This is a genomic window from Brevibacterium sp. FME17 (genome assembly GCF_014897515.1).
Lineage (GTDB): Bacteria > Actinomycetota > Actinomycetes > Actinomycetales > Brevibacteriaceae > Brevibacterium.
Genome location: NZ_JABUYD010000008.1, coordinates 57,672 through 115,342 on the forward strand (window position 1 = coordinate 57,672; position 57,671 = coordinate 115,342).

Sequence of the window (57,671 nt, forward strand, 5' to 3'; positions counted from 1 at the left end):
GCCACGGTGGTTCGACGGTGCTCTTCGGCGACGGCGACGGACGGATGCAGATCTTCGACACCAATGCCTTCGGTGACGGCACACCCGAACCCGAGGTCAAAGAAGCAGAAGAGGCACACCACGGTGTGGCAGTGCAGTTGGAGAACGGCAACGTCCTGCACACCATCGGCAACGAGGAGGAGCGCTCGGGGGCGAAGGTCGTTGATGCCGAAGGAAATGAGATCGCCCGCAATGAGGACTGCCCGGGCGTCCACGGGGAGGCCGCTGCCCAGGACGAGGCGATCGCCGTCGGCTGTGAGGATGGAATCCTCTACTACAAGGACGGGAAGTTCACGAAGGTCGACTCCCCGGACAGCTATGGTCGGATCGGCAATCAGGCAGGATCTGATGACTCGCCGGTCGTGCTCGGCGACTACAAGGTCGACGAGGATGCCGAACTCGAACGTCCGGAGAAGGTCACCCTGACGAACACGGAGACCGGGACGATGAAACTCGTCGACCTCGACTCCTCGTACAGCTTCCGTTCCCTGGCCCGCGGACCCGAGGGTGAGGCACTTGTGCTCGGCACCGACGGCAAGCTCAACGTCATCGACCCGGAGTCCGGCACGATCACCGACTCACACCCGGTCACCGAAGCATGGAAGGAACCTGTCGACTGGCAGCAGCCCCGGCCGACGCTCTTCGTGCAGGGGGAGAAGGCCTACGTCTCCGAACCTGACAAGAGTCAGCTTCACATCGTGGATCTGGCCACCGGCGAAGTTGAGAAGAGCGCCGAACTGCCCCACGCCAGCAACGAAGTCACCGGTGTGACCGGCTGACGCCCGCGCCCATCCGCGCTCCTGCCGGCCCCGCGCTCATCCGCGCTCCTGCCGGCTCTGCGTCAGGCGCGGCAGGGCGGCGGTGGCTGATCGGATATGGTCTTCGGTCAGCTGCACCGCGTGATCGGTGTCGCGGTCGACGATCGCCTGCATGATCGCATGATGTTCCTCCTGCAGCTGCGCCATCAGAGCGCGCGGATTCTCGACCTCGTGGAAGGCATCGAGGATGGGCCGACGCAGAGAGCCGCGGATGGCCTCCGTGAGATCTGAGAGCAGCTGATTCTCCGAGGCATGGGCGATGGCCACATGGAAGGCGGTATCGGCATCATTGAAGGTCTCCAAGCTCACGCCCGGTGTGTCCATGATCGCCAGCGAGGCATTCATGCCGGCCAAGGCGTCGTCGTGGACCCGTCCGGTCGCCAGGGCGATGCTTGAGCGCTCGAGTTGGATGCGCGTTTCGATGGCCTCCTCGATGCTGAAGTTCGCCAGGGCCACATGCAGGCGCAGGAACCGAGTCAGGGCCTCCTTGGGCATGGAGGCGATGAAGGTGCCGGCCGACTTGCCGGAGCCGACGTTCGACACGACGACGCCGAGGGACTCCATGACGCGCAGCGCCTCACGCACCGCCGCGCGACTGACCTGAAGTTTGGCGGCCAGCTCACGTTCCGAGGGGAGCGGATCGCCGACGGTGAGGGACCCGGAGGTGATCTGCTCCTCGATCGCATTGATGACGAGCTCGTGGGTGCTCGATCGGGCAACCGGCTTCCAGCTCGGTCCCTGAGGCGCATTGACGGTGTGACCTGCGGCGGTGTCGTCGTCCTTGCTGACTGATTCACTGGTCATGAGTACTCACTTTTCGCACCTCGCCATCATCCCATGAGTGGGACCCTGCCTCATCGGGGGCAGAACCTTGACCTGGATCACATTCGGTCCTACACTCACTTTAGTGGTCTGACCACACAAAGGACATACTGAAACCCATCGAATATGCATGTTCGGGCGCGTTCAACGTCGAGACGCAGACGCTGTAGTCGAGCACCGGCCGTGCAGGAGAAAATATGTACACTCCTGAAATCGCCCCACTTGCAGACAGCCTCCTGTGGTCATCGCTGGTTGCGCTGCTGCCGCTGCTGACCATCTTCGTCACCCTCGGGTTCTTGAAATGGAAAGCCCACTGGGCCGGCCTGGCGGCAGTCATCGTCGCCCTGATCGTTGCCATCTTCGTCTACGGCATGCCGGTCGGGCTGGCTGGCCTCTCAGCCAGCCAGGGATTCGCCTTCGGGCTGTTTCCGATCATGTGGATCGTCATCACCGCCATCTGGCTCTACGAACTGACGGTGAAGTCGGGACACTTCGAAGACCTCAGGTTGGTCATCAACGTCATCTCCGATGATCCTCGCGTGCAGGCGATCCTGGTCGCCTTCTGCTTCGGCGGACTGCTCGAAGCCCTGGCCGGATTCGGTGCCCCGGTTGCCATCACCGGTGTCATGCTCATCGCAGTCGGCTTCACCGCCATGCGTGCAGCAGTCGTCGTGCTGGTGGCCAACACCGCTCCGGTCGCCTTCGGTGCGATCGCCATCCCGATCATCACCGCCGGCAACCTCACCGGGATCGACTACAAGGAGATCGGAGCCATGGTCGGTCACCAGACTCCATTGCTGGCTGCCGTCGTGCCGCTGTTCCTCATCTTCCTCGTTGACGGCAAGCGAGGACTGCGTCAGCTGTGGCCACTTGCTCTGGTCGTCGGGATCGTGTTCGGAGCAGCACAGTTCGTCTCCGCGAACTATCTCTCGGTCGAAATGACCGACATCATCGCCTCGCTCATGGGCCTTGCCGCTGCAGTGATCATGCTCCAGTTCTGGAAGCCCGTCGGCGGCCAGGACGCCCTGGATAAGATGGCCGACGAACGCAGTCGGGAGAAGGCCAGCGCGCCTGATGCCGGTGGAGCAGCCGCTGCCGTGGCAACCTCCGTGGACACGAAGGCGGCACCTCTGACCGGTAAGCGCGTGTTCATGGCGCTCTTTCCCTACCTCATCGTCATCGTCATCTTCTCCGGTGCCAAGCTGATCCCAGTCATCGACAAGTGGCTGGCCAGCACCGATGTCAAAATTCCTTGGCCGGGACTGGACGGGAACATCATGACCGCCGCAGGGGAGCTGTCGACGAGCACGGTCTACAACTTCCAATGGTTGTCATCACCGGGCACGATGCTGCTGGCCTCAGGCATAATCGTCGCCATCGTGTACAAGATGACCGCCAAGGACGCAGTCCAGGTCTTCGTCGACAATGTCGCCAAAATGCGATTCTCCATTCTCACCGTCGGACTTGTCCTGGCACTGGCCTACGTCATGAATCTGTCAGGACAGACGATCACAATCGGCACCTGGATCGCTGGAACCGGGGCGCTGTTCGCCTTCCTCTCACCAATCCTCGGCTGGCTCGGCACAGCAGTGACCGGTTCTGACACCAGTGCCAACGCACTTTTCGCGACGCTGCAGCAGACTGCCGCGACGAAGGCCGGAATCGATCCCGTTCTGCTGGTGGCAGCCAACAGCTCCGGTGGAGTCGTGGGCAAGATGATCAGCCCGCAGAACCTCACCATCGCAGCTACAGCAGTCGGACTCCTCGGCCAGGAAGCCTCGATCTTCCGCCGCGTCATCTGGTGGTCGCTGGGCATGCTCGTCGTCATGTGCCTGCTGGTTGGCCTGCAGTCGACCGTCCTGTCCTGGATGGTTCCCGGCGGGGCGTGAGGCCCAGCGAGCTGAAGACTGAACCCTGAAGAATACGAACTGAAGAGAAAGAGACCCCACCCATGGTCAAGAGGCAATTGCCCAATCCGTCCGAGATCTTCGAGCTGATGAAGTTCAAGAAGTTCGAGCTCGACTCCCGGAAACGCCGTCTTGAATCGGCGTTCACGATCGAGGATCTGCGCCAGATAGCCAAGCGACGCACTCCCGCAGCCGCGTTCGACTACACAGACGGCGCAGCGGAGGGGGAGATCTCGATGGAGCGCTCCGTGCAGGCCTTCCAGGACATCGAGTTCCACCCCTCCATCCTCAACGATGTCTCGCAGGTCGATACGACGACGCAGATCCTTGGCGGCAGCTCGGCGATGCCCTTCGGCATTGCGCCCACGGGGTTCACCCGGCTGATGCAGACCGAAGGCGAGACCGCCGGAGCCTCCGCTGCCGGCGCGGCAGGCATTCCATTCACCCTGTCCACCTTGGGCACGACCTCGATCGAGGACGTGAAGAAGGTCAACCCGAATGGGCGCAACTGGTTCCAGCTCTACGTTATGCGCCAGCGGGAGATCTCCTACGGTCTGGTCGAGCGGGCGGCTGCGGCAGGCTATGACACGCTCTTCTTCACCGTGGACACTCCGATCGCGGGCGCCCGGATCAGGGACAGTCGCAACGGGTTCTCCATCCCGCCGCAGCTCTCACCCAAGACAGTTCTCAACGCCATCCCCAGGCCCTGGTGGTGGTGGGACTTCCTGACGACGGAGAAGCTGCAGTTCGCATCCCTGTCCGAGACCGGCGGTACGGTCGGCGAGCTGCTCAACTCGGCCATGGACCCATCGATCGACTTCGACGACTTGGCCACGATCCGAAAGATGTGGCCAGGCAAGCTGGCGATCAAGGGCGTCCAGACTGTTGCCGATGCCAGGAAGCTCGCCGATCTCGGCGTCGATGCCATTGTGCTCTCGAACCATGGCGGGCGACAGCTCGACCGCGCTCCGGTTCCCTTCGAGCTGTTGCCATCTGTCGTGAAGGAAGTCGGCAAGGACCTCGAGATCATCGTCGACACGGGAATCCGCGATGGTGCCGACATCGTCGCGGCCATGGCCCTGGGTGCGGACTTCACACTCATCGGCCGGGCCTACCTCTACGGGCTCATGGCCGGTGGCAGGGAAGGCGTCGATCGCACGATCGCGATCCTCAGCGAGCAGGTTGAGCGGACGATGAAGCTGCTGCAGGTCTCAAACGTCGCCGAGCTCAACCCGGGCCATGTGACCCAGCTGCGCAGGTTCAGCCGGGATGGTCAGATGGACGGTGCGGACCCGGATACGAAGTCCGTGTGACTGCTGTCTGAGCGGCAGAGGTCTTCCTGAGCCGGCAGCGGTCTTCACCTCGGAGACCGCTGCCAGCTCACCTGCCACATGCGTTTCAGAGGGACGCTTCCTCCGCCAGATATCGTCCCGTGACGCTGTCCTTGTCATCGGCAACCTGGTTCGGAGTGCCGGCTACCACGATGCGACCGCCGTCCACTCCGCCACCTGGGCCCATGTCGATGACATAGTCGGCGTTGGCGATGACATCGAGGTCGTGTTCGATGACGACGACGGTGCCTCCCTGATCGACGAGTCGCTGCAGGACGCCGACGAGCACTCGTACGTCCAAAGGATGGAGCCCGATGGTGGGCTCGTCGAAGACGAACAGGGTGCCAGTCTGCGTCCGATCGAGTTCTGAAACGAGACGCAGACGCTGCGCTTCACCGCCGGACAGGGCCGGAGTCGCCTCGCCGAGGGTGAGATATCCCAGCCCCACCTCCTGCAGTGCCTGCAGCCGTGTGGTGACCTTCCTCAGGTCGGCAACGTGCTCGGCAGCCTCGGCGACGGTCATGGCCATCAGCTCGGGCAGCGCAATTTCACCGTCAGCACCGGGACGATGATGAACCTCGGCGTCGGGACCGTAGCGTCGGCCCTCGCAGTCGGGGCAGGCGATGTCGACGTCGGGGAGGAACTGCACGTCGAGGGTGATCTCACCGGTGCCCTCGCAGCGTGGGCACCGCAGAGAACCTGTGTTGTAGGAGAAGTCCCGGGCGCTCAGACCGGCGGCCTTCGACGAGTCGAGTTTGGCGTAGGCACGCCGGAGCTCATCGAGGATGCCCGAGTATGTGGCGACGGTCGAGCGGACATTGACCCCGATCGGGGTGGCGTCGACGACGCTGGCCTTCTCGATTCCGGCGCCCTCGATCGAGGCGACGTGCGAGGGCGGACGGGCTTGATCCGTTGCGCGGAGTGCGGGAATGAGGCTGTCGAGAACCAGCGTGCTCTTCCCGGATCCGGATACTCCGGTGACAGCGGTGATCCGTCCCCGAGGGATCGTGACGTCGAGCGCATGCACGGTGTGGATGGGGGAGGTGCGCAGCCTGATCGTCCCCTTGTCGAAGACCTGATCCGGTGCCGCAGAGGTGCGGACAAGGCTTTCTTCTCTTCCGGTGAGGAACCCACCGATAAGAGAATTCGGATTGTCGCCGAGGCTGCTTACCGTTCCGGTGGCGACGACCGTCCCGCCGTCGTTGCCGGAGCCGGGGCCGATCTCGATGAGATGATCACAGTCACGCAGCACGAGCGGGTCGTGGTCGACCATGACAACGGAGTTGCCCTCTTCGAGCAGGTCGTAGATGACCCCTTGGAGCCCGCGGATGTTCGAGGGATGGAGGCCGATCGAGGGCTCGTCGAGGACATAGAGGACCCCGGTGGTCTCGTTTCGTACGGCTCGAGCCAGCTGCACGCGTTGGCGCTCGCCGGTGGACAGTGTTGATCCGGCGCGATCGAGCGACAGATAGCTCAGGCCGAGGTCGAGCAGTCGCTTCGACATGTGCCCGAGCGTGCTGGTCAGTGCCTCGGACATGGAGCGCATCGTCTTCGGCACGGTGTCGGCGACAGTGCCGGCCCAATCGGCGAGTTCACTCAGGGGCATGGCGGTGACATCGGCGAGATTGAGATCGCCGATCTTCGGCAGCAGCGCTGCAGGCGTGAGCCGGGTGCCGTGGCACGTGGTGCAGGTGTGTTCGGTGAGGAACCGGCTCACCCGAGACAGTCGTTTCTCATCCGTGGCGCGTTTGAGCTCCTCGCTCACGGTCAGTCGCGCATTGCGGAAGGTGAAGTCGAGCTCGTGCAGACCCTTCTTCGAGGTGACGGCGATGTGCTTCTTCTCTTCCGGGCCATCGAAGACGATGGTCTTCTCCTCGGCGCTCAACTCCTTCCAAGGGATGCCCGTGCGGACGCCGAATTCTCGGGCGATCTGCGGTTGGACGTTGAAGCCGAACATCTGCCAGGGAATCACCGTTCCATCGTCGATGCTCATGTCCTCATCGCGGATGAGAGAAGCATCGTCGACCTCGCGCACGATGCCAGTGCCGTCACATGATGGGCAGGCTCCGACCGAATTGAAGGCCAGCTCCTCCGCTCCTGGAGCCTCGACATCTGCTCCACAGGACGGGCAGGCGAACGGCTCCTCTGCCGCAACATTGAGTGTCGGTTCCTGCCGGTGGCCGTTCGGGCAGACATGTGATGCCAGGCGCGAGAACATGAGCCGGACGACGTTGAGCAGTTCAGTGGACGTGCCGAAGGTCGACCTGACGCCCGGGATCCCCGGACGCTGTCGCAGAGCCAGTGCGGCAGGCACGTGACTGACCCGGTCGACGTCGGCACGCGGCGCTTGGCTCATCCGGCGGCGAGTGTATGTGGACAGGGCTTCGATGTAGCGCCGAGAGCCTTCCGCGTACAGGACTCCCATGGCCAGGGACGACTTGCCCGAACCGGAGACGCCGGCGATGCCGACGAGTCTGCCCAAGGGAATGTCGACATCGATGTTCGCCAGATTGTGCACGCGGGCGCCTCGAACCTCGACCACCTGGTGATTGCTCATGGCTCCATTGTCCTCGCGCAACGAAATGAGCGCGACCGAGACGGTACTTGCCCACATCGACTGCGCTTACTGTCAGCGTCTCCTGCATCCCTGCCGGTGACGGGGAGCTGGACATGTCATGTCTCGTTATCTTGTAGCGATACCCAGCTGTGCTCAGACGGAAACCATCGTCTATTACAGCAGCACTCCCGGCCGTCGCCGACCAGAGATCCAAAACAACACAGCGGCCAGCGCCGCGGCGACGAAGCCCAGCCAAAAGGTCACAACGAACCCACCAGGGCTCGGCGCCGCGAATCCGGCCGATGACTCCAGCTGCACCGCCAGCACCATTCCCGTCACAGTTGCACCCGAGCTCGTTCCCACACTGCGCATCAGAGCATTGACACCGATCGCGGAACCAGTCATCGAGTAGGGCACCTCGGCCATGACCAGAGTGGGAATGGCCGCATACCCTATCGCCACCCCTGCCAAGGCGAACACACTGGCGATGATGAGCTGCCAAACTTCGGCGTGCCAGACCACGGAGATGAGGTATCCGACCATAGAGATCACCGAACCCAAAACCGCAGTCACACGAGCTCCGAAACGATCGGTCATGGTTGCAGCGAGGGGCGCGACGGCCATCATCGCCAAGGAGCAGGGCACCAAGGCCATGCTCGCCCACAGGATACTCAGGCCCAAGCCTGCTTCGGTGCGAACCGGCAGTTCGAGAATCTGCAGGAACGAAACCTCTTGGACGAAGAAGGCGAAGCCGAGAGCGATTGAACCCAGACTGACCATCAGCAGCGGGAACTTCGACATGATGCGCAGATCGATCAGCGGGTCGCGGGTGCGCAACTCGTGCAGGCCCCAGACGAAGAGCACAACGATCCCCGTTCCGCCGAGTCCAAGCGTCGCCAGCGAAGACCACCCCCACACCGGACCTTGGGAAACCGCCACCAGAATCCCACCCAACCCGGCAGAGAGCATCAACGCCCCAGGCCAGTCGAAGCGTTGCCGAAGGCGATCGGTGCTGGGCACAACGAAGAGGACAGCGATGAGATTGATGGTTCCAAGGACAGCCGTCGCCCAGAAGAGAAGCTTCCAATCTCCGATCTCAGCGATCCACGCGGCGAGTGGCAGACCGATCGCGCCCCCGAAGCCCATGCTGGAGCTGATGATGCTGATGCCAGCGATGCGGATCTTGCGGTTATCGACCAGACTCATCATCGAAATGCCGACAGCTGTGGCTCCCATGCTCACGCCTTGGAGTGCCCGTCCGACGAGCAGCCAGGTCAGTTCGCCTGACAGTGCAGCTATCAGGGAGCCAAGAGTCATCATCGCAAGCAGTGCAATCATGACCCTGCGCATTCCGAGGATATCGCCCAGACGCCCCGAGATCGGAGTCGTGACGGCTGCGACCAGCAGAGCAATGGTCAGTACCCACGCGGTGGCACTCCGCGGAGCATCGAGAAGCTCAGGAAGATGGTTCTGGATCGGAACGACCAGGGTCTGCATGAACGCGGTGCTCGTCGCGACACACGTCAATACGACCACGAGAACCCACGGGCGGCGAAGGAGGAAGTCGCCGTCTGCCACCGGTGTCCTCTCCGTGATGATCCTTGCTGCTTTCCGATCGTCGCATAAACCCTGAGCAATGACCCTATCGTGGAAGGACCCTCGCGATTCCGAACGGAATCGCCCATAGGGTGAGGAAATCAGTGCTTTGTCGCCGCTGATAAGAATGCTCGCGGTCGACTCGATGCCATCATCGATGGAACCTGCAAGCGGTCCCAGAAACTTTTTCTCCCCCGCGGAATAAACCCTCGCTCCGCAAAGTTGAGTCTAGTGTACGCAACTTTCATGATGCCGAGCTTGACTGCTCGGATCACGAAGATAATACTTGAGTGCAGTTGGCTCAATGTGTGCGGTCGAGTGGGTCCACCGCTCGTCCCCGCAGCAGGAAATGCTGTGGAAGCCCGGTGGTGGATCCGCCCGATCGCACACATTCGAGTCGAGATCACTCACGATATGTAAGGAGACAACGTTATGGCACGTGCAGTTGGAATCGACCTCGGAACCACGAACTCCGTCGTCACAGTCCTCGAAGGCGGTGACCCTAAGGTCATCGCAAACGCGGAAGGCGGTCGCACGACCCCCTCCGTCGTTGCTGTCAACAAGAACGGCGACTCCCTGGTCGGCGAAATCGCCAAGCGCCAGGCCGTCACCAACATCAAGAACACCGTCGCCTCGGTCAAACGCCACATGGGCACCGACTGGTCCACCGAAATCGGCGGCAAGAAGATGTCGGCCCCTGAGGTTTCGGCTCGCATCCTGCAGAAGCTCAAGCACGACGCTGAGGAATACCTGCAGGAAGACGTCACCGACGCAGTCATCACCGTCCCCGCATACTTCAATGACGCCGAGCGTCAGGCCACGAAGGATGCCGGTGAGATCGCAGGACTCAATGTCTCGCGCATCATCAACGAGCCCACCGCTGCAGCTCTGGCCTACGGCCTCGAGCGCGGCAAGGAAGACGAGACCATTCTCGTCTTCGACCTCGGTGGCGGCACCTTCGACGTCTCCCTGCTCGAAGTCGGCAAGGACGAAGACGACTTCTCCACGATTCAGGTCCGTGCGACCTCGGGCGACAACCGCCTCGGCGGCGACGACTGGGATCAGCGCATCGTCGATTGGCTCGTCGGTGAGGTCAAGAACGGCTACGGCGTCGACCTGAGCAAGGACGCGACCGCAATCCAGCGACTGAAGGAAGCCTCGGAGCAGGCCAAGAAGGAACTCTCCTCGGCTACCAGCACCAACATTTCGCTGCAGTACCTGTCGATGAGCGAGAACGGACCCATCCACCTGGATGAGACCCTGACCCGCGCGAAGTTCGAGGACCTGACCAAGGACCTCCTCGAGCGCACCAAGGCTCCGTTCCACGCAGTCATGAAGGACGCAGGCGTGTCCGTCTCCGAGATCGACCACGTCGTCCTCGTCGGCGGTTCGACCCGTATGCCAGGCGTCTCCGCCGTCGTCACCGAACTCACCGGAGGCAAGGAGCCCAACAAGGGCGTCAACCCCGATGAGGTCGTCGCGATCGGCGCAGCCGTGCAGGCCGGTGTCCTCGTGGGCGAACGCAAGGACGTTCTGCTCATCGACGTCACCCCGCTTTCGCTGGGACTCGAGACCAAGGGCGGCGTGATGACCAAGCTCATCGAGCGCAACACCCCGATCCCGACCAAGCGTTCGGAGACCTTCACCACCGCTGAGGACAACCAGCCCTCCGTGTCGATCCAGGTCTTCCAGGGTGAGCGTGAGTTCACTCGCGACAACAAGAACCTGGGCACCTTCGAGCTGACCGGCATCGCTCCGGCTCCTCGCGGCGTGCCGCAGATCGAGGTCGCCTTCGACATCGACGCCAACGGCATCGTGCACGTGTCGGCCACCGACAAGGGCACCGGCACCGAGCAGTCGATGACGATCACCGGCGGTTCCGCGCTGCCGAAGGAAGACATCGACCGCATGGTCAAGGAAGCCGAAGAGCACGCAGACGAGGACAAGAAGCGCCGTGAGGCCGCTGACACTCGCAACAATGCGGAGAACCTCGCCTACCAGACCGAGAAGCTCGTCACCGACAACGAGGACAAGCTGCCTGAAGAGGTCAAGACCGAGATCAACTCGGACGTTGAGGCTCTCAAGGAAGCACTCAAGGGTGAAGACGACGATGCAGTGAAGACCGCATACGACAAGCTCGTCGAGAACCAGCAGAAGATCGGCGAAGCCATCTACAGCCAGCAGGGTGGTGCCGAAGGCGCCGCTGGTGAAGAGGCCGCAGCCGGTGCAGATGCAAGCGCTGACGACGATGTCGTCGACGCTGAGGTTGTCGACGAAGAGGATGAGGAGAAGAAGTAATGACTTCCGAGGGCAACGATCCGTCGTCCGAGGAGCCAGGCTTCACCTTCAGCGACAAGCGCCGGATTGATCCGGACACCGGTGAACTCCGCCCAGAGGCCGACGCACCGTCGGCCTCGGCGGAGGCCGGTGAGGCCGATGTCGCGAACGACGCCACCGGTGCCGCAGGCGCCGAGGACGTCCAAGGCGCCGACGAGGATCTGGCTGATGCCAGTGACCTCGGCGTCGACATCCCGGCCGACGCTTCGACGTTGAACGACACCGAGGCTGCTCAGGGCGAAGAGGCTGCCGAACCCGCACCGGGTTCCGAAGCCGCAGCGCACCTGGCCGACCTCAAGCGCATCAACGCCGAGTACGCCGCCTACCGGATGCGGGCCGATCGCGAACGCGAGCGGGCTGCGACCGGTGGCACGATCAAGGCCGTCGAGGCCCTGATCCCGGTACTCGACGAAGTGCGCCTGGCGCAGGAGAACGGCGACGTCACGGGGCCTTTCGAGACCCACGTGAAGAAGCTGGTCGACTCGCTGAGCAAGGTCGGCGTCGAGCAGTACGGTGAAGTCGGCGACGAGTTCGATCCGCGACTGCACGAGGCACTCATGCAGCAGCCATCGGACGACGTCGAGACTCCGACCGTCTTCCTGGTCATGCAGCCGGGCTATCGCATGGGTGAGCGCGTCATCCGTGCGGCACGCGTCGGCGTGCAGCAGCCGGAAGACTGAGAACCACACCCTCGCCGAGGTGGTCCCACCACCGTGGAACCACCTCGGCGGCGGTCCGGATCACCCGGGATGACAATCCCGGGGTTGCGGATTGTGAGGAGACAATTGAATACACTGATGAAGAAGACACGGAAGGAGGTGCCAGGTGAATACCGGTCCTCAGAATGATTGGTTCGAAAAGGACTTCTACAAGACCCTCGGCGTCTCCAAAGATGCTTCCGACGCAGAGATCAAGAAGGCCTACCGCAAGCTGGCACGCAAGTACCACCCGGATGCCAACCCCGGCGACTCCAAGGCTGAAGACAAGTTCAAGGAGCTCGGCCAGGCGCATCAGGTGCTCTCTGACAAGGAATCTCGCGCCCAGTATGACCAGGTCCGCGCCATGGGCGGCGGAGCCAGGTTCACCGGTTCCGGTGGGCCAGCAGGTGGAGCCAGCGGCGGATTCGACGACGTATTCTCCGACCTCTTCGGCGGAGGCGGACGGACACGGACCCGCTCGCCCTACGGCGGAGGCGGGGGAGACGTGCCCCCAGATCTCGCTGACCTTCTCAACGGCTTCGGCGGAGGAGGCTACGGCGGTGGCGGTTTCGGCGGCGGCTATTCGCCACCGACCAAGGGCGGGGACATCAAGTCCAACACCACCCTGTCGTTCACGGAAGCCATCAACGGTGCCTCGGTGAAGCTGAACATGCCAGGCGGAAAGCCCCTGACCGTGCGCACGCCGATCGGCGTCAAAGACGGACAGAAGATCCGACTGGCAGGCAAGGGCAAGAAGAGCCCCAACGGCGGTGAAGCCGGTGACGTGATCCTGACGATCAAGGTCAAGCCGCACCCTGTCTTCACCCGTGACGGCGACAACCTGCGGATGGACCTGCCGGTGAGCTTCGACGAGGCCGCACTCGGCGCCGAGGTCAAGGTGCCGACGCTTGACGGTATGCCGGTGACGATGAAGATCGCCCCGGGCACACCATCGGGTCGGACCATGCGCCTGCGCGGCAAGGGTGTGAAATCGAAGAAGGGCACCGGCGACCTGCTGGTGACCGCGGAGATCGTTGTCCCGCAGAACCTGTCGAAGGACGCCAAGGAAGCGGTCGAGTCGTTCCGCTCGGCGACCGAGAACGAGGACCCGCGCGACGGTCTGCTCGACAAAGCCAAGGCCAGTTGAGGTGGTGAAGCGTGATGCACATATCGACCAGTGCAGCGGTATACGTCATTTCGGTGGCGGCGGACCTCGCAGGAATGCACCCGCAGACGCTGCGGCAGTATGACCGTCTGGGTCTCGTCACCCCCGAGCGCACGGCCGGCAGAGGCCGACGGTACTCGGGGCGAGACATCGCCAAACTTCGGCTGATCCAGCAACTTTCCCAGGACGAGGGCGTGAACCTCGTGGGTATCAAGAAGATCATCGACCTGCAGAACCAGGTCGATGCGCTCAAGTCCCGGAACGAGGAGCTGGAGACCGAAGTCAGGTCTCGGATGTCAGCGAAGGAACGCGAAGCTCGTGTCTTCGCTGCCGGCACTGCTGGTGACGTCGTCTCGATCTCGCGTGGCAGGCGGCCCCGGGGTCGGCCCGAGCCGGGTGCGATGGTTCTCTACAACAGGTTCAGACGCCGGTAAGCAACTGAGATTGGAGGCTGCCCGCGGCGCAGCCTCTTGTAGTCGACGCCGGCATTCGTCACTACACCGACCGTGCTGTGCCAGAATGTCGTTCATGGACGAAACTGACAAGCTCAAAAGTGCCGCGGACTCGGCCGACGACGCGGCCCAAGAAGCTGCGGACAGCAAGTGGTTCGAACGGGTTGCGCGAGCTGGTTTCGTCGCGAATGGAATCGTGCACATCATCCTCGGAGCCACCGCGGTTGCCGTTGGACTCGGTCGCGGTGGCGAGGCGGATCAATCGGGTGCGGTCCAACAGATGGCCGCACAGCCGTTCGGCATGGTGCTCATCGTCCTGTGCCTGATCGGCTGTGGGCTGATGGCCCTCTGGTGTGTGTTCAACGCCTTCTTCGGTTCCGCCTCTCTGCGCGGAGCCGGCACGAATGCCCCTCAGCATCGGCAGGGACGCCGCAGATGGGTCGAATTCATCAAAACGATCGGTTCCGCTGTTGCCTATGCCGCAGTTGCCCTGACGTTCGCCCAGTCCGTCATCGGCGGCGGATCTGATTCAGGCAAGACCAGCTCTCAGGCATCGACGACCCTGGCGAAGGCCCCGGGCGGCCTGTACATCCTCGCAGCGATCGGGGTTGTGATCGTCATGATCGGCATCGGTTTCTGTATCGCCGGGATCCGCCTCAAATGGATGGACGAGCTGCGGATGCCACGTAAGGCTCCGGTGAGCACGCTGCTGATTGCCACTGGCATCATCGGATATTTGGGCAAAGGCGCGACGCTGCTGGCAGTCGGAGCGCTCGTCGTCGTCTCGGCGATGACCGGTGACCCCGAAGAGTTCACGGGAATTGACGGAGCGCTCAAAGCGATGCGCGACCAGCCGTTCGGCACTGTGCTCATGCTCGCTGTGGGTGCTGGTCTTGTGCTCTACGGAGTCTTCCTCAGTCTGCGTGCTCGGTACGACCGGATGGATTGATGCCTCGGGCACGGCACATCGGCACAATTCCTTATGCCGGGAAATAGCCGCCCAACAGGGATGTCCGAACGTGAATGCAAGAAGAGTGCGAACCCTCCACGGGCTCGCACTCTTCTTACATTGTCATCGCCGCTGCGACGGCCGACTTATCAGATCGCTGAAGGATCCTCGACGGCCTTCTTGCGACGCATGGTCATGGTGACTGCGGCTCCACCGATGAGGAGGAGAGCAGCTCCGCCGACGAGGCCGGTCAGCTCGGTACCGGTGCGAGGCAGGTCGCCGCCACCGTTTCCGTTGCCGTCATCATCGCCGCCGTTACCGCCGTCTGCGTTGCCGTCTTCATTGCCATCTTCGTTTCCGTCGCTGCCGCCGGCGTTGGCGTCATCGCTGACGGTGAAGGCTCCGGTGAGCTCGTCGTCGCCACAGGTGACGGTGACGTCGTAGTCGCCGAGGTAGGCCGATGGGTCATTGGCAGAGGTGCCGTAGACGTTGACGGAGGCATTGCCCTCGTCATCGGCCTTGACGGTGTTGTCGTAGGCGGTGACGTTCGAGTTGCCCTTGGGGGTGACGAGGTAGTGAACGTCCGAGCCTGGCTCGCAGTTCTCGACTGCAAGGGTGACACCCTTGTTCTCCACGACGAAGTCAGCGGCCTCAATGGTCTCAGGCGAGACCTTCAGCGTGGCTTCAGCGGCCGGAGTGGTGGGCTTGGGCTCTTCGGTCTCGTCTGCGGTGACGGTGAACTTGGCAGAGTTCGAGACTTCTTCGCTTTCGGCGTCGACTGCGGAGACCGAGTAGTCGCCTGGTTCGAGGCCGCCTTCGGGTGCCTTGACGGTGGTGCTGATCTTGCCGTCTTCGTCGGCAGTGACTTCTTCCTGGAAGAAGGGCGACTGGGTGGCGTTGCCCATCACGGTCACGGCGCTGTCGGGGGTGAAGCCCTCGCCGGTGAGCTTGAGGCCGTCTTTTTCGAAGTCCGAGACGGAGATCTTCTCGGTGTTGAGGGAGACCTTCGGATCGACCGCAGGTGCTTCTGGCTCTTCGGCGTCATCGTCGATGACCTCGACCTGCGAGGCGATCTCTTCGGTCTCATCGCCACGCTTGATGGTGATCGTGAAGTTGAGTGTGCCCGGATCGATAGCAGCGGGGTCACCGGTGACGTTGTGGATGGTGAACTCGACGGAGTCACCTTCAGCCGTTACCTCTTCGCCGGTGAGGTTGTCCGAGACTACGTCTCCGGCTTCGAGGCCAGTGACGGTGACGGTGAAGCCGGGGTCGAGGAGATCGGTCTGAGTGATTTCCTTCGGTGAAACTGTCACCGATGCTTCGATGGCCTGAGGCTCGGCGCCTTCATCGGCACCATCCTTGTCATCCGACTGGGCTTTGCTCTGCTGGACGTTCGTCTGTCCGAAAGCGTCGGCTGTGGGTGCAGCCATTACTGGGGATGCGGCAAGGCCGGTGATGGCCAGGGCCACTGCGGGGGCGAGTACAAGCTTCTTCATAGTGTCCTTCGTTTCTAAGGCTGAGAGTGATCTCCTACGCAGGTAACAATAATGAAATATTTACAACGAGCATAGTTGTGGTCGTTTTGTTCACACTTGTCGTACAGATCGGTCACAGGCGTCGTTGACCAGTTAGAGCAATGGTCGTGTTGAACATGGGTGTGGCCCCGACCGAAGTCGGGGCCACACCCATTCGTAGGCTCAGATGATCACCTATGTGAGTTGATCATCTGCGGTGTTCATCAGAAGTCGGTAGGTGACTGTCCGACCTTCTTGCGGCGACCGGTCATGGCGATTGCGGCTCCACCAACGAGGAGGAGCATCGCTCCCGAGGCAAGACCACCAAGGTCTGCACCGGTGCGTGGCAGCTGGCTGCCATCATTGCCACCATTGTCGCTGCCGTCGCTTCCGCCGCCATCTGCACCGGCGGTGACTGTGAACGATTCCTTCATCGAGTCATCGCCGCAGGTTGCGCTGGCGGTATAGGCGCCGACATATGCTGAAACGATGTCGGAGGTGCCGAAGACATTGACCGAAGCCTTACCCTCGTCGTCGGCCTTGACTGTGTTCTCGTACGCGGTGACCTGCATGCCCTTGGGCTTGACGGCGAAGTGCACATCCGCGCCGGGTTCGCAGTCCTCGACGGCCAGGGTGACGCCCTTCTTGTCGTTGGCGAAGTCCGCTGCTTCGAGCGTCTTCGGCGAGACCGTGAACGATGCTTCTGCTGGCGCTTCGGGAGTATCTCCGTCCTTGCCGTCGTTGTCACCGTCATCGCCGTCTTCTTTGCCTTCGGCGACGACGTTGATGTTGCCGTTGAGCGTCTCCGACTCGGTACCTTCGCGATCGATGGTGACCGTGAACGGAACCTTGCCCTCTTCGAGGCTGTCGGGGTTGCCCTGGTAGTAGAGGTGGAGCTTGTAGTCGCCGTCTGCTTCAGCGGTTTCGGTATCTCCGGTCAGCGAGTCGGTGATCTTGTCACCCTTCTTCACGCCTGAGACGGTGACGGTGACGCCCTTGTCCTTGTTGGCGAGGTCCGCTGCTGTGATCTCCTTGGGGTCGACCTTCAGCGAGGCATCGATCGCCTCGACGGCGTCATCGTCGGTGACGGTGAACTTCGCGTAGTTCGAGACCTCTTCGGTTTCGGCGTCCACGGCGTAGACCGAGTAGTCGCCGGGCTCGAGTTCGCCCTTGACTGTAGTGCTGATCTTGCCGTCTTCGTCGGCGGTGATCTCGTCCTGGTGGAACGGCGCCTGGCCGGCTGCGCCAATGACGTTGACGGTGCCGCCGGGGGTGAAGCCTTCACCGGTGAACTTGAGCCCGTCTTTTTCGAGGTCTGAGGCAGAGATCTCATCGGTGTTGAGAGAGACCTTCGGATCGACTTCGGAGACCTCGTCGACGACGTTGATCTCTCCGTTAAGGGTGACCGGCTCTTCACCTTCGCGATCGATGGTGACCGTGAAGGGGACCGGCCCCTCGTCGAGGTTGTCGGGATCGCCTTCGTAGTAGACGCCGAACGTGAAGTCACCGTCCGCGTCGACAGTCCTGCCTTCTTCAATCAGGCTATCGGTGACTGTGTCCCCTTCTTCGAGGTTGGTCACGGTGACCTGGATGCCCTTGTTGGGGTCGGCGAGGTCCCCTGGGGTAATTTCGTCGGGATCAACGGTGAGTTCTGAGTCAATGGCAGCCTGCGCATCGATGACCCGAGTCGAGCCCGAGAGCGTCTGCGCTGAAACGCCTTCGCGCTGGACCTTGACGGTGAGGGCCTTCGAGCCTTCGGTGAGGTCTTCGGCGTCGCCGTTGTACTTGACGTTGAGAGTTGCGGTCGAACCGGATGCTGTCGTCGCCGGTGCGCTCAGGCCCGACGTTGAGAGCTTGTCGCCCTTCTCCAGTCCGGTGACCGTGACCTTGACGCCCTTGGTTGCGAGGTCCTCGGCTGAGATCGATGAGGCGGCGACCTTCAGCTGAGCGTTGATCTCCTCGGCATCGTCTTTGTCGTCGGAGTCGTCCTTCTTCGGCTCGTCATCCTTGGGCGCAGGCTTCTTCGCGTCCGTGGCATCATCGCCGGACTTCTTGTCTGCCTTGTCGTCAGCCTTCTTCTTATCAGCTGCTTTCTTGGCTGCGGCCTTCTTGTCAGCGGCCTTCTTTTCGGCCGCGTCTTTCTTCTCCTGCTCAGCCTTTTCTTTGGCTTCCTTCTCAGCAGCAGCCTTTTCCTCAGCTGCCTTCTTCTGCTCAGCCTGTTCCTTGGCGAGCTTCTCGGCTGCTTCCTTGTCCTTCTTATCCTGCTCGGCCTTGGCTTCGGCCTTGGCAGAGGCGGACTGGGTGGAGGGGGTCTCGGCAGCGGCGACTGGGGCGGCCACCAGACCTGTGAACGCGAGGGCCACGGCCGGCGCGAGAATGAGCTTCTTCATTGTCAGTGCCTTCAATCTAGAGAGTGTGAGGGGGTGCACATCTGAAACTCATACTAGGTTCGAAGGATTCTCTAAACTATTTGCGTAAGTTTTGTTCAGTGGTATTTGCAGTAACACTTTGGTGAACAAAGGGTGCGCAGTGAAACACTCCCGTGATGTAACTATTCGGTAACTACCGGGCCCGCCCTCAGACTGGCCAGGCCTCGGCTCGGATCTGCTTGCGCTGCTCGACCGTCGGCACACGAACGGTCAGCGCCGCGGGCATGACCTCCATTGCCAGATACCCCGATTGGCCGATCGGATCCCCGTCGAGCTGCACGTCGAGTTCCTCACCGGATTCGATGACGACCTTCTGGCACTTGCGAATGTCCGTGTGCAGGCCCTTGGATGTCTTCCGTCCCAGCACGGAGGCAAGAACTCCTACCCACTGGCCCAGGTTCTTCGGGCTGACGATGAGGACGTCGAGCATCCCGTCATCGATGACGGCCTGTGGCAGCAGCTGAATGCCACCCTGCAGCTTCCCGCAGTTGCCGCCGAGAACCGAACGCACGCGTGCCGAGACCCGATAGTCGTCGTCGAAGGTCACCTTCACATGGCTGGGGCGACCGACGAGCTTCCGAGACCCGGCCTCGACATAGGCCAACCAGCCCAAGCGGGACTTGAGGTCGGAATTGGTATCGGCCATGACTGCCGCATCGAACCCGAGTCCCGTCATCACGGTGAACACGTGAGTGTCCCCCTCCTCGGCGGTCTTCGCGGTTCCGACGTCGATCTTCCGGTTGCGGCCCCACAGGGCGATGCGCAGCGCCCACTCGGTCTTGTCGAGGACGATGTCGAGATTTCGTGACAGCAGATTCCCCGTTCCCAGCGGAACGATCCCCATCGGTGTCTCTGACCCGGCCAGCGCCGAGGCGACGGCGCGGACCGTACCGTCACCGCCGGCTGCGATGACGACGTCTACCCCCTCGTCGAGCGCGCGGGAAGCGGCTCCCTCACCGGAATCCTCGGGTGTGGTCTCGATGACCAGCGGTGGGTTCCAACCTTCGAAACGGCAGATCGCCTCGGCGGTCGATGACAGTCTGCTGACATCGGCCTTTGTCGGGTTGACGACGAGAGCGGCCCGGTAGCGGGTAGAGAGCTCGCTCTCGGGCGCATCAGAGTCAGCGCCTCGGGCATACTGGCGAACTCGACTCAGAGCACGACGCGTCCCGAGGCGATGGCCGATGAAGAACGCGACGAGCAGCACAACGACGACGCCGGCGACGACGAACCACGTCATCATGGGGTCCAAAGCAATGGTCATGCTCCAAATTTACAGCGCCCAACTTGAGTACGAGCTGGTCGCCCAGCTCTGGCGCGCCGCTGGCCCTCCCACGAGCCCGCCGAATGTCGAAAAGACTCGCATGCCGTTAAGCTGAGAGGGTGATCGATCTAGCGCTCCTCAGAGAAAACCCGGACCTGTTCAAGGCATCGCAGGAGGCCCGCGGCTCGTCCGTAGACCTCGTCGACGAAGTCCTGGCTGCGGATTCCGCACGCCGTTCTGCCATCACCGCGTTCGAGGACGCACGCGCAGATCAGAAGTCTTTCTCCTCTCAGATCGCGAAGGCGCCCAAGGACGAGAAGCCTGCTCTTATCGCCGCAGGCAAAGAGAAGTCGGCTAAGGTCAAGGCGCTGCAGGCCGAGTCCGAGGAAGCCAGCTTCGCGTTCGACAAGCTCGCGGCCAAACTCCCGAACCTCATCGTCGAGGGAATCCCCTCCGGCGGCGAGGAGAACTTCGTGACACTGAAGACCGTGGGCGAGCCCCGGGACTTCAGCACCGACGGGTTCGAGCCTGCCGACCACCTGGAGATCGGTGAGACGCTCAAAGCCATCGACACAGCCCGAGGCACCAAGGTCGCAGGTTCGCGCTTCCACTACCTCACCGGATTCGGTGCCAAGCTGGAGATGGCACTGCTCAACCTGGCCCGCGATGTGGCCGAAGAAGCAGGGTTCATCCCGACCATCACGCCCACTCTGGTCAAGCCCGAGGTCATGCGCGGCACCGGCTTCCTCGGCGAGCACGCCGACGAGGTCTACCGTCTCGAAGCCGATGACCTGTTCCTCGTCGGCACCTCCGAAGTGCCCCTGGCCGGACTCCACATGGACGAGATCATCGACCTGAGCGACGGTCCGCTGCGCTACGCCGGAATCTCCTCCTGCTACCGCCGCGAAGCCGGTTCCTACGGCAAGGACACCCGCGGAATCATCCGCGTCCACCAGTTCCAGAAGGTGGAGATGTTCGCCTACGTCGAGGTCGAAGACGCCGAGGCTGAACACGAGCGCATGCTCTCTCTGCAGGAGAAGATGCTGGGCCTGTGCGAACTGCCCTACCGCGTCATCGACACGGCAGCCGGTGACCTCGGCGACTCCGCGGCACGCAAGTTCGACTGCGAAGCTTGGGTACCGACTCAGGGCACCTACAGGGAACTGACTTCGACCTCGAACTGCACGACCTTCCAGGCACGTCGCCTGCAGGTCCGCGAACGCTATGACGGAGCCACCCGCCCCGTCGCCACACTCAACGGAACCATGGCCAACACCCGCTGGCTCGTCCCGATCCTGGAAAACCACCAGCAGGCCGACGGCTCGGTCACGGTTCCCGCGGCACTGCGCCCCTACCTCGGCGGCATGACCGCCCAGGGACCAGAGGGCCCGCGTTACTGAAGCCACGATCCTCAAGCTTGGAGAGAAATTGCCCGAACACCTCATCGCGCTCGACATCGACGGCACCGTCGTCAACTACGACGGCTCCCTGTCCGAACCCGTCCGCCAGGTGCTGACCCAGCTTGTCGACGCCGGTCACCATCTCGTCATCTCCACTGGACGGGCGCTGCCCGGAGCACTTGAGGTCGTGCACGCACTCGGCCTCAAGGAAGGATTCGTCGTCTGCTCGAACGGATCCGTCGTCGTCAAACTCGACCCGGCCGCTCCGCTGGGGTGGGAGATGCACCACGTGGTCTCCTTCGATCCCAGGGACGCACTGGAGAAGATGCACGAGGCACTGCCCAGCGCACTGTTCCTCGTCGAGGACCCAGACCTGCACCGTTGGGCCTCGGGACCGTTCCCCATGGGTGAGCTCGCGGAATCGGACACGCTCGACATCGTCGACTTCGACCAGCTCCTGGAGAAGCGGGCCACCCGCATCGTGATGCGCGAGGTGAACGGCACTGCGGAGGAGTTCGCCGAGGCGGTTGACCGTCTCGGACTCCACGAAGTCAGCTATTCGGTGGGCTGGAGCAACTGGCTCGACATCGCCCCCGACGGTGTCTCGAAGGCCAGCGGCCTCGAACTCGTCGAATCTGAACTTGGAATCGACCATGAGCTGACCATCGGCGCCGGTGACGGACTCAATGACATCGAAATGATCGAATGGGTCCACCACGGGATCGTCATGGGCCAGTCGAAGGACGTGCTCAAGCAACATGCCTCAGTCGTGACGAAGTCTGTCGACGACGACGGCCTGGCCGTTGCCCTCGTTGACTACTTCGACCTCGACCCGGCGGTTCTAGAACTCAGCGGCTCCCGCGACACCCGCGGCTGAGGACAGCTCAGACAACTCATCCGCTAAACCTCCCCGACGTCACTAATTGCGCCTGGCGCCGGGCGGTAATAGTGACGTCGGGGAGGTTTAGCGTTGGTGTGCGTCGAGTACAGCGCCCAGATAACGTGCGACACCATCCTCATCGACGGCGGCGGTGACGGTGGCTGCGCAGTCCTTCACCGACTGCAGGGCGTTGCCCATGGCCACACCATGCCCGGCCCAGGTCAGCATCTCGATGTCGTTGGGCATGTCCCCGAACGCCATCACCTGTTCTCGAGCCACGCCGAGGCCGTTGCACAATTCCTCGAGCGTCTTCGCCTTCGTCACACCGGCCGGAGCCAGTTCGACGAGTCCGTTGACGGGATCGGAGAACGAGGCATGGCAGTTGGCGGCGATGAGGGGATCGAGCAGATCGTGAAGGGCCTCCGAATCCTCAGAGCCGATGCTGACGAGGATCTTCACAACGTCCCGTGTGGCCAGCTCGGACAGGTCTTCCATCACGTGGGCCTGGCGGGGGTTGCGTGAGATGAAGTTCTTGTCGACGAGTCCGCCGGTGAGGGTTTCGAACGCGAAATGCGCCTCCGGGTGGGATGCAGTGATCGTGGAGATGATCTCCTCGATGTCGGAGAATTCGATGGTGTGAGCCGAGACCACACTCGCCGAGGCGATGTCATAGACGACTGCTCCGTTGAGGCAGATGACGCGACCGAGGTCGGGGATCTGTGCGGCGATCGTTTCCAGCCACCTGATCGGCCGGCCTGTGACAAGGACGAAGGGGATGTCCATGCTCTGGCAGCGGTGGATCGCGTCGATTGTGGCTGTGGAGATGGGTTTCCAATCGAGCAGAAGCGTGCCGTCGATATCGCTGGCGACGAGGCCAAGATCGAAGCTCTCAGGTGGTGTCATGAGAGGTTCTCCTGGGCGCGTTCGAGCAGTTCGGCTGCGTCGGAGATGAACCGCTCGGTCGCCTTCGCGCTTGGGCTGATCGGTCGCCCGGCGATGATCTCCGTGCGGGCCATCGATGCAGCGAGCACCGCCTCGGCGACCTTCGACGAAGCCCTGGTCAGCAGTTCCGGAGCGGCACCGACAGCGTTGCGGGTATGGCTGGGAACGACCTGTCCGGAGACCGGGTGGTGGGTGTTCAGCCACGCGGTGATCTCGTCGACGACCGGCACCAGATCGTTGAGGCGCTGCGTCCCATCGACGATCGTGTTCGCCGCGGTTGTCGAGCTGTGCTCGTTCGCCTCGGCGGATGCCTGATCGTCACCTGACAGCTGATGGATCGCCACCGAGGTGGTGTAATAGCGGTCGACGGCGCGGATGAACCGGTCGCGGTTGTGGCGCCAGAGTCCAGTGCCGAACTCCTGGTCAGGGCCCTTGCGCGCCGAGGATCCGCCCGATTTCCGCAGCCCAGAGAAGATGTTCTTCACAGGTAGTTTCCGGTGCGGCGGTCGTCGGCATCGTCCTGATTCTGGCCGTTCGCGGCTTCGGTCGGAGCAGCGCCGGGTGCCACCATTCCCGGTGGCAGCTGTCCATGTCCGGCAGGTCCCTGCTGTGCCATCGCCTGCTGCGCCATGATCGCGGTCTGGATGCCGTGGAAGAGACCCTCCAGCCAGCCGACCAGCTGGGCCTGAGCGATGCGGAGCTCGGAGTTCGTCGGGGGTCCATCACTTGTGTCGAAGGGCAGGTCGAGGCGTTCGAGTTCGTCGATGAGTTCCTTGGACAGGCCGTCCTCGAGCTCATCGATCGACCGGCGGTGGATCTTCGCCAGACGCTCTCGGCCCTTCTCATCGAGATCGGTATTGCGGACCTCCTCGAGGAGCTGCTTGACCATGGTCCCGATTCGCATCACCTTCGCGGGAGAGGACACATCGACCTGAGACGAGGACTCCTCGGTGGATTCCTCGGTGGACACACCGGCAGGGCCTGTCTGCTGTTCAGAGACGCTCGTCGACTGACCGGGGGCGTTCTCCGGCTGAGTGGACGAGTTCTCGGACTGATCGGGAGTGCTGGTCATGATCGGACACCTTCTTCCTGCGCTGAGGCTCAGACACGCTGGGCCCCAGCCTCAACGAACCTCAGAATTGCTGCGCTGACTTCGGGGCAGGCGCTGACTCGTCGACGATGAGCAGCACCTTTCCGATGCTCGCGCCCTCTTCCAAAGCCGTATGCGCCTTCGGTGCGTCAGACAACGGCATCGTCTCATGGACGATCGGGCGGATGTCACCGGAGATCACTGCCGGCCACAACTGTGCGGCCACCTCGGCGACGATCTCGATCTTCTGCTCCTTGGGGCGGGCGCGAAGCGTCGTGCCCGCGACCGACTTGCGCGGCTGCATGAGCGAGGCGATGCTGAGTTCGGCCTTCGCGCCGCCCTGCATGCCGATGATGACGAGGCGCCCGTCGGTGCCCAGAGCCTTGACGTTGCTCTTCAGGTACTTCGCACCGATGATGTCGAGGATGACGTCGGCGCCGGTGGAACCATCGGGCCGAACGCAGATCTCGTGGACCCGGTCGACGAAGTCCTCGTCACGATAGTTGATGACCGCGTCGGCGCCGAGGCTGCGGCAGAATTCGGCCTTCCGCTCGGACCCGACGGTGACGACGATCTTCACGCCGAGGTGCTTGGCGATCTGGATTGCGGCCGTGCCGATTCCGGACCCGCCGCCGTGGACGAGGAGCCATTCGCCGGCCTGGATGTTGGCGTTGCCGACGATATTGGAGTGGACCGTGGCCAGGACCTCGGGCAGGCCGGCAGCCTCGGTGAGGTCGAGGCTCTCCGGCACGGGAAGAAGCTGACCGGCAGGAACAGGGACCGACTCCGCATACCCGCCGCCCGAGAGGAGGGCGGCGACTCGGTCGCCGACCTTCCAGCCGGTGACCTCGGAGCCGAGTTCAGCGATCGTTCCGGAGACCTCGAGGCCCGGGATCAGCGTGGCGCCAGCGGGTGGGTCGTAGAAGCCCTGGCGCTGCAGCAGATCGGCGCGGTTGACGCCGGCCGCGTGCACTGTGACCAGAACTTCGTCGGCCGCGATGTCCGGGGTCGGCTCCTCGGTGACGTGGAGGACTTCGGGGCCGCCTGGAGTGGAAATCGTGATTGCTCGCATGATTCCACTCTAGTGGTTCAGCCGAGATTCGGCCCAGGCAGATTCAGGTCCGAGACCAGGTCCGCAGGGCCTGGCCCCGAGACTTGGTTCGGCTGGGAGGGCTTGTACGGCTGGCTTCAGGCGAAGAGACGGAACATCGGTGAGTTCTGGTGCACGCGTTCGATCTCGATCTGTGAGGCGTCCATGCGTTCGAGCAGGTTCGGCAGGTCCTCGGCGTAGCCGAGTTCGATGCCGACGAAGGCAGGTCCGGTCTCACGGTCGGAGCGTTTGACGTACTCGAACATCGCGATGTCGTCGTCGGGGCCGAGGATCTCGTTGAGGAAGCGACGCAGTGCGCCGGGCTCCTGCGGGAAGTCGACGATGAAGTAGTGCTTGAGGCCTTCGTGGACGCGTGAGCGTTCGAGGATCTCGGGGTAGCGGGAGATGTCATTGTTGCCACCGGAGACCAGGCACACGACGGTCGATCCCGGTTCGATGGCGATCGGCTTGCCCGTTCCCGGTTTCCCGATTCCCGCCGAGGCGATGGCACCAGATGGCTCGGCGATGATGCCGTCGACCTGGTACATGTCGAGCATCTCCGTGGCCACCGCGCCTTCGGCAACCGGGCGGACGTCGACATCGAGGTCGGAGACGATGTCGTAGGTCAGGGCGCCGGCGCGCTTGACTGCGGTGCCGTCGGCGAAGGGGTCGATGTTCTCCAAGGTCACCGGCCGTCCGGCTTTGAGTGCTGCGATCATCGAGGCGGCACCCGCGGGTTCAGCACCGATGACGGTGGTACTCGGCAGGTTCTGGGCTGCGTAGGCTGCGATTCCGGAGATCACTCCGCCACCGCCGACGGGCACGATGATGTAGTCGGGGGCGACTGCGAGTTGGGAGGCGATCTCCACGGCGACCGTTCCCTGGCCGGCGATGGTGCGCAGGTCGTCGAAGGCCGAGACGAGGAGGGCATCGTTGCGTTCGGCGTGCCGGTGAGCCAGTGCCGATGCGTCGTCATAAGTGGAACCGGAGATCTCGATCGTGACCCGGTCCCCACCGAAATGGCGGACCCGGTCGACCTTCTGCCTCGGCGTGGTCTTGGGGACGAAGATAGTGCCCTGGATGCCCAATTCTTTGCACGCGCGGGCGAAGCCCTGGGCATGATTGCCCGCCGAGGCGCACACGACTCCGCGGGCACGCTCGGTCTCGTCGAGCTGAAGCATGAAGTTGAAGGCGCCGCGGATCTTGTACGAGCGCACCATCTGCAGGTCCTCGCGCTTGAGGTAGACGGTGGAGCCGGTAGCGGCGGAGAGCCGCTCCGAAATCTGCAGGGGAGACATGATCACAGAGTCGGCAATTCGCGTCGCGGCCGCTTCGACCTCGTTCGCGAGTGTTTGCTGCTGGGGTGATACGTCTTTTTTCAACACGACTCCATTGTGCTCCTTCCATCTTGTCCTTGTGCAACTCGTTCCGGGATAAGGACACCACGCAGGCCGCTCACCCGCAGTGCGACGCCGCCCACCGGTACTCCGATGGCGCGCCGAAAGCACGGAATGTGGCGCGGAGTTGATGATTTCGGGTGCGCCTTGAACAGCGCGGGGGCCGTAACATGATTGGATGGAAGGTGCCCGTAATTCCATCAAGGAGGCGACATGGCCATCAGCAGTGAGCTGGAGCAACTGTTAGCCGGCTGGATACCTCGGCAGTCGTGGTTTCCCAAGCTCGCCGCAGACTTCGGAACTGACCCCGATATCACCCCGATGTCAGTGGCTCGCGCCTTTGTCTATAAGGCTGAGGAGCTCGGTGGTTTCGCCGGTCTCGTGACCGTGATCTCCGTCGGTGACGGCCCGACCCTGCGTCGGCTCAACATCCCGCTCTCACTGCGCGGAGTCGAAGACATACACCTGCGCAAGTCGCTGATCGGCCAGATCGATGACCTGGCACTGGGAGACGTCTTCGTCTATGACGGCGCGGCAGATCCCGTGTTCGTCAATCTCATGGCCGACGCGATCACCAAGCGCAAGGTCTTCGACGGCGGCCAGTTGAGCACAGAATCGCTACGCCACAGCCAGGAGAAGGCGGCCTCGCGGGACAATCAGCCTGTGCAGTCCTCGGTGCAGACAGCCTCACCTCAGTCATCGTCTGGTCTCAACAGTCCCCCCGCCGAGGTTCTCCCTCCGAAGCCATCGAAGGCTGCGTTGGTCACGGACTCCCGTGAAGAGTTGCCCATCGATATCCGCCCCATCGAAGTCTCTGACTCAGGGGCCCACAAATCGACGGTCATCATCCACGACGAATACGAGCCGATGGAGCTCAGCTTCTTCCGCGTGCTGGAGAACGGGATGCCGTCATCGCTGACGATCCCGGTTCTGCTCACCGAGGCGGGCTCCCGCAGCGTTCCCGAAGTCATCGGCTGGGGCTCGGGTCGGTGGTACGACATGTTCGAGGTCGCCGAGATGGAAGCCCCGATGGCGTTGCTGTCGCATGTGGACGTCGACGCAGAACCCGCTTGGCGCGAGGCCGTGGACATCGTCTGCGCTGTCGATTCCGGGTCGATCGGTGCCTACAACGCTCAGGCCGCAGAGATGGGTCGCCGCATCGGTGAGCTCCACTCAGACATGGCCGCAGAATTCGGCATCGTCGAAGGTCGGGGAGAGCCGACGAAGCTTCTGGCCAAGAAGTGGATCGAGCGCATTGATTGGGCGCTGGGCCGTGCTCCGCTGGCGCTGGATTCCCTGGTGCCCGAGCTGCGTGCTCACCGCGCGAAGCTGCAGTCGTTGGAGACGATCGGCGTGCTGCAGAAGATCCATGGTGAGCTGACTCTTGATCACGTGGTGAGCTCCGGAACCGACGGCTACTCGGTCGTGAAGTTCACGGACTCGACGAACTCAGATCCGAAGCCGGTGGCACTGGACCTCGTGGCATTGCTGCGCAGCGTCGACTATGCGGCCGGATTCGCCCGACTGCAGCGGACCGGTGAGCTCGAATCCGAGGACGGCGGACTCGTTGTCAACGGCTTCGGCAATGACGCGTCCGTGCTGCGGACCATCTACGATTCCCCGGAATTCCTCTGGGCCTCGCAGGTGCAGAATTCGCTGCTCAGCGGATATTCCCGTGCCCGTGGCGAAAGCCTGGGCCTCGGCGACCCCGTCCTGCGCGCGGCCCTCATCGACAGGCTGCTTGTCGAGGTCGTCACCGAACTGCGCAATCGTCCCAACTGGCTCTCGGTTCCGCTGTCGACCCTGACACTGGTGCTCAAGGGCAAGCCAGCTCGCTCCGGTGACACTCCTGCGGAAGCGGAGCTCACCGTTCCCGCGACTGCCGCAGAGATTTCGGCTGCCGCAGACGGATTGAGCGACGTGGACGTTTCAAGCGACACAGACGTTTCAAGCGACACAGACGTTTCGAGCGACGCGGATGGATCGCAGAAGCCCGATCTCGTGGTCGAAGCAGACGAAGCTCTCATTGGCGCGGACGCCGAGATCGAAGCAGAGGCTGTGGCTGACGCGGACTCCGAGGTCGACACGGACGCTGTTGCAGACGCAGACACCGCCGTCGACGCGGACACCGAGGCCGAAGCGGATGCTGTGGCTGACGCGGACGCTGTGGGCGACACGGACGCCGAGGTCGACAAGGACACTGCAGTCGATACGGACTCCGATGCAGCAGAACCCGCTGAACCTCAGCCGCGTCCCGCACCTCTGCAGGAACCGACGGCGCAGTTCAGCGGTGCTGCCAGGCAGAGCAGGATTCGTCGTCCAAGCCCCGCCGAACAGTCAGAGACGGTCGATGAGGAGTTTGAGGACGAAGAGGACGAGTTCGTCGTCTCGCCCGTGCCCGCTACGTTCGCCGCACGCGGTGCCACCCCGGAGGATTCGGACTCGACTGGTCGCCACGTCGTGCACGAGGGAAAGTATGAGAAGCCGCAGACTGACGATTCCGAAGAGTCACAGGCTGATGTTTCTGAGCCGGACAGCGGCTCTGGGAAACACTGACACCAGTCCTTCGGTAATCGATTAGCAGAAGACAATCGGTTTGTGAGAAACTGTTGTGGCTCAGCCTCGTGCGGAGCAGGCCGTGGTTCATCACGAACCCTTGGAAGCGTGTCCGAGCGGCCGAAGGAGATGGTCTTGAAAACCATTGAGCGGCAACCCCGCTCCGTGGGTTCGAATCCCACCGCTTCCGCAAAGTGAAAGTCCCCGTTCGCATCGTGAAAACGACAGCGAACGGGGACTTTTTGCATCCCTGCATCGGATCTGAGCTATGCTTCCCTCAACCGTGATCGGGCATCGGAGCCCGCCTCGAGCGATACCGGTGGAAGAGTTGTGAGAGCGTATAGTTCGCAGACATTGACGACGGAACTGGCCGCGCCTGATGAAGCTGCCGATGTGTGGATCGACCTCATATGTGAGACCTTCGTGAAGCTCTCGGCTCGGCGTGCCTCGGACGCGCCTTTTCACGGTGAGATCGGTCGTGAGACCCTGGGCGAGCTCGAGTTTTCCACGGTGACGGCATCCGCACAGGATGTGTATCGGACTCGTCGGTTCGCGGCGACAGCCTCGGACGAGTATCTTCTCTTTTCGATCCAACGAGAAGGCGAGGGGTATGTCTCGCAAGATGGGCGCACGGCCCACCTTCACCCCGGCGGAATCGCCCTCTACGACAGCGCGCGGCCGTACAGCCTGCATTTTCCAACTGATTTCCGACAGCTCGTCGTTCAGCTGCCGAAGGCTTCGGTCGGCATCGATGATACGAGGGGTTTGACAGCCGATCCGCATGGTGTCGGCACCCCCGGCGGCGTGATCGCACAATTTCTCGTTGCGATGAGCGAACAGCTCCAGGAGGGCGGACCCGCCCTCGACCCTATGGTCGATCATGTGCTCGGTTCGTTGTCTGAGATACTCCGGTCACGGTCCGTAGCCGAGGAAATGCAACTGCCGGACCAGTTACTGAGGAGAAAAGCAGAATCGATCATGCGGCGTGATCTCGCCGACCCTGGATGGTCCGTCGTTCGGCTGGCTGCCGAATGCCACGCGTCTGTCCGCACTCTCTATCGGGTGTTTCCTGGAGGCGGGGTGTCGTCAATCATGCGGGGTATGCGCATCGACGCCGCTAAACAGCACCTGCGTGCCCATCCACTCTCCACTGTCGATGCCGTGGCCCTGCGTTGTGGGTTCGACAGTGGATCCGGCTTCATCCGAGCTTTTCGCGCGGAGACCGGCACAACGCCGAGGCGGTTCCTCGACGACTCATGTTGATGCGGACAGCAAAGCCTGGAGGCTGTGCGCTGGCGGATCAACACTGACTTTTCATAGAGCAACCCGACCAGCTCTGCGAGCTGGCACATTCCGTCACTGCGATGGCAGGTTCGGTCAACACACGGGCCTCAAAGTCTCCGATACTGAAGTGACACCGATCACATTCGTTAAAGGAGACGCCATGGAACGCACAATCACTGCCGCTGCTGTGCAGGCAGAACCCGTCTGGCTCGACCTCGACGCCACAGTCGACAAGACCATCGCACTCATCCAGGAAGCTGCCGGCAACGGCGCCGAGCTCGTGGCATTTCCCGAAACATTCCTGCCGGGCTACCCATGGTGGATCTGGTTGGACTCGCCCGCCGACGGAATGCGTTTCGTTCCGGGATATGCACAGAACTCGATGGACTCGCATGGGCCGGGGATGGAGCGAATCTGCGCCGCAGCCAAAGAGGTCGGCATCTACGTCGTTCTCGGTTACAGCGCAAAAGTCGGCGGAAGTCTCTACATGGCTCAAGCCTTCATTGATCCCGAAGAAGGGCTGCAGGGAGTGAGGCACAAGCTCAAGCCCACACACGTCGAACGCACAGTATTCGGAGAGGGCGACGGGTCAGACCTCCAGGTCCACAAAACCAGGCATGGAAGTATCGGCGCTCTCAACTGCTGGGAACATCTGCAGCCGCTGACGAAGTACGCGATGTATGCCCAAAACGAAGAAATCCATATCGGCTCCTGGCCCTCATTCTCGATATATGAGGGTGCCGCTGAGGCGCTGAGCCCTGCGGTCAACACTGCTGCCAGCCGCGTGTACGCCGCAGAAGGGCAAGCCTTCGTCCTTGCACCCTGTGGGGTTGTGGGCCAGGCAGCGATCGAGACCTTCTGCGACACAGAGGTGAAGAAACATCTGCTCAATATCGGGGGCGGGTACGCCCGAATCTTCGGCCCGGACGGTTCGGAGCTTGCGGCCCCTCTGAGCCCGGACGAAGAGGGAATACTGTACGCCGAGCTCGATCCCTCTCTCATCGCTATAGCGAAATCTGCTGCGGATCCTGTCGGACATTACTCACGTCCTGACGTGTTCCGCCTTCTCGTCAATCGCAATCACACGCCGAAAACCGTCCAAGTCGCCACCCTGGCCGACGCGGAACCAGCGGCAGATCTGTACACAGTGGAGGACTGAAAATGACTGCGTTCGAGTCAGCAATCCCCGAACACCTGCGTCGTGAACGCACCTGTCCTATGGCGATGAAGGAAAGGTGGCAACCACCCTACCCCTCGTTCTCGGCACGCTTCGATCCGGAGCGGTCAGGGCTGACAATGCTCATTCTCGGCATCCAAGTGCCGAATCGAGAGAAGCTCCGATGTGACCTGCACGATCATTGTCAGTCCTACATGAGTGTGACGGGACAAGCTGAAGGTGTCCTATTCAGAGATCAGTCCACATTCGTCGATAGCGTAGGCATGCTCAACAGGATGATCATCTGCTACCTGGATGGAGGAGAACAGGGGCGCCGTGACGCCGATCAGTTGAGAGTCGACTGGCTGAAGTCGGCTGCGGCAGGATCTGACTGGGGATTCTACGTCGAGGAAATTTGGCCGTCAATGGACCGCGTTGAAACGCTCTACTCCTCAGATCATGTCCAGGGCGTCGCGCACCTCGCCGCGTCACTAAGCGGTGAAATTCAAGAACACGGCTATTGGGGGAGTGCTCGGGACAGAATGCCGGCGGCGCAAACGGACTCATTGAAATTCGAGTGCGGTGATGCAGACAGTGCCCCGGAAGGAACGATTATTCGCGAAATCGAGAACCTTTGTCTCATCAGATCTGGACAGGACTGGTCTGAAACCGCAGGCGCTGAACGGCGCATGTACCTCGATGAGGTCGAGCCGACGCTGCGCATAGGAATGGACTACCTCACCTCTGACGGTGCTGAGGTTGGATGCATCGACAATCGCTATGCGAAAGTTCTTGACGAGGCTGGAGCGCCTATTGATCAAAGTTTTGGGCTGAGTTGGTGGAACAGTATGGCAGACCTCGATGATTGGGCCCGTGCACATCCGACGCACAAAGCGATCTTTGGGGTGGCTATGCGCTACCTCGGCGAACATGGCGGCAGCGGCCACCTCAAGCTCACCCACGAAGTGTTCGTCGTCGGGCGTGCTCAAGGTCAGTTCGAATACCGCAATTGCCATCCCGAAACCGGATTGTTGGCCAGCAGACCGCGCTGAACAGTGCTGGCACAGACACAACAATGGTGGATGGTGAGAGCGTCGATGGTGAACGGGGACTTCTGCAGCTCCAATTGCTCCACTCCACAGTCGAAGTCAGGACCTGCACTGTGAAAACGTGTAGTTCCTGACTTCGACTGCAGAACTCTGCGGGTAGCGCTGGTCGCGTCGCCTCAGGCCGCCGTGGATCGGAGCCGCCGTTAAGTGCTGGCGCAATCCCCAGCAGGCCGCTTAAGCCCTACTCCGCAGCGGACTCCGGTTCGGACATCTCGGCGTCGGCCTCGGGGTCGTCGAAGCTGCGGACCGTGCGCTTGAAGCCGCGGGTGAGCACAGCCAGGTAGATGACGCCGATGGCCAACCACACGACACCGCCGATGAGTGCGGTGTGGTGCAGGCTCACCCACAGAATTCCCGTCAAGATTGCGCCGATCGCAGGCATCACCACATAGTTGAATGCCGACTTGAAATCGACGACCTGGCGGGTACGGAACGCGAAGTGCGCGATCACCGTGAGGTTGACGAAGGTGAAGGCGATGAGCGCTCCGAAGTTGATCAGAGCAGAGATGAACTCGAGGCTGAACGACATCGCCAGCAGGCACACCGCTCCGACCAGGATGATGTTGAACATCGGAGTATGGGTCTTCGGATGGATGTAGCCGAATGCCTTGCGTGGCAGAACGCCGTTGCGTCCCATCACCAGAAGCATGCGGGAGACCGAGGCGTGAGAGGCCAGGCCCGATGCCACAGTGGCGGCGAAGGCGGCGGCAAGGAAGAAGCCCATGAAGACAGGGCCTCCGGTGAGCATGCCGATCTCCGGCAGCGGATCGTCGACGACGCTGAACTGCGAGTTGTCGGGGAAGAGCTGCTGAGCGAAGTAGCTGGCAACGAGGAAGAGGGCGCCGCCGAAAAGCACCGTGAGGATGATGGCTTTGGGCATGATGCTCACGTGTTTTGCCTCATTGGTGTACATCGTCACGGCATCGAAGCCGATGAACGAGAAGCAGACCACTGTGGCCCCGGTGAGTAGTGCCGACATGTGCACGCCTTCGTGCATGAAGGGCTCGGGGCTGAAGACGACTCCGGGGCCGTCACCGGTGCTCAGTTTGTAGGCGGCGATGACGCAGAAGAGCACGACCATGACGAGGGCGAAGACCAGGAGGACGCCGTTGAAGTTGGCCGTTCCGCGCATGGACGTGGAGACGATGCCGGTCATGACCACGGTATAGATGACCACCCACAGCCAAGCGGGGGCGTCGGGCACCAGTGATTCCATATACAGCCGGGCGATGAGGCAGTTGACCATCGGCAACAGCAGATAGTCCATGAGAGAAGTCCAGCCGACCAGGAACCCGAGTCCGGGGCTCATGGTTTCGCGGGTGTACGTATAGGCCGAACCCGCTGTCGGGAAGACCTTGACCATTTTTCCGTAACTGAAGGCCGTGAACACCATGACGATGAGAGCGATGAGGTACGCGGCGGGTACCGCGCCGCTTGTCTCATCCGACACGATCCCGAACGTATCGAAGACCACCGTCGGCGTCATATATCCGAGACCGAGCCCGACGATGGACCACAGCCCGAGGTTGCGTTTCAGTGAGCCAGACGCAGCCATATCAATCCTCCCCAATGAGTCTTGCTGAATGTCGCAGCGATCCCACTCGACCGTGCATTTGCACAGACGCGGAAGTGATCTGCGCCATAGACACTATCCCCTCGGCAACCGAAAACGCAATCAATTCCACCGATCGAAACGATAACTTCACCTGCATCGGTTTAATTGCAACGAATCCAGTAGCCGAGGTTGCTGATTACCAGCCACACGCCTATCGTCATCCACCTCTTCGCCGAGGACGCCCGTCCACTCGCTGTCACCGTTCTTGCGACTGGTTCCGTCCCTCTGCCGCCAACCCGCAGTCGCTGTCCTTGCAGCTGGCGCCGTCCCCCTGCCGTCGACAGAAGGCCGCTGACCTTATCCCGCCTATCGAACGACTTTTCAGTAACAGTGAAAAGAGAGTAGGTTGATCAGCATTGGCAATGTCGGCCCGCGGCTTGACGGGGCCGCGATGGTTCGGTCCCAAACGGGCCCGGCCATGATGCTCGACGATGAGAGGCAACGGCGAACAATGGCGATCGAAACACTCAGTTCAGCGCAGTCGAAGGCGTGGAAAGACAGAGTTCTGCCCCCAGTGGAGAACGTTGCCGAAGGTGTCTGGGCGATTCCCGTCCCGATCCCCGACAACCCACTCGTCTACACCTATTGCTACGGAATCGCCGACGGCTCGGGCCTGATCCTCATCGATCCGGGTTGGGACGGCAAGGACCAATACCTCGCGCTCACCTCGGCGCTGAAGTCCCTGGGATTCACTGTCGCGAACGTGCACGGGATCGCCATCACCCACTACCACCGCGACCACATCGGGCTGGTCCCGGCTCTGCTTCACAAGAACCCTGACATGTGGGTCGCCATGCACGGCGAAGATCTGCGCTCGATCAAACAGTTCTTCTCCCAGAGTGTGGACCTGGGCACCGGGGTCGACCCGAGCATCAACATCGCTCGCGCCTACGGCGTTCCCGAAGACCGTTGGTCCGAGGTCGAAAGCCTCCAGGTCGGCAGCAAGAAGAACAAGGGCGGCGCAGGATCCAAAAACGATTTCGCACTGCTGATGAGCAGCATGCCCGACACCATCAGCATCCTCGAGGACGGCTCCGAGCTGCCACTGGAGTCCGGAGCGCTGCGGGCATTGTGGACTCCCGGACACACCTACGGCCATTCGGTCTTCATCCGCGACGAGGACCAGCTGCTGTTCTCTGGCGACCACGTGCTCCCGACGATCACCCCGAACATCGGACTCGACAGCGGCGCGATCACGCACAGCCTCGGCGACTATCTGGGTTCTCTGGACAAGATCGGAAAACTGGACGCCGAGGTGGCGGTTCTGCCGGCGCACGGGTTCCGCTTCCAGGGTCTCCACGACCGCAGGCGCGAACTCGTCGAGCATCATCAGCAGCGACTGGGTGAGATCACCGAGCGTTTGGACGCCACCGAGGACCACAGCGTCTATTCGATCGCGCAGGGCCTGCACTGGTCGCGCGGATTCGAATCGCTGCACAACTTCAACCTGTTCGCAGCCCTGGCGGAGACAGCCGCCCACATGCACTACCTGGACATCGAAGTCGGAGTGGGGTCGCTCGTCTCACAGGCGTGAGGCAAGTATGTCCCAGTGAGAATATGTTCCAGTGAGAAGAGAAGACGCTGATGAGTACAGAGTACGTTCCCGCGGCCGAGGTCAGGCCGGAGACTTTCACCTCTCGAGCCGCTGACCACGTGCAGCGCGGTGCCCAGCGCGGGCGTGAGCTGCGCACCGGCATCGAATCCGCGATCGCCGGCTACCGGCGCTACTTCGAATTCCTGTCCATCGCCGAGGTGGATGTCCGTGCCGCTGCCGCGTCGAGTCACGCGCGTCTCCAGGCGTGGTCTCCGGAAGCCGCCGAGGAGGTCGCAGCCGTGGCCGAGGGGGCGAAGGTTCCCGTCGATGAACTGATGGAGGTCATCGCCCGCACCGAGATCATGACCCTGGCACCAGCCTCGGCGACGGAGTGCTCGACCGTGAGCTTCACCCGCCCGGGCGGCTCGCTTGCGGCACAGAACTGGGATTGGGCCGCCGACTTCTCGACGCTGTGGCACATCAACGACGTGGGTGCTGTGCCCGGCCAGCTGCGTCACGTGGGCATCGCCGAATACGGGATGCTCGGCAAAATCGGTCTCAACGAGGCCGGCGTCGGCGTCCTGCTCAACATCCTCAAGCACGAGGGCGATGGTGCCGGGGGAGTGCCCATCCACATGATCCTCGAACGAGTCCTGTCGACGGCGACGACCCTGGACGAGGCACTCGAGATCATCCACTCGGCACCCACCACGTCCTCGTCGATCATCACGGTGGTCACCGCCGACGAGGTGGTCCAGGTCGAGATCGCCAACGTCCAGAAGCGCGAGCGTCGTGCCGGAGGTTCGAGCGCATCGCCGGGCTCGGGGTCGGGCTTCCTGCTGCACACGAACCACTTCCTCCACCCCGAACTCGTCCCCGGGAGCCTCGAGCTCAACGCGACGTCAACCTCGCGGGCACGGCATGCTCACCTGGAGCGGCGACTGGAGGACTACTCCATCCGAGCTGGAGCTTCCGGTGGTCCCGAGTCCACGGCCGATCTCATCGACCTTCTGACCACCGGGCCAGGCGAAGCGCCGGTGTCCTGCACCCCGGCGCCCGGGGCCGCATATGGGGACCGGTCAGCGACCCTGGTCACCGTGCAGGTGGACCCGAAGCGTAAGCAGATCGACCTGGCTCCCGGCTCACCGGCGGATGGGATGCAGGGCAACCGTCGCTATCAGCTCTGAGCAGTAACCCTCAGCTCTGGTCCGCCTCGGCGCCGTCCGCAGTCTTGGCGGCAGCTTCGCTTGCGGCCTCTTCATCGCGCATCGAGATGATCGTGTCGAGGCCAGAGGCGATCGAGTTCGAATCGTCGAGCGCCGTCTGGGCCAGGCGCCACGGCACCATATCGAGGTTCTGATCGCCGACCCGGAAACGGATGAAGGGCTGACGGCTGCGGGGGTCATCGGCCTCGAGGTTCGCACCGTAGCGCCACTGCCCGAATCCGATCCGCCGAATGGACTCGCCGATGAAGCGCATCGCTCCGGCGACGAACGGGGTCTCTTCCTCGCTCATCATCTCATCGCGTGAGTCGTAGCGTGCCTTGAGCTGCTTGCCCAGCCGGACAAGGCTCTCTCGCCCGAACTCCCACGAGGACGGGTCGGCCTGTTCCTGGGACCAGGCCGCGATGCCCGGTTCCACGGTGCCGATGAATTGGGAGAGGAATTCAACCTCATCCTCGCTGGAGTTCTCAGCGGTGAGCATCCCCATCGCCAGGCCGGTGCAGCTGCGCTTCGGCTCGCCGTCACCACCCAGATTCTCGCGGGCCTTGGCCAGGACAGCCGTGAAGACTTCGGCGGTCCGGGCGTCGACCGCGGCGAGGATGATCGCCAGGATGGGGATCGGCTCACCCTTCAACGGGCCCTCTTCGGTGTCCGGACGGATGAACGGCATCCCGTTTCCGGTCTCCTCGTCGTGATCCCAGGCTCCTCCGATCGCACGGAGATAGGTTTCGCCGAGGTAGCGGATGAGGCCCTCGACGAACCTGCGGTTCTCCGGGTCGATCACCTCGTCCGGCGAGGAGAACTGCGAGAGGACGAAGAACTCGAGCATCGGCAGGGATTTGGGGCCGAAGTCCTTGGGGAACGGCACCGTCTCCCCGTCTTCCTTGTCGAAGGTCTCGGGCAGGTCGGCGAGGACGAAGGCGCCGAGGCGGACATCCATGTTGTTGATGAAGGCGTAATATTCGCGCTGTAGTTCATTCACGGCCACCACTTTAGTGCCTAGGCGCCGGTCCGTGGCGTTTGGAGCCTGAGTCTAGGACTTCTGCGAGAAGTCCAGCAGCCGGCTGAGGATGCGCACCATCTGGGTCGAGTCGATCTCGACGACCTCGTGAAGTCTCTTCCCTGCAACTGCACGCAGAGATGCCTGCGAGTGGACGGCGGTGAGCGCCTCGATGAGGTCTTTGAGCGGAATCGTCGATGCGGCTTCCGCGAAGTCGATGGCGTTTTCGATCAGCGATAGGATTCGCTGTCCTTGGAAGGAGTTCAGCTCTGCGTACCTGGGGTAAAGGCCAGGCGTACGCAGACAGTACAGCTGGATCTCATGCTCAGCGATCACCTCGGCGGCGGTGGCCCTCTTCTGACTGAAGGTATCGTCGATGAACTCCCGGAGGAAGCCTTCGATGTCCTCGGGGCGACTGGAGTTGAGGCGATCGCGCCAACGTTCGATGCTGGCGTCGAGCAGGTCCAGGTCATGGGAGGTGCGCTGTTCGATCGTGGCCAGAACCAGATCGTCGCGGCTGGAGAAGTTCGAGTAGAACGCGCCTCGAGTGAACCCGGCGGCCTCGCAGATCTCCTCGATCGAAGCCCCGTCGATGCCCTTGACGGCGAAGACGGACACGCCCGCCTCCACCAAGGTGGATCGGGTCTGCCGTCTGCGGGCGCTGAGATTGTCTGTATTCATCGGCATTTCATCGTCGTGGTGGTCGCGGTGCTGTTGTCGCGGGGCGGTGCTGTTGTAGTCGGGTGCGCCTCGGTATCGGCCTGGGCATCCGATGAGAATCTTCACGAAACTCCTGATGCATTTGCGCTGAGGGCACTGAGTCAACAACAATACATTACTGTATCCAATACACTTTTGTATCGAGGTCTTCGTGTCAACATTCTTGTACGCCCTGGGTCGACGTGCCTATCGCGCCCCCATTCGATTCATCGCTCTGTGGCTGGTGATCTTCGGACTCGTCGGTGCCGGTGTCGCAGCATTCGCGAAGGACTTCGACGACGACTTCACCCTCCCCGGTTCCGAAGCACAAGTCGCACTCGACTCGATGCGCGCCACCTTCCCCGAAGCCTCGGGCGTCGCCGCAGACGTCATCGTCGTCGCCGCTGAAGGCGACTCGGTCGAAGACTCCACCTACAAGGACGAGATCGAGAAGGAAGTCGATCGGCTCGAAGACCTCCCGCACGTCGACGCCGTGACCTCACCCTTCGACGACCTGGTCGATGGCGCGATCAGCGGCGACGAATCCGCCGCGATGATCTCCGTCCAGTACGACGGCACCCAGCAGGAGGTCGGCGAGGCCGCACCCGATGATCTCCTGAACGAACTGGATCCGCTTCGCGATGCACTGCCGGATGGTTCCCAGGTCGAAGGCGGCGGCGAACTCTTCCAGATCACCGGTGTGGCGATCTCCTGGGTCGAAGGCATCGGCGTCGTCATCGCCTTCATCGTTCTGCTGCTCACCCTCGGCTCCTTCCGCGCAGCGGGCATGCCCCTGATCACGGCCCTCATCGGCGTCGGCATCTCTGTTCTCCTGGTCGTGGGATCCACGGCCTTCGGCGCGGTCAACTCCTCATCGATCATGTTGGCGCTGATGTTGGGCCTGGCAGTCGGCATCGACTATGCACTGTTCATCGTCTCCAGGGCCCGGGCGCTCCTGGCCGAGGGCCACGACCCGCTCGAGGCCACCGGACGGGCCGTCGCCACTGCTGGATCTGCCGTCGTCTTCGCGGGCATGACCGTGATGATTGCGCTGCTCGGACTGTCCCTGGCCGGAATTCCATTCCTCACCGTCATGGGCATCGGCGCCTCCGGCTCCGTCGTCATCGCCGTGCTGATCTCCCTGACGATGGTTCCCGCATTGCTGGGACTGGTCAAGGAGAAGATCACACCCAAGCCGTCGAAGCGCTACCGCCGGGCGTTCGCTACCGCCCAGAAGAAGGCGGATGACTCCGTCTCCCGGACATCGATTGCCGCCGAGGCGGAAGCTGAGGCCGGTGAACCGTACCCGAAGACGATCATGAATAGGTTCTTCGCCGGTTGGCTGCGCGTGGTGACGAAGATTCCGCTGCTGACAGTCGTCATCATCGTGGGTGGACTCGCGCTGTTCGCGATCCCCGCCTCCAACCTCCAGCTCTCCCTGCCGACCGCAGGCAGCCAGGAGGAGGGCGCCCCTGCCCGAACCACCTATGACCTCATCGACAAGCACTTCGGGCCCGGCTTCAACGGACCGCTGGTCATGACCAGCGAGATCGTGACCTCCGATGACCCCCTCGATGATGTCGAGAAGATCGAGAACGAGATCGAAGACGTCGACGGCGTCGATCAGGTCGTCCTCGCCACCCCGAACCGGGATGCGACGACCGCTCTGTTCCAGATCATCCCCACCACCAGCTCCGAAGACCCGGCAACTCTCGGCACCGTCGACCGGCTCCGGGACCTGAGCGCGGACATTGAGGACGAGGACGGTTTCGAAACCGCGGTCACCGGTGCCACGGCGATCCAGATCGACGTCTCCGATCAGCTCGGCAAGGCGCTGGTGCCCTTCGGCATCTTCGTCGTCGGACTCTCGATCATCCTGCTCATGATGGTCTTCCGTTCGATCTGGGTGCCGATCAAGGCCACCGGCGGCTTCCTCCTGTCCGTCTTCGCCTCCTTCGGCACCGTGGTCCTCGTCTTCCACGACGGACTCTTCGCCGGTCCACTGGGCATCGACTCGACGGGGCCGGTGATCAGCTTCCTGCCGATCATCCTCATGGGCATCCTGTTCGGACTCGCCATGGACTACGAGGTGTTCCTCGTCTCCGGAATGCGCGAGGCCTATGTCCACGGGGCCACAGCCAGGGACGCGATCAAGGCCGGCTTCGCCTCCTCTGCCAGAGTGGTCTCGGCCGCGGCGATCATCATGTTCTCCGTCTTCGCCGCGTTCGTTCCTGCGGGCGAGCCGATCATCAAGTCCATCGCCCTCGCTTTGGCCTCCGGCATCTTCGTCGACGCCTTCCTGGTGCGCATGTCCTTGGTGCCTGCCATCATGCAGATGCTCGGCGACAAGGCCTGGTGGCTGCCGAAGTGGCTCGACCGCATCCTGCCCCGCCTCGATGTCGAAGGAGAAGGCCTTGCCCACGAGGTGGCTCTGCGAGATTGGCCGGAACCGGACTCCGAATACCGGGTCTACGGTCGCGGCATCGCCGTCAGCTCGGGTCGACGCGGATTCGCCCAGGTCGACATCTCGCTCTCACCGGGCCAGATCCTCGTCGCCAGCGGCCAAGCACGCAAGGCATTGCTGCTGGCTCTCTCCGGTCGCGTCGGACTTTCCGCCGGTGAGATGAAGATCGGAGACATGGTCCTGCCCGAACATGCCGGACGGGTGCGTCGTCGTGTCCCGTACTTCGACCTCGATAAGAACGGGCCGGGGACGATGCCAGGGTCACGCGAGCTCTCACAGCTGCGCACCTCGGCGCCGGACCTGCTCATCATCAGCGAAGCAGGTGCACTGGCCGGAGAAAGCGGCCGGGACGTACGCGATCTACTCTTCGATCTGCAGGCCGAGGGCACGGCAATCGTGCTGGGTCTGCCCGACGGCGACATCACCGGGATCCTGTCCCCGAACACGAACTACTTCCACCTCGATCTCGATGAGGCCAAGCCGGAGGCTGAGCGTGGAACCGACAATGACAACGGCGGCGTGCAAGCCCACGCGGCCGGTCGCAGCGAAATGGAAGGCGTGCAGTCGTGAGACTCGAACGTGCGAACTCGAAACGGCCCGTGACCTGGCTGTCCCTCTTCGGTCTGGTGCTCATCCCGATCATCGTGGCCGCTGGATTCATTCTGGCCACGTACAACAGCACCGATCGCCTCGATACGATCGAGGCCGCGATCGTCAACAATGACGACGGCGCCGAGGTGGATGGTGAGACCGTGCCGATCGGCCGGCAGCTGACCAGCGGGCTTGTGGGTGAAGAGGACAACAACATCCATTGGGTCATCACCGATGAGGACGATGCCGAGAAGGGCATGTCCGATGGGTCCTACGCAGCGACTCTGACGATCCCCGAGGGCTTCTCCCGGGCTGTGACCTCGGTCAGCGATGCCAAGTCGGCAACTCAGACGCAGCTGGACGTCGACGTCTCCGGAGTCGCTCCGGCCGCCGACACCCAGATCGCGCAGTCCGTGGCCGGAGTGGCACGGACAACCTTCAACACGCAGATGACCGAGACCTACCTCGACAACATCTATGTCGGCTTCAACGACATGGGTGATCAGATGAAGGACCTCGGAGACGCCGCCGGTGAACTCGACGAGGGTGGCGAAGAGCTGGCGAAGGGGACGGAGAAATCCGCGAGCGGGGCCGGTGAACTCTCCGCCGGTATGGACAAGCTCGACTCTTCTGGATCCGAACTCAGCAAGGGCGCCGGAGACCTGTCCAAGGGTGCTGGTGAACTGTCGAAGGGCACCTCTGAACTTTCGGGCGGTCTCCAGGACATGAAGAAGTCGACGGCGGATCTGCCCGACAGCACGCAGAAGCTGGCTGACGGTGCCGGAGAGCTCTCCGGGGGAGTCGACGAGTACACGAAGTCCATCGACCAGATCATCAAGGGCTTCGCCGGTTCCGGTGACTCCGGCTCCGGCGAGGGCGGTCTCGATGATCTCCTCAAGGGCGGCAAGGACCTCGACAAGGGTGCCCAGGGAGTCTCCGAGGGTGCAGAAGGCCTGTCAACGGGTCTCGGCCAGTACCGCGACGGGCTCCAGGAAGGCGCCGACCAGGCCGATCAGCTGGCCAAGAGCGGAACCGTGACCGGTCTCGATTCGCTGGTGTCGGCGGGCATGATGACCCAGGACGAGGCCGATCAGGCACGTGCTCAGATGTGCCCTGCCGGCACACCGGACGAGGTCTGCGCCGGCATTGAGAAGGCCTACGCTCAGGGGCTGCTCAACGGCACCTCGGGTGGCCTGAACAGCGCCGTCGACGGTCTGGAGCAGAAGCAGGACGGCGAGTCGCTGCTCGGCGGAGCGGACAAGCTCGCCGACGGTGCGGGTGAACTCAGCGACGGCATGAGCAAGTTCGTCAAGGGACTCGAAGACGGCCTCGGTGAACTCACCAAGGGCATGGAGGACATCTCGAAGAATGCTCCGAAGCTGCTCGAGGCCTCGAAGGGTCTGCGCGATGGTGCCTCCGGTGTCGCCGAAGGCAATCAGAAGCTTGCCGACGGAATGCCGGAGCTCAGCGACGGCATCGCCAAGGTCGCCGATGGTTCGAGCGAACTCGACGACGGTGCCGGACAGCTCTCCGATGGACTCGGCGAATTCTCCACGGGACTCGACCAGTACACGACCGGTGTCTCCACTGCTGCCACCGGCACCTCTGACCTTGCGGCCGGACTGGACACCCTGTCCGAGGGCACAGACAAGTATTCGCAAGGAGTCGGCAAGTTTGCCGACGGTGTGAAGAAGGGCGCGGACGAGGTTCCCTCCTATTCGGCACCGGAGCGTGACAAGCTCTCCACAGTCGCCTCGGAGAACATCAAGTCGCCGGACTCCTCCGACGCGGGCGATGTGCTGCAGGGATCGACTCTTGCGCTGCTCATCATGCTCGCCCTGTGGGTCGGCGGACTCGTCACCTACACGGTGCTCAAGCCGATCCCCGCCTCGACTCTGCTCTCGACGAAGTCCTCGGTGGCCGTCTGGCTGCGCGGATTGGTGCCTGGCGTAATTGTGGGACTGCTGCAGGCCCTGGTGCTGTCGATCCTGGCGGTGACTGTGTTGGATATCGACGCCGTCCAAGGCTTCGACATCGCGGTGTTGACGTTCGTCTCCGCGCTGGTGTTCATGGTGCTCAACTTCGCACTGGTGGCGTGGTTCGGCGGCGTGGGCAGGTTCCTGTCGGTGATCGCCGTGGTCCTGGCTGTAGCCGGCCGAACGATCGGCGCGGTGCCCGGCTTCTTCGACTTCCTCGCCCCGATCCTGCCGCTGACGCCGGCGATGAACGGCTTCGTTGCGATCACCGCCGGAACCACGGGCGTGGCCGCTGCCTATGGCGGCCTGCTGGCCTGGGCGATCATCGGAGTCGTGATGTCCCTCCTCGCGATCGTGCGAGCCAGGACCACGAAGCCCGAAGCCGCCCTCGAAATGGCCGACGCCTAAGGGGAGACCCCGGCATGGGGCACCCGCGTGAGGACCGTGGGGCTCAGGCGGGGGAAGGTGTTGGGAAGGCTGTGCGGAGAAGCAGCTCGGCCGAAGTTTCAGGGCTCTGGTTTAAACGCGAGCTCTGAAACTTCGATGCAGCCTTAGCGAGACCTCGATCTGGCTGAGACTCCTCGTGCGCGCCAGTTCGTGCGTACTGAACCCCGTCTCGGTGCCGCGGGCGCCGGCGCTCTACCGTCTAAGTCACTCCGAGTTGATTTGCAACCAGCTCAGTCTGATTCAGAGTGCTCAGCTTGCTGCCTCAGGCTGCCCAGCCCAGCTGCGCAGCCTCGAGACTATGTGAAGCGAGCCCGCATGGACCGAGCTTTCGTGGAGCAAACCTGAGTGGAACAAGCCTCGTGGACCGTGCGGGCCTACGTGTGAACCTCATATGAGGTCGAGGATCGCCTGTGCTGCGGCGTGAGAGTCGCCGAGTGTTGCTGCGTTCGCATTGGGATTCGCTGCGATCGCCAGCCCCCACTGGACGGAGGAGAGCTGAATCGACAGCGCGAACCGTCTGGGGTGCACAACGCCTTCGATGTCGATGGTGCGGTAGGGCCGCGAGGTGAGCGCGAGTCCGTTGAGGAATTTCTCGCGACCGTCGTCCAAGGTCAGCCGTGCGGGTGTGAGCTGACCGCGCTCGACCATCCCGTGCACCAGCACATCTGCGGCCCGAGACACCGCGTTCGTCGGTGACGCCGCATCGATGACGACACTTCCCGTGATTCCGCCCGTGACCTGCGCCGAGGTGACAGTGAATATCTGCGGCAACGGATCCCCGTTTGCCGAGGCGTGATCCCCGTCCGCGCTCGCAGCGCCGTCGGGAGTGGCTTCGATGCGCATGTCCGGGCCGATGAACTCGACGAAGCCGGCTTCGGCTAGAGCAAGTAGTTCTGCGATGCGCTGCGGGGGAGGGCCGTCGCAGATGCCGGAGACGAAGCTTTCGAACCAGCCGCAGATCTCCATGTCGATGCTGACGCGGTCGATGTGGCCGGCCACGATGAGTTCTTTGAGGAGCAGTCGTGACTGCCAGAGCACGGTGAACAGAGACTTTTCGGCGCTGCCCTCGGGCCCGGCCAGAGAGTCGTGGAGATCGTTGCGGAGGAAGTCGAGCATCCACTCGTGCAGGGAGTTCGCCTCCCTGGGCCCCCGGCTGTCGAACTCTCGTCCCTCGAGAGGATTGAGCAGCTCGTGCAGTGACATGCGGTGAGCGGGATCGGGAACGAGACTCTCCTCGATCTCCGACCAGGCGAAGGCCTCTCGGGTGACGCGGCCCTGGCGCGCAGCCTCGGCGGCTTCGTGATCTCGGGACTCCGCAGCGCCCGTGGCCGCAGAATCTTCCCTGGCTGTGGCCCGCGAGGTCTGCGTCTCGCGCGAATCGCGTGACTCCGGGTGGGTCTCTTGCCAGGTGCGCCTGGTCAGGTGTCGGGACACCGCCTCGGCGATGGCTTCACGCAGCTGTCCGGGATCACCGGCGAATGCGTCGGGGCGGATCCGGGACAGGGTGCTGTAGTAGGCGAGACGAAGATCGGCGAGGATGAGCGGCCACAGCTGGTCGTTGAAGCGAGCCCCGGCCTTGCGCTCGCCGTCGAGGTCATCGAGACCGGCGAGCAGTGCGATGTTCTCCCGTGTGAAGTAGCGCAGGGGCCAGGATGAACGCGGGTGGGCTTGGCAGATGGGTTTGCTGCGGTAGGGAACTCCACGGCGGGAGCCGAGCAGCAGGCAAGGTTCCTCACCGCTGCGCACATAGCGGAGTTCGCCTGCAACCTCGGGGTCCGGGTCGAACCGGCCTCCGCGTTCGTGTGTGAACAGTGTCTGCAGGTCGAAGTAGTTCAGGCCCATGCCGCGGACGATGACACGGCTGCCGGGTGCCACCTCGGCGACGGGAGCTTCCGCCGGCAGCCCCTGCGGGATGTAGAGTCCGCCCTTCCGCTGTGCGAAGGCCGCGAGTCGGGCACGTTCCTCAGTCTGCGCACTGGGGATGTGGCCGACAGCAAGGACGACGGCGGAGGCGATGATGGCGGTGCCGTCCTCGCATCGGACCAGCTGCGGTGGCACGGTCTCGGGATCCGTTGAGGTATGGCCCAGGGGTTCGACCGGTGGAAGGTCGATGACCGATTCGACCTTCGTGGGATGCTCGACGATCTCGACGAAGGCAGGTGCCATGTCGCGGATGCGAGCATAGGCGTCACGGAGATAGCGGCCGTAGAGAGTCCGACTGGGGAACGTGGCATCGACGGGATCGGTTCCACCCATCTCCCGGTACCACTGAGCCATATCGGGGCCGAACCGATCGGATGTGCCGTCGAATCCGAAGCGATCGGGCACCCCGTCGACAGAGCCCAACGCACCTTCGGAGAAATCAGCCGATGCGTCGGCAGAGACGAACGAGCAGCTCGAGTCGGGGAAGATCGTCTGCTCGCCGATGGTCGTGTTCATCAACAGTGCCTCGGGCTGATCTGTGCGCCAGACGATGCCCGCACCCGGCGGGTAGGGGTCGATGAGATGGACAACGATGCTGGCCGGAGAGTCGGCTCCGTCGGCTTCTGTGTCGGAGAGCCGTTCGACGGCGAGGGCGACGAGTCTCTCGAGGACCGAGAGTCCGCGGGGCCCGGCGCCGATGATCGCAACCGAGTGGGCCCGCGCGTCTAGACCATCTGTGCCCGAACTGGTCGTCACCCCTGACCTGTTCGTCACGCCCGAACCGTTCGTCTCAGTTGAGCTGTCGTCGACCGAATGTGGTGAAGAAGTTGTCACCCTTCATCTCCGGCTCCCGGGCCTGGATAGCCGGGGAAGTCGTCGCCGGGCTTGAAGCCCTTCGGGTAGCACTTGCCCTCGGCGTTCGGCTCACCGGGCTTCGTGGTTTCGGTCGGTTCGCCATCATTCTCCTCGGCCGGCTGGTCCTCGGAGGACGCCTCATCGGAAGGCTCCTCAGCGGCGGTGTCCTTCTTCTCGTCCGGAGCTGGCTTGTTCGTCGGCTTCACGGACTCTTCGCCCTTGGACGCGCCCTTGACCTCACCGAGAATCCACTTGTGGAGGACGTCGAAGTCGGGGTTGTAGGTGGGGGTGACGTCGTTGTTGATCTGCACCGTGGTGACGTCGCCCTTCTGCATGGAGATCGCGAGCTCGATGAAGGCCGGGACCTCGTTCTGCGGAATCGACGTGGCGATGTTCTTGGTCGCCGAATTCGCGAGTTTAGGGTACGCCGTAGCGAGTTCGCGCGGGTCGATCTGATCGAGGGTGGTCTTGATCATGCGCTGCTGACGGCACATGCGATCGTAGTTGTCACTGCCTTCACGGGACCGCACATACCAGAGTGCGTCCTTGCCCCTGAGCGTCTGCGGGCCCGGATCGACCCAGCCGTAGATCTTGTTGGAGACTCCGGACATGGACTTGCCGCCGCCCATCGGGATCGGACGTTCGACGTCGATCTTCACCCCGCCGATAGCATCGACGACGTCTTCGAACCCGGCCATGTCGACCGCAGCCCAATAGTCGAGGTTGAGGCCGAGCGAACCCTCTACAGCCTGCATCGTGGCGAACATGCCCGGCTCAATGCCGTGGGTGTTGCCGATGTCGTCCTTGTTCTCCTCGCCCCACTGCCAGACGGAGTTGATGAGGTCGACCGAGGATTGGCCGGTGGGTCGGAAACCGTCGGGCCAGGCCTTCTCCAGTTCGCTGCCTTCGGGGAAGACCGGGAACGCGAGGTTACGCGGCACAGAGATCAGGGCGGTGTTGCCAGTCTTCGTGTCGATCGAAGCGACGAGCATGGTGTCGGGGCGTGTACCCTCACGGTCATCGCCGTTGTCGCGGCCCATGAGGAAGACGTTGATATAGGGCTTGTCGGCCCAGAGATCTTCAGCGTTCTTGGCATGTCCCGTGCTGTCGCCGAAGAGGCTTGAGACCGTATCGCCTTGGACTCGGGCGTAGACTGAGCCGACGCCGAAGGGAATGCCGACGATCAGTGCGAGAGAGACGACGAGCACCCCAGCCATCTTGTTCTGCCACGGGGCATAGCGGTGGCCTTTGCGCAGCCCGAAGTGGGAGATCACGATCACGAGGATCCAGATCACGCCGATGATGGCGAGGACGATTGCGAGGAAGGTCAGCAGCGTCGGACTTGAGACGACGGTGCCGAATGCGCGGACTGGCCCCTTGATGAGGACATAGAGGATGGCGACGAGGAAGGTGATGACGAATCCGCCGAGGAGGATGAAGCCCAGTGGGCGGAATCGTGTGCGCAGCAGGCCGATGCCGGGGAGCAGGGTGCTCAGTGAGGTCCAGCCGACGAGGCTGGGGAATGCTTCTCCGACTCGTGATGAATGGCGACGTGCCCGGGAAGCCTCAGCTTCCTCGACGGCTTCGTCAGCTCGGCGGTCCCTGCGCCGCGGTGCGGCGCTTGCTTCGTCGGCGATTCGATCCGCAGATTCCCTCGCCGAGGCGGGGCCGCGTTTGCGTGCATCCGCGGGCTGGGCTGCATTGCGGCGAGTTGGTTCCGGTGCGTCGGTGTTGGGCTCCGAAGTCCTGGCCCTGTGTTCTTGGGCCTCGGCGGCCGATGCCACCCCTGCGGCCGATGCTTCGTTGGCTCCTGCGGCACGAAGCATCCGTGCTTCGCGGCGAGTGCGTGGTGCAACTGGACGAGGCGTCGGTGCCTTCGACTGATTGTTCTGGGAGACCGGCTGCTGTGAGGTCGAGGACGGACGTTGAGTGGATTCGGAATTCTGTGACGTGGATGAGTTCTGTGACCGCCTCGATGAGCTCGGAGGCTGAGGAGACGCTCGCCGTGATTGTGAACGCGACTGCGACTGTGACTGCGACTGCGAGTTCGATGATGGGCGGAGTGAAGCCGACTGATCCTCGCTGGCTGTGGAATCACCGCGGAATCGAGGGCGAGAAGAAGCGCGGAGACGGTGACCAGCAGGACGAGAATTGGGGTCGTTCCCATTCGGCCCTTGCTTGTCAGGGGGAATCTCTGGCAAGTTCTTAACTCCTCGTAGTTTACGTCTCGTGCTCTGTGCGATGCTGGCTATCGACGCGCATCATGAACGATGTCAGCGCAGGAGGCACCTCCGTAGCATCGTTTCCAGACCCGTCAGAGAGCAAACCGCAGAGCACTTCAGACCGATTTTACGCCCGTAGATTGATGAATGCTGGAATTCGCGTGTATGCGAGCAGAAGAGTCCGGTCGCGATCCCCTTTTATCCAGTGATCCGACTCTAGCCGGATTATGATCAAGCCCACTCTTTGAGCGCACGCTTTGCTCTTCGCCGTTGGTTTCGCATAGGCTGTTCCCCGTAGTGATAACTGCAGGTTCGACACTCTCTTCGCCAAGAGGTATCGAGTCAGTAATTGGAGTCGTGGCTGAGCGGCCGAAAGCGTCACCCTGCTAAGGTGAAGTCCCTTGAACTGGGGACCGAGGGTTCAAATCCCTCCGACTCCGCGTTGTGAATTACCCCCGTCTGGCCAGTCAAACACTGAGCAGGCGGGGGTTTTTCGTCGGAGCGCCCTCAGCCCTGGTGTGATCGCCCCTGATCCTCTAGGCTCAGGATTGTCAGTCAATCCTGTTTGGTCTGACCTTCACATCAAGGAGGGAGCCCTGTCATGAAGATCTTGTTGGTCGGCGCCGGAGGGCATGTCGGAAGAATCGCGCTGGCCGAGCTGGAGGCTCGAAACCATCACGTGGTTGCAGCATCCAGATCGACGCAGCCCGGAGTAGACACCTCAGATCCTGAATCGATCGCAGCGCTTCTTGAGGCGGTCGGTCGAATCGATGCGATCGTCGTTGCGGTGGGCTCCGCGGCATTCAAGCCCGTCACCGAGCTCACACGTGAGGACTATACGAGTGCGTTTGTGTCGAAAGCATTGGGCCAGGTTGAATTCGTGACGCAGGGCCTCGACTATCTCAATGACGGCGGTTCGATCACGTTGACCACCGGTGTACTCAGCCGCGAGCCCGTGCCGACTGCAGCTGCGGCTGCTTTGGTCAACGGCGCCGTCGAATCATTCGTCGGCGCCGCCGCTCCGGAACTTCCGCGCGGCATCCGCATCAATGCAGTCAGTCCGAACGTGCTGGCGAACTCCCCCCACTTCCACGACGCATTCGCGGGGATGGTTCCGGTGACCGATGAGCAGGTTGCCGCAGCCTTCGTGCGCTCCGTCGAAGGCAACGTCACAGGCAGGGTCCTCGCCGTCTGACCCGGCCCGGCAATCTGACGGAACTTTGCAGGCGGTATCGATTGGGAGGTGCAGCAGTGGACTCTGCGGGACCAGCGGAAGGCAATGTCGGCCAAGCATCAGAAGGTGCACTCATGTCGAACACCTCACAGAGCTCTTCTGCTCGTGCGGCGCAGGCTCCCGTGTCCAACACTGAGCGTCGGCAGCGCGTGGTTGATGAGATCAAACGGCGGATCGTGCTCGGAGAGATCCGGCCGGGCCAGCGCATCATCGAGGCAGAGCTCACGTCCTCTCTCGACGTCAGTCGCCCGACTGCGAGAGAAGCGCTCAACCAGATGGCGAGGGACGGCTTTTTGATTCAGGAAGCCTACCGAGGACTTCGGGTGGCCGATATCGAGTCTGATTCGCTGTTGGAGATCGCCCGTGTCAGGGTCGCTCTCGACACCGAGGCGATCAGTGAGATCCTCGCTGACACGACGGGGCAGCGGATGGGCATGCTGGAGGAATCGTGGCGAACGTTTGAGACGGCCACGGCAGAATCGGACCCGCTGGCCCTTCACGAGGCGCACGTGCGATTCCACCGTGGAATCTGGGAAGCGGCGGACAACTACCTCCTCATGCGCATCTGGCCGGTGATGGAAGCGCAGATGACGATCGTGTTGGCCTACGACCAGTTCACACGGACGAATCCCGCACGGGCTCATGCCATTCATGCTGCACTGATGCGTGCGATCCGCACGGGTGATTCGGCACAGATCCGGACGGCTCTGGACGTTCACACCATGGACAGTGCCCAAGAACTCGCGTTGCTGACACCTAGGCCTACAGAGTGACCGGTCTCTAGGCCGACAGGCCCACCGGCTGACCGGTGCCTAGGCCGACAGGCTGACCGACTGACCGACTGACCGACTGGCTGACTGACCGACTGTCCCGTCTGTGCAGCAGCCAATCGGTCCGTATCGGGGGTCTCCTGAAATTCAAAGCGAAAGAGCATTGACGCGATCGGGTCGAGTGCGTAGCGTGAGCAGCATAGGGATTGTCATACAATTCTATCGGCGTGTGAAGCTGCGGCCAGTGTCGGTCGTGGTCGACACTGAGGGAGACGTGCATGAAGGTCGTCGTTGTCGGTGGCGGAGTGGTGGGTCTGGCGAGTGCCTATGAATTGGCGTCCGCCGGCTGTGAGGTCACGCTTCTGGAGTCCGGAAAATGCGGAGCCGGTGCCTCCCATGGCAACGCGGCGAAGGTGGCACTGGCTGAGAGTACCCCGGTTCCCGCTCCTGGAGTCTTGCTTCAGGGCATCAAATGGATGCTCAGGCCCGACAGCCCACTGTCGATCAGACCTTCTTTGGCGCCCGGATACCTGAAGTTCCTGCTCCGTATGGCCCAGCACTGCAATACCAAGGACTTTGAGGCTGGCCTCGACGTGCATCTGCGTCTTGGAGAAGACGCGAATGCCCTCTTCGACGACTATCAGCGTCAGGGCATGGACTTCGAGATGCATGCTCGCGGGGTTCTCTTAGCGTTTGAGACCGCGGATCGTTTCGAAGAGCACTGCCGGACGCTGGACGCGTTCGCTTCGGTCGGGCATGTGGCAGACGAGCTCCACGGCGATGACCTGCTGGAGGCGGAGCCGGCGCTGAGTGACAGCGTTCGTCATGGTCTCTTCTTTCCCACCGATCGACAGATCGAGCCAGACTCGCTGACCCGCGGATTGCTGGCGAAATTGAGTGACCTCGGCGTGAATGTGCGCGAAGAAACGAGTGTTGGCAGCTTCGTCCGCGGCGGTGACACCGTCACTGCGGTCGTCACGAGCGACGCGGAAGTCATCGCGGCTGATGCCGTCGTAGTCGCCGCGGGTGTAGCCAGCGGTGCGCTCCTGACGAAGCTCGGACGCAGACTGCCCATCTATTCGGGCAAGGGATACAGCATCGACTACGCTCCGCCGCCGATCAATCTGAGAACGTCTCTGACGCTCGAAGACGCGCGGGTCGCGGTCACCCCACTCAACGGCCTGCTTCGTCTGGCCGGAACGATGGAATTCGGAAGCAGGGATGACGAAGTCAACGACGTTCGCGTGGATGCTATCCGCGAAGCGGCCCGCCGTTCCTTCCGTGACTGGGGCGAAGAACCGGCGGGCGAACGAACACCGTGGGCGGGCTCGCGACCGATGACACCGGACGGGCTTCCCGTGATCGGCAACCTGGGAACCGCCAAGAACGCCTATGTGAACTCCGGGCACTCGATGTTGGGGCTGACACTGGCACCCGCCTCGGCGAAAGCGCTCACCGACATCATGCTCGACCGGAAATCCACCCTCAGCTCCGATCTCCTCGCACGGGTCTCACCCCAGCGATTCTGATCGACTCACCCCTTCGTTCGACGCTGAACGATGAACACCAGTTGAAAGGTCAATCCCATGCCAATTACGTTCACCGGCATCTTTGCCGCTTGCATCACCCCGTTCACCTCCGATGGCGCCGAGGTGGATCTTGACGGCATCTCGGCCCAAGTCGAGCACATGATCTCCAACGGTGTCCACGGGTTGGTTCCGGGCGGTTCCACCGGAGAATTCACCTCGCTGACTGTTGCTGAGCGCAAGGCCGGCAACCGAGCCTACATTCAGGCAGCGAACGGACGCGTGCCCGTGGTCGCAGGCACTGGGGCACTCTCAACGGCCGAGACCATCGAGCTGAGCCGCGATGCCGAGGAAGCCGGTGCCGATGCGCTCATGATCGTGCCTCCCTTTTACGACACCCCCTCATTCACGCCTCACTCTCAAACGGTACGGCCCATTCTTAAGCGGCAGGGCAGGCCGGGCCTCACCGGTTTGTGCGCAGCCACAGGATGGCGACGTGGAGCGCGGTGCGCGACTCCGCATCTTCCAACGAGACGCCGAGCCTGCGCTGCAGCTTGTCCAGTCGCGCGTATAGCGCCGGACGGGACAGGAAACCGCTCCGGGCAAGCGCCGACTTATTGCCGCTGTGAGCGAGGAACTGCTCAAGCAGGCCGAGCATCTCAGGTTCAGTCTTAAGCAGAGGGGCCAGTTCCGCCTCGGCGAAGGCCCGAACGCTCGGGTCGTCGCGCAGCGATGAGAGCAGCCCCCGCAGTCTCACGTCGGAGAAGCGGTAGTACTGCCGCTCCCGCAGTTCGAGCGTCGAGGCGATCTCGGCTACCTGGGCCGCAGATTCGAGGCCAGCGGCCGCCTCGACGATCGATTCGCTTGTCTGCCCGACACCAATGGTGGTGTCGCGGATGGGCAGATCGGCGATCAGCCGTGCAAGGGCTGCATCGTCATCGGCTCCCGAAGGCAGAGCCAGCACGACCCCGAATGAGCCCGATTGCAGTCCGGCGGACAGCGTGGAGCAGCGATGGGTGGTTGCCGCAGTCACGAAATCACGGTGCAGAGACCGCTCCCGCAGTTGAAGGGTCGTCGGGTCGGTGTTCTCACCGCGATCAACGCGCACGACCACAGGAATCATGCGACCTCGCGGTGCGAACCCCAGGTCCGCCGCGCGAGCCCGAACCTGTTTCTCGTCAGTCTCCGCCGATTCGATGATCTCGCGCACCAGCCCGCCCTGGGCTTGAACGAGGAGATCCTGCTCGTCGCGTTCGGCCATCCGCGCCAGGGTCAGAGTCTGCGCAGCGCGCTCGATGACCTGCGCGGCCTCCTCATCGGATTCCAGTCGGCCCGGGGCCAGCAGACGACCCCACCGGCGATCACGCAGTCCCACCGGGACCTGCAGCCACCGTTGCCCATGCCCATGCCCATGCCCATGCTCGTGCGCGTGCTTACGTCCGAGTCCATTCTCATCGGTCTCGCCGAGGTGGTCCGTCCTTTCGCCCTCACGCTGAGCACTGCGTGACGTGAGCGCGGACCCGGCGTGGGCGAGCAGTCGGCGTCCGACGTCCTCGAGCATGACGGGTGAGCCCAGCAGCTCCGCCGTTCGGTCGACGATGTCTTGAGCTCCAGCGCTATCCAGGCTCAGTTGTGTGAAGACCTCGTGGACAGTGCGCGCATGCTCGACACGGGCCAGCTGTCGATTGAGCAGTTCCTGGTGAGCGAGCTGGGTGACGCGGACGAACTTGATGCGGTGGCGCAGAATCACAATCGGGATCTCACGACCACGTGCAGCGGCACGGACGTTGTCGATGGCCTCGTCATCAGGACGACCGTCGTCATGGATGAGTTCGATGACAGCACCGGAGGCGGAGGCGGATTCGAGCTGATCGAGGAACTTTGCGGTCGACTCCGGAGAAGACCGGTACGACAGGCCCGTGCTGAGCACGAGTTCACCGCCTTCGAGGAACTGTGCGACATTCTCCGAATCGGCGATGTGGACCCATCTCACCGCACGTCCCACCAGGTCACCACCGGCCACGATCTCGGGATCTCCGCGGCGGATCTCGTCGACGTCGAGCAGGTTCGCGATTGTCAGGTCCGGTGATCGCCGCGACCAAGCATCCACTGTGCACTTCCTTTCGTCCGCTTGGGATCGTGTGGTTTACATAGTGTAAGTCTGCTCCAGCAAATGCTTGCAGGGTGTCCATGGTGGTTCGGGTTCGTCTGGATCACCATTGAAGGATCAGGGTCACCTCCACCCCAATGGGCTGACCCGCCTCGGCGATATGGAACGAACCGTGAAGGGACGGCACATCATGACTGTGATCAATGCGAACGAAGAACTCGACCGTGAGGTCAACGATTCCAGCGCCGAAGGTACGGAACCCACCGTGGATCCAGGTCACGGCGAACGAACGTTCACAGCCGAGCAGCTGAGTGCGGGCCAGCGGGCCCACGACCTCGACCGCGCGCATGTCTTCCATTCCTGGCAGGCCCAGGGGCCGTTCGACCCGATGACGGTCGTCGCGGCTGAGGGCCCCTATATCTGGGACGGTGAGGGACGGAAGCTGCTCGACATGTCCTCGCAGCTGGTGAACACGAACATCGGACACCAGCACCCGAAGGTCGTTTCGGCGATTCAGGAGCAGGCGGCGACGCTGTGTACGATCGCCCCTCAGCACGTCAACGATGCCCGTTCCGAGGCGGCCCGGCTCATCACCGACCGCACTCCCGGCGATCTCGACCACGTGTTCTTCACCAATGGCGGTGCCGACGCGAACGAACACGCGATCCGCATGGCCCGCCTGCACACCGGCAGAACCAAGGTGCTCTCCGCTTACCGCAGCTACCACGGCGGCACCCAGCTGGCCGTCAACGTCACAGGTGACCCACGCCGTTTCGCCAACGACTACTCGGCCGAGGGCATTGTCCACTTCATGCCCGCCTACCAGTACCGTTCCTACTTCAGTTCCACTACCGAGGCGGAAGAGACCCAGCGTGCGCTGCAGCACCTCGAGGACATGATCACGCTCGAGGGGCCGAACAACATCGCAGCGCTCATCCTCGAGACCGTGCCGGGCACCGCTGGAATCTACGGACCCCCGGCCGGATACCTCGAAGGTGTGCGGGAGCTGACGGCCCGCTACGGCATCGTCTTCATCGCCGACGAGGTGATGGCTGGCTTCGGCCGGACCGGTCGCTGGTTCGCCGTCGACCACTGGGACGTCACCCCGGATCTCATCACCTTCGCCAAGGGCGTGAACTCCGGATATGTGCCGCTTGGCGGAGTCGCGATCTCCGACGCGATCTTCGAGACCTTCCGCGACCGGGCCTACCCAGGTGGTCTGACCTACTCGGGCCATCCGCTGGCCTGCGCTGCAGCAGTCGCCACGATCACAGCGATGGACGAGGAAGGGATGATCGAGAACGCCGAGCGCCTCGGCCGCGACATCATCGGACCTGCCCTCCACGAGATGGCAAAGCGCCACCCCTCGATCGGAGACGTTCGCGGCATGGGATGCTTCTGGGCCGTTGAACTCGTCAAGGATCGCACGACGAAGGAGCCGATGGCGGCCTATGGCGGGAGCTCGCCGGAGATGAACCGGGTCATCGGTGCCATGAAGGCCGGGGGAGTGCTGCCCTTTGCGAACTTCAACCGGATTCACGTCGTCCCACCGCTGAATACGCCTGATGCCGACGTCCGCTTCGGACTCGAGGTCCTCGACGAAGCACTCAACATCGCCGACGAGTACGTCAACTGAGCGACGAATAGGTCCGCTGGCCATACCGCTTCCTCACCAGGCCAATTGTGAACGTGGATACATTCCAGGCCTGGTGAGGTCGCGTTTGGCCAGCTCAGAGATGAACGCGGAGGGGTGGAAGCGGGGCTGCGCAGAACAGTGGGTGAAGATTCGGGGAAATAGGCGGTAGACTTTTTGCTGATTGAGGTCGCTGCCCGTCAGCTAAATCATCCACGGTCCGAATTGTGTCTACGTTCAAGGTCGCTTAGTGGAAATCATCTTCGTCGTTGTGCTGGTCATCGTACTGGCACTGTTCTTCGACTTCACCAATGGCTTTCACGACACGGCCAATGCCATGGCGACTCCGATCGCGACAGGAGCGATCAAGCCGAAGACGGCGGTCACCCTGGCGGCGTTGCTCAACCTGGTCGGTGCCTTCCTGTCCACCGAGGTGGCGAAGACGATCTCCGGGGGCATCATCAAAGAAGGTGGTGGGGGAGTCCAGATCACTCCGGACTTCATCCTTGCCGGCCTCATCGGCGCGATCCTCTGGAATATGGCGACGTGGCGCTTCGGCTTGCCGTCGTCGTCTTCGCACGCACTGTTCGGCGGACTGATCGGCGCCGCGATCGTAGGTGCCGGACTCAACTCCGTCGACTTCGGCGTCTTCTTGTCCAAAGTGGTCCTGCCCGCGCTCGCCGCGCCCATCATCGCAGGTGTGGGTGCCTATCTGTGCACCCGTCTGGCCTATGCCATCACACGACGCAACGGCGAAGGCAAAACCGCTCACCGGGCACCGTTCAAATACGGACAGATCTTCAGTTCCTCGCTCGTTGCACTGGCCCACGGCACCAACGACGCGCAGAAGACCATGGGCGTCATCACCCTCGTCCTCGTGTCCGCGAATCTGCAGGACCACGGAACCGGTCCTCACATCTGGGTGATCGCAAGCTGCGCGCTGGCGATCGCGCTGGGAACGTATGTCGGCGGATGGCGAATCATCGACACCCTCGGTACGAAACTCACCACCGTCAAACCCGCCCAAGGGCTGGCCGCCGAGACATCCACGGCAGCCGCCATTCTCG

At 62.7% G+C, this 57,671-nt stretch carries 41 protein-coding genes, 2 tRNA genes and 1 pseudogene (2 of these 44 cut by a window edge); 27 read left to right on the plus strand and 17 right to left on the minus strand.

Annotated features, from left to right (window positions below; genetic code table 11):
- A protein-coding gene (gene aztD / locus INT40_RS09310; protein ID WP_193071149.1) for a zinc metallochaperone AztD crosses the window boundary here: on the plus strand, window positions 1-818 show its 3' portion. The gene continues 433 nt to the left of window position 1, outside the view; the window shows 818 of its 1,251 coding nt (coding positions 434-1,251); the start codon falls outside the window, past its left edge; its stop codon occupies window positions 816-818.
- Window positions 819-854: 36 nt separating this feature from the next.
- Here the strand turns inward: aztD and INT40_RS09315 are convergent, their stop codons facing one another.
- A complete protein-coding gene (locus INT40_RS09315) occupies window positions 855-1,661 on the minus strand; it encodes a FadR/GntR family transcriptional regulator (protein WP_096159862.1) in 807 nt (268 codons plus the stop codon).
- Window positions 1,662-1,876: 215 nt separating this feature from the next.
- On the opposite strand from INT40_RS09315, the gene INT40_RS09320 reads away from it, so the two are divergent.
- Window positions 1,877-3,568 (plus strand): L-lactate permease, encoded by a 1,692-nt coding sequence (locus tag INT40_RS09320; RefSeq protein WP_096159860.1) that lies wholly within the window; start codon window positions 1,877-1,879, stop codon window positions 3,566-3,568.
- Window positions 3,569-3,630: 62 nt separating this feature from the next.
- A complete protein-coding gene (locus INT40_RS09325; protein WP_096159858.1) occupies window positions 3,631-4,899 on the plus strand; it encodes an alpha-hydroxy acid oxidase in 1,269 nt (422 codons plus the stop codon).
- An 85-nt stretch (window positions 4,900-4,984) separates the two neighbouring features.
- Here INT40_RS09325 and INT40_RS09330 read toward each other — a convergent pair whose 3' ends face one another.
- The gene (locus INT40_RS09330; protein WP_096159856.1) at window positions 4,985-7,474 is read right to left on the minus strand and encodes an excinuclease ABC subunit A; all 2,490 of its coding nucleotides are present in this window, start codon (window positions 7,472-7,474) and stop codon (window positions 4,985-4,987) included.
- Between the two features lie 174 nt (window positions 7,475-7,648).
- Complete coding sequence (locus INT40_RS09335; protein ID WP_096159853.1) at window positions 7,649-9,052, minus strand: MFS transporter; 1,404 nt, start codon at window positions 9,050-9,052, stop codon at window positions 7,649-7,651.
- Window positions 9,053-9,502: 450 nt separating this feature from the next.
- Between INT40_RS09335 and dnaK the strand changes: the two genes are divergently transcribed.
- The 5 genes from dnaK (at window position 9,503) to INT40_RS09360 (ending at window position 14,671) form a co-directional block, all read left to right on the plus strand.
- On the plus strand, window positions 9,503-11,368 hold the full coding sequence (gene dnaK / locus INT40_RS09340; protein WP_096159851.1) for a molecular chaperone DnaK: 1,866 nt from the start codon (window positions 9,503-9,505) through the stop codon (window positions 11,366-11,368).
- The gene (locus tag INT40_RS09345) at window positions 11,368-12,087 is read left to right on the plus strand and encodes a nucleotide exchange factor GrpE (RefSeq protein WP_069600963.1); all 720 of its coding nucleotides are present in this window, start codon (window positions 11,368-11,370) and stop codon (window positions 12,085-12,087) included. The genes dnaK and INT40_RS09345 overlap by 1 nt, the downstream gene beginning before the upstream one ends.
- 145 nt (window positions 12,088-12,232) lie before the next feature.
- Window positions 12,233-13,252: a DnaJ C-terminal domain-containing protein gene (locus INT40_RS09350; RefSeq protein ID WP_096159849.1), complete on the plus strand. Its 1,020-nt coding sequence runs from the start codon at window positions 12,233-12,235 to the stop codon at window positions 13,250-13,252.
- Window positions 13,253-13,266: 14 nt separating this feature from the next.
- Window positions 13,267-13,704, plus strand: a complete 438-nt coding sequence (locus tag INT40_RS09355; RefSeq protein WP_096159847.1) for a heat shock protein transcriptional repressor HspR — start codon at window positions 13,267-13,269, stop codon at window positions 13,702-13,704.
- A gap of 94 nt (window positions 13,705-13,798) precedes the next feature.
- Window positions 13,799-14,671 (plus strand): DUF1206 domain-containing protein, encoded by an 873-nt coding sequence (locus INT40_RS09360; protein WP_009882589.1) that lies wholly within the window; start codon window positions 13,799-13,801, stop codon window positions 14,669-14,671.
- A 149-nt stretch (window positions 14,672-14,820) separates the two neighbouring features.
- On the opposite strand, the gene INT40_RS09365 is transcribed toward INT40_RS09360, so the two are convergent.
- From INT40_RS09365 to INT40_RS09375, 3 genes are all read right to left on the minus strand, one after another.
- Entirely contained in the window at window positions 14,821-16,167 is a 1,347-nt protein-coding gene (locus INT40_RS09365) for a hypothetical protein (protein ID WP_096162015.1), read from the minus strand.
- A gap of 242 nt (window positions 16,168-16,409) precedes the next feature.
- The gene (locus INT40_RS09370; RefSeq protein WP_193095977.1) at window positions 16,410-18,590 is read right to left on the minus strand and encodes a hypothetical protein; all 2,181 of its coding nucleotides are present in this window, start codon (window positions 18,588-18,590) and stop codon (window positions 16,410-16,412) included.
- A gap of 172 nt (window positions 18,591-18,762) precedes the next feature.
- Entirely contained in the window at window positions 18,763-19,878 is a 1,116-nt protein-coding gene (locus tag INT40_RS09375; protein ID WP_226824200.1) for a diacylglycerol/lipid kinase family protein, read from the minus strand.
- 119 nt (window positions 19,879-19,997) lie between these two features.
- Between INT40_RS09375 and serS the strand changes: the two genes are divergently transcribed.
- Together serS and INT40_RS09385 are read left to right on the plus strand one after the other, a co-directional pair.
- The gene (gene serS / locus INT40_RS09380; RefSeq protein ID WP_096159839.1) at window positions 19,998-21,278 is read left to right on the plus strand and encodes a serine--tRNA ligase; all 1,281 of its coding nucleotides are present in this window, start codon (window positions 19,998-20,000) and stop codon (window positions 21,276-21,278) included.
- A gap of 28 nt (window positions 21,279-21,306) precedes the next feature.
- The gene (locus INT40_RS09385; RefSeq protein ID WP_193095978.1) at window positions 21,307-22,155 is read left to right on the plus strand and encodes an HAD family hydrolase; all 849 of its coding nucleotides are present in this window, start codon (window positions 21,307-21,309) and stop codon (window positions 22,153-22,155) included.
- Between the two features lie 87 nt (window positions 22,156-22,242).
- On the opposite strand, the gene INT40_RS09390 is transcribed toward INT40_RS09385, so the two are convergent.
- The 5 genes from INT40_RS09390 to ilvA all read right to left on the minus strand — a co-directional run bounded on the left by INT40_RS09390 (window position 22,243) and on the right by ilvA (window position 26,665).
- Window positions 22,243-23,061: an HAD family hydrolase gene (locus INT40_RS09390; protein ID WP_193095979.1), complete on the minus strand. Its 819-nt coding sequence runs from the start codon at window positions 23,059-23,061 to the stop codon at window positions 22,243-22,245.
- Window positions 23,058-23,585 carry a hypothetical protein gene (locus tag INT40_RS09395; protein ID WP_193095980.1) on the minus strand — a complete coding sequence of 176 codons (528 nt, stop codon included), beginning with the start codon at window positions 23,583-23,585 and terminating at the stop codon, window positions 23,058-23,060. The genes INT40_RS09390 and INT40_RS09395 overlap by 4 nt, the downstream gene beginning before the upstream one ends.
- On the minus strand, window positions 23,582-24,172 hold the full coding sequence (locus INT40_RS09400) for a proteasome activator (RefSeq protein ID WP_193095981.1): 591 nt from the start codon (window positions 24,170-24,172) through the stop codon (window positions 23,582-23,584). Before INT40_RS09400 ends, INT40_RS09395 begins: the two co-directional genes overlap by 4 nt.
- Before the next feature lie 61 nt (window positions 24,173-24,233).
- A complete protein-coding gene (locus INT40_RS09405; protein ID WP_193095982.1) occupies window positions 24,234-25,262 on the minus strand; it encodes an NAD(P)H-quinone oxidoreductase in 1,029 nt (342 codons plus the stop codon).
- A 116-nt stretch (window positions 25,263-25,378) separates the two neighbouring features.
- On the minus strand, window positions 25,379-26,665 hold the full coding sequence (gene ilvA / locus INT40_RS09410) for a threonine ammonia-lyase IlvA (RefSeq protein ID WP_193095983.1): 1,287 nt from the start codon (window positions 26,663-26,665) through the stop codon (window positions 25,379-25,381).
- 225 nt (window positions 26,666-26,890) lie between these two features.
- On the opposite strand from ilvA, the gene INT40_RS09415 reads away from it, so the two are divergent.
- From INT40_RS09415 to INT40_RS09435, 5 genes are all read left to right on the plus strand, one after another.
- On the plus strand, window positions 26,891-29,233 hold the full coding sequence (locus INT40_RS09415) for a maltokinase N-terminal cap-like domain-containing protein (protein WP_193095984.1): 2,343 nt from the start codon (window positions 26,891-26,893) through the stop codon (window positions 29,231-29,233).
- A 102-nt stretch (window positions 29,234-29,335) separates the two neighbouring features.
- Window positions 29,336-29,423, plus strand: a tRNA-Ser gene (locus tag INT40_RS09420).
- Between the two features lie 164 nt (window positions 29,424-29,587).
- Window positions 29,588-30,496, plus strand: coding sequence for a helix-turn-helix domain-containing protein (locus INT40_RS09425; RefSeq protein WP_193095985.1), 909 nt, complete (start codon window positions 29,588-29,590; stop codon window positions 30,494-30,496).
- 181 nt (window positions 30,497-30,677) lie between these two features.
- Window positions 30,678-31,676 (plus strand): carbon-nitrogen hydrolase family protein, encoded by a 999-nt coding sequence (locus tag INT40_RS09430; protein WP_193095986.1) that lies wholly within the window; start codon window positions 30,678-30,680, stop codon window positions 31,674-31,676.
- Between the two features lie 2 nt (window positions 31,677-31,678).
- Window positions 31,679-32,725: a phenylacetaldoxime dehydratase family protein gene (locus INT40_RS09435; protein ID WP_193095987.1), complete on the plus strand. Its 1,047-nt coding sequence runs from the start codon at window positions 31,679-31,681 to the stop codon at window positions 32,723-32,725.
- Window positions 32,726-32,963: 238 nt separating this feature from the next.
- Here INT40_RS09435 and INT40_RS09440 read toward each other — a convergent pair whose 3' ends face one another.
- Entirely contained in the window at window positions 32,964-34,337 is a 1,374-nt protein-coding gene (locus INT40_RS09440) for an APC family permease (RefSeq protein ID WP_193095988.1), read from the minus strand.
- A 451-nt stretch (window positions 34,338-34,788) separates the two neighbouring features.
- Between INT40_RS09440 and INT40_RS09445 the strand changes: the two genes are divergently transcribed.
- Both INT40_RS09445 and INT40_RS09450 read left to right on the plus strand, forming a co-directional pair.
- On the plus strand, window positions 34,789-35,931 hold the full coding sequence (locus tag INT40_RS09445; protein WP_226831030.1) for an MBL fold metallo-hydrolase: 1,143 nt from the start codon (window positions 34,789-34,791) through the stop codon (window positions 35,929-35,931).
- Window positions 35,932-35,981: 50 nt separating this feature from the next.
- Window positions 35,982-37,118, plus strand: coding sequence for a C45 family autoproteolytic acyltransferase/hydolase (locus INT40_RS09450; RefSeq protein WP_193095989.1), 1,137 nt, complete (start codon window positions 35,982-35,984; stop codon window positions 37,116-37,118).
- Window positions 37,119-37,128: 10 nt separating this feature from the next.
- Here INT40_RS09450 and INT40_RS09455 read toward each other — a convergent pair whose 3' ends face one another.
- Window positions 37,129-38,136, minus strand: a complete 1,008-nt coding sequence (locus tag INT40_RS09455; protein ID WP_193095990.1) for a hypothetical protein — start codon at window positions 38,134-38,136, stop codon at window positions 37,129-37,131.
- 51 nt (window positions 38,137-38,187) lie between these two features.
- A complete protein-coding gene (locus INT40_RS09460; RefSeq protein WP_319021970.1) occupies window positions 38,188-38,940 on the minus strand; it encodes a TetR/AcrR family transcriptional regulator in 753 nt (250 codons plus the stop codon).
- A gap of 85 nt (window positions 38,941-39,025) precedes the next feature.
- On the opposite strand from INT40_RS09460, the gene INT40_RS09465 reads away from it, so the two are divergent.
- Together INT40_RS09465 and INT40_RS21195 are read left to right on the plus strand one after the other, a co-directional pair.
- Window positions 39,026-41,887 carry an MMPL family transporter gene (locus INT40_RS09465; protein ID WP_193095991.1) on the plus strand — a complete coding sequence of 954 codons (2,862 nt, stop codon included), beginning with the start codon at window positions 39,026-39,028 and terminating at the stop codon, window positions 41,885-41,887.
- The gene (locus tag INT40_RS21195) at window positions 41,884-44,292 is read left to right on the plus strand and encodes a YhgE/Pip domain-containing protein (protein ID WP_096159823.1); all 2,409 of its coding nucleotides are present in this window, start codon (window positions 41,884-41,886) and stop codon (window positions 44,290-44,292) included. The genes INT40_RS09465 and INT40_RS21195 overlap by 4 nt, the downstream gene beginning before the upstream one ends.
- A 426-nt stretch (window positions 44,293-44,718) precedes the next feature.
- On the opposite strand, the gene INT40_RS09475 is transcribed toward INT40_RS21195, so the two are convergent.
- Window positions 44,719-47,028 (minus strand): FAD/NAD(P)-binding protein, encoded by a 2,310-nt coding sequence (locus INT40_RS09475; RefSeq protein ID WP_193071152.1) that lies wholly within the window; start codon window positions 47,026-47,028, stop codon window positions 44,719-44,721.
- A gap of 56 nt (window positions 47,029-47,084) precedes the next feature.
- Complete coding sequence (locus INT40_RS09480; RefSeq protein WP_193071153.1) at window positions 47,085-48,935, minus strand: LCP family protein; 1,851 nt, start codon at window positions 48,933-48,935, stop codon at window positions 47,085-47,087.
- A gap of 128 nt (window positions 48,936-49,063) precedes the next feature.
- Between INT40_RS09480 and INT40_RS09485 the strand changes: the two genes are divergently transcribed.
- From INT40_RS09485 to INT40_RS09510, 6 genes and pseudogenes are all read left to right on the plus strand, one after another.
- A complete protein-coding gene (locus INT40_RS09485; RefSeq protein ID WP_193071154.1) occupies window positions 49,064-49,318 on the plus strand; it encodes a hypothetical protein in 255 nt (84 codons plus the stop codon).
- 364 nt (window positions 49,319-49,682) lie between these two features.
- Window positions 49,683-49,771: transfer RNA gene (locus tag INT40_RS09490), tRNA-Ser, on the plus strand.
- A gap of 161 nt (window positions 49,772-49,932) precedes the next feature.
- Window positions 49,933-50,526 carry a short chain dehydrogenase gene (locus tag INT40_RS09495; protein ID WP_193095992.1) on the plus strand — a complete coding sequence of 198 codons (594 nt, stop codon included), beginning with the start codon at window positions 49,933-49,935 and terminating at the stop codon, window positions 50,524-50,526.
- A 113-nt stretch (window positions 50,527-50,639) separates the two neighbouring features.
- Complete coding sequence (locus INT40_RS09500; RefSeq protein ID WP_193071156.1) at window positions 50,640-51,338, plus strand: GntR family transcriptional regulator; 699 nt, start codon at window positions 50,640-50,642, stop codon at window positions 51,336-51,338.
- Between the two features lie 275 nt (window positions 51,339-51,613).
- Window positions 51,614-52,864 carry an NAD(P)/FAD-dependent oxidoreductase gene (locus tag INT40_RS09505; RefSeq protein WP_193071157.1) on the plus strand — a complete coding sequence of 417 codons (1,251 nt, stop codon included), beginning with the start codon at window positions 51,614-51,616 and terminating at the stop codon, window positions 52,862-52,864.
- 57 nt (window positions 52,865-52,921) lie between these two features.
- Window positions 52,922-53,308, plus strand: a pseudogene (locus INT40_RS09510) (dihydrodipicolinate synthase family protein); the annotation flags it as partial.
- A gap of 16 nt (window positions 53,309-53,324) precedes the next feature.
- Here the strand turns inward: INT40_RS09510 and INT40_RS09515 are convergent.
- Window positions 53,325-54,971, minus strand: coding sequence for a PucR family transcriptional regulator ligand-binding domain-containing protein (locus INT40_RS09515; protein WP_193071165.1), 1,647 nt, complete (start codon window positions 54,969-54,971; stop codon window positions 53,325-53,327).
- A 190-nt stretch (window positions 54,972-55,161) separates the two neighbouring features.
- Here INT40_RS09515 and INT40_RS09520 point away from each other — a divergent pair, with 190 nt between their 5' ends.
- Window positions 55,162-56,607 carry an aspartate aminotransferase family protein gene (locus tag INT40_RS09520; protein ID WP_226831059.1) on the plus strand — a complete coding sequence of 482 codons (1,446 nt, stop codon included), beginning with the start codon at window positions 55,162-55,164 and terminating at the stop codon, window positions 56,605-56,607.
- 247 nt (window positions 56,608-56,854) lie between these two features.
- Window positions 56,855-57,671: the 5' portion of an inorganic phosphate transporter gene (locus INT40_RS09525; protein ID WP_193095993.1), read on the plus strand. Its footprint extends 536 nt past the window's final position; only the first 817 of its 1,353 coding nucleotides appear in the window; it begins with the start codon at window positions 56,855-56,857; its stop codon lies off the right edge, out of view.

Excerpts from the sequence above, each read along its gene's own strand:
- INT40_RS09485 (WP_193071154.1), top strand. The coding sequence starts at position 49,064 with ATGAGTTCTGTGACCGCCTCGATGAGCTCGGAGGCTGAGGAGACGCTC.
- INT40_RS09325 (WP_096159858.1), top strand. The coding sequence starts at position 3,631 with ATGGTCAAGAGGCAATTGCCCAATCCGTCCGAGATCTTCGAGCTGATG.
- INT40_RS09330 (WP_096159856.1), bottom strand. The coding sequence starts at position 7,474 with ATGAGCAATCACCAGGTGGTCGAGGTTCGAGGCGCCCGCGTGCACAAT.
- INT40_RS09435 (WP_193095987.1), top strand. The coding sequence starts at position 31,679 with ATGACTGCGTTCGAGTCAGCAATCCCCGAACACCTGCGTCGTGAACGC.
- dnaK (WP_096159851.1), top strand. The coding sequence starts at position 9,503 with ATGGCACGTGCAGTTGGAATCGACCTCGGAACCACGAACTCCGTCGTC.
- INT40_RS09355 (WP_096159847.1), top strand. The coding sequence starts at position 13,267 with ATGCACATATCGACCAGTGCAGCGGTATACGTCATTTCGGTGGCGGCG.
- INT40_RS09415 (WP_193095984.1), top strand. The coding sequence starts at position 26,891 with ATGGCCATCAGCAGTGAGCTGGAGCAACTGTTAGCCGGCTGGATACCT.
- INT40_RS09405 (WP_193095982.1), bottom strand. The coding sequence starts at position 25,262 with ATGCGAGCAATCACGATTTCCACTCCAGGCGGCCCCGAAGTCCTCCAC.
- INT40_RS09445 (WP_226831030.1), top strand. The coding sequence starts at position 34,789 with ATGGTTCGGTCCCAAACGGGCCCGGCCATGATGCTCGACGATGAGAGG.
- INT40_RS09360 (WP_009882589.1), top strand. The coding sequence starts at position 13,799 with ATGGACGAAACTGACAAGCTCAAAAGTGCCGCGGACTCGGCCGACGAC.
- INT40_RS09450 (WP_193095989.1), top strand. The coding sequence starts at position 35,982 with ATGAGTACAGAGTACGTTCCCGCGGCCGAGGTCAGGCCGGAGACTTTC.
- INT40_RS09365 (WP_096162015.1), bottom strand. The coding sequence starts at position 16,167 with ATGAAGAAGCTTGTACTCGCCCCCGCAGTGGCCCTGGCCATCACCGGC.
- INT40_RS09495 (WP_193095992.1), top strand. The coding sequence starts at position 49,933 with ATGAAGATCTTGTTGGTCGGCGCCGGAGGGCATGTCGGAAGAATCGCG.
- INT40_RS09480 (WP_193071153.1), bottom strand. The coding sequence starts at position 48,935 with ATGCTTCGTGCCGCAGGAGCCAACGAAGCATCGGCCGCAGGGGTGGCA.
- INT40_RS09430 (WP_193095986.1), top strand. The coding sequence starts at position 30,678 with ATGGAACGCACAATCACTGCCGCTGCTGTGCAGGCAGAACCCGTCTGG.
- INT40_RS09390 (WP_193095979.1), bottom strand. The coding sequence starts at position 23,061 with ATGACACCACCTGAGAGCTTCGATCTTGGCCTCGTCGCCAGCGATATC.
- INT40_RS09345 (WP_069600963.1), top strand. The coding sequence starts at position 11,368 with ATGACTTCCGAGGGCAACGATCCGTCGTCCGAGGAGCCAGGCTTCACC.
- INT40_RS09440 (WP_193095988.1), bottom strand. The coding sequence starts at position 34,337 with ATGGCTGCGTCTGGCTCACTGAAACGCAACCTCGGGCTGTGGTCCATC.
- INT40_RS09520 (WP_226831059.1), top strand. The coding sequence starts at position 55,162 with ATGACTGTGATCAATGCGAACGAAGAACTCGACCGTGAGGTCAACGAT.
- INT40_RS09375 (WP_226824200.1), bottom strand. The coding sequence starts at position 19,878 with ATGACCATTGCTTTGGACCCCATGATGACGTGGTTCGTCGTCGCCGGC.
- INT40_RS09320 (WP_096159860.1), top strand. The coding sequence starts at position 1,877 with ATGTACACTCCTGAAATCGCCCCACTTGCAGACAGCCTCCTGTGGTCA.
- INT40_RS09315 (WP_096159862.1), bottom strand. The coding sequence starts at position 1,661 with ATGACCAGTGAATCAGTCAGCAAGGACGACGACACCGCCGCAGGTCAC.
- INT40_RS09400 (WP_193095981.1), bottom strand. The coding sequence starts at position 24,172 with ATGACCAGCACTCCCGATCAGTCCGAGAACTCGTCCACTCAGCCGGAG.
- INT40_RS09500 (WP_193071156.1), top strand. The coding sequence starts at position 50,640 with ATGTCGAACACCTCACAGAGCTCTTCTGCTCGTGCGGCGCAGGCTCCC.
- INT40_RS09505 (WP_193071157.1), top strand. The coding sequence starts at position 51,614 with ATGAAGGTCGTCGTTGTCGGTGGCGGAGTGGTGGGTCTGGCGAGTGCC.